This window comes from Allobosea sp. UC22_33 (genome assembly GCF_042700715.1).
Lineage (GTDB): Bacteria > Pseudomonadota > Alphaproteobacteria > Rhizobiales > Beijerinckiaceae > Allobosea.
Genome location: NZ_CP170556.1, coordinates 458,027 through 515,697, shown reverse-complemented (window position 1 = coordinate 515,697; position 57,671 = coordinate 458,027). Strand labels below are relative to the sequence as shown.

51 protein-coding genes and 1 pseudogene (2 of these 52 running past the window's edge) are annotated in these 57,671 nt (G+C 63.4%); 36 read left to right on the top strand and 16 right to left on the bottom strand.

Annotated elements, in window-relative coordinates; all coding sequences use genetic code 11:
- The 4 genes from ACFJGT_RS02385 to ACFJGT_RS02370 form a co-directional block, all read left to right on the top strand.
- Positions 1–20: the 3' portion of a glycosyltransferase family 2 protein gene (locus ACFJGT_RS02385; RefSeq protein WP_377845490.1), read on the top strand. Its footprint begins 496 nt before the window's first position; 20 of the gene's 516 nt are visible here — the last part of the coding sequence; its start codon lies off the left edge, out of view; the stop codon is at positions 18–20.
- 578 nt (positions 21–598) lie between these two features.
- The gene (locus ACFJGT_RS02380; protein WP_377845488.1) at positions 599–796 is read left to right on the top strand and encodes a hypothetical protein; all 198 of its coding nucleotides are present in this window, start codon (positions 599–601) and stop codon (positions 794–796) included.
- Positions 797–1,339: 543 nt separating this feature from the next.
- A complete protein-coding gene (locus tag ACFJGT_RS02375; RefSeq protein ID WP_377845486.1) occupies positions 1,340–1,789 on the top strand; it encodes a hypothetical protein in 450 nt (149 codons plus the stop codon).
- 398 nt (positions 1,790–2,187) lie between these two features.
- Entirely contained in the window at positions 2,188–2,733 is a 546-nt protein-coding gene (locus ACFJGT_RS02370) for an acyltransferase (RefSeq protein WP_377845484.1), read from the top strand.
- A gap of 41 nt (positions 2,734–2,774) precedes the next feature.
- Here the strand turns inward: ACFJGT_RS02370 and ACFJGT_RS02365 are convergent, their stop codons facing one another.
- The 4 genes from ACFJGT_RS02365 to ACFJGT_RS02350 form a co-directional block, all read right to left on the bottom strand.
- Complete coding sequence (locus ACFJGT_RS02365) at positions 2,775–4,325, bottom strand: O-antigen ligase family protein (RefSeq protein WP_377845482.1); 1,551 nt, start codon at positions 4,323–4,325, stop codon at positions 2,775–2,777.
- Positions 4,326–4,402: 77 nt separating this feature from the next.
- Positions 4,403–5,854 carry a GumC family protein gene (locus tag ACFJGT_RS02360; RefSeq protein ID WP_377845480.1) on the bottom strand — a complete coding sequence of 484 codons (1,452 nt, stop codon included), beginning with the start codon at positions 5,852–5,854 and terminating at the stop codon, positions 4,403–4,405.
- A 248-nt stretch (positions 5,855–6,102) separates the two neighbouring features.
- Positions 6,103–7,482 (bottom strand): ATP-binding protein, encoded by a 1,380-nt coding sequence (locus tag ACFJGT_RS02355; RefSeq protein ID WP_377845477.1) that lies wholly within the window; start codon positions 7,480–7,482, stop codon positions 6,103–6,105.
- A 227-nt stretch (positions 7,483–7,709) separates the two neighbouring features.
- On the bottom strand, positions 7,710–9,236 hold the full coding sequence (locus tag ACFJGT_RS02350; RefSeq protein ID WP_377845475.1) for a right-handed parallel beta-helix repeat-containing protein: 1,527 nt from the start codon (positions 9,234–9,236) through the stop codon (positions 7,710–7,712).
- Positions 9,237–9,748: 512 nt separating this feature from the next.
- On the opposite strand from ACFJGT_RS02350, the gene ACFJGT_RS02345 reads away from it, so the two are divergent.
- The 7 genes from ACFJGT_RS02345 (at position 9,749) to ACFJGT_RS02315 (ending at position 15,960) form a co-directional block, all read left to right on the top strand.
- On the top strand, positions 9,749–9,988 hold the full coding sequence (locus ACFJGT_RS02345; protein ID WP_377845473.1) for a hypothetical protein: 240 nt from the start codon (positions 9,749–9,751) through the stop codon (positions 9,986–9,988).
- A gap of 419 nt (positions 9,989–10,407) precedes the next feature.
- The gene (locus ACFJGT_RS02340; protein WP_377845471.1) at positions 10,408–11,481 is read left to right on the top strand and encodes a Coenzyme F420 hydrogenase/dehydrogenase, beta subunit C-terminal domain; all 1,074 of its coding nucleotides are present in this window, start codon (positions 10,408–10,410) and stop codon (positions 11,479–11,481) included.
- Positions 11,482–11,500: 19 nt separating this feature from the next.
- On the top strand, positions 11,501–12,685 hold the full coding sequence (locus ACFJGT_RS02335) for a polysaccharide pyruvyl transferase family protein (protein WP_377845469.1): 1,185 nt from the start codon (positions 11,501–11,503) through the stop codon (positions 12,683–12,685).
- Positions 12,682–13,629 (top strand): NosD domain-containing protein, encoded by a 948-nt coding sequence (locus ACFJGT_RS02330; RefSeq protein ID WP_377845467.1) that lies wholly within the window; start codon positions 12,682–12,684, stop codon positions 13,627–13,629. The genes ACFJGT_RS02335 and ACFJGT_RS02330 overlap by 4 nt, the downstream gene beginning before the upstream one ends.
- 14 nt (positions 13,630–13,643) lie before the next feature.
- Complete coding sequence (locus tag ACFJGT_RS02325) at positions 13,644–14,687, top strand: glycosyltransferase family 2 protein (RefSeq protein WP_377845465.1); 1,044 nt, start codon at positions 13,644–13,646, stop codon at positions 14,685–14,687.
- Positions 14,684–15,355 (top strand): polysaccharide deacetylase family protein, encoded by a 672-nt coding sequence (locus tag ACFJGT_RS02320; protein WP_377845463.1) that lies wholly within the window; start codon positions 14,684–14,686, stop codon positions 15,353–15,355. The genes ACFJGT_RS02325 and ACFJGT_RS02320 overlap by 4 nt, the downstream gene beginning before the upstream one ends.
- Positions 15,356–15,363: 8 nt before the next feature.
- On the top strand, positions 15,364–15,960 hold the full coding sequence (locus ACFJGT_RS02315; RefSeq protein WP_377845461.1) for a class I SAM-dependent methyltransferase: 597 nt from the start codon (positions 15,364–15,366) through the stop codon (positions 15,958–15,960).
- Here the strand turns inward: ACFJGT_RS02315 and ACFJGT_RS02310 are convergent.
- Complete coding sequence (locus tag ACFJGT_RS02310) at positions 15,954–17,069, bottom strand: GNAT family N-acetyltransferase (protein ID WP_377845458.1); 1,116 nt, start codon at positions 17,067–17,069, stop codon at positions 15,954–15,956. The two genes, ACFJGT_RS02315 and ACFJGT_RS02310, sit on opposite strands and share 7 nt — an antisense overlap.
- A 163-nt stretch (positions 17,070–17,232) precedes the next feature.
- Positions 17,233–18,723, bottom strand: coding sequence for an oligosaccharide flippase family protein (locus tag ACFJGT_RS02305; protein WP_377845455.1), 1,491 nt, complete (start codon positions 18,721–18,723; stop codon positions 17,233–17,235).
- Positions 18,724–19,237: 514 nt separating this feature from the next.
- Here ACFJGT_RS02305 and ACFJGT_RS02300 point away from each other — a divergent pair.
- A complete protein-coding gene (locus ACFJGT_RS02300) occupies positions 19,238–19,933 on the top strand; it encodes a CatB-related O-acetyltransferase (protein WP_377845453.1) in 696 nt (231 codons plus the stop codon).
- A 478-nt stretch (positions 19,934–20,411) separates the two neighbouring features.
- On the top strand, positions 20,412–20,627 hold the full coding sequence (locus ACFJGT_RS02295; RefSeq protein ID WP_377845451.1) for a hypothetical protein: 216 nt from the start codon (positions 20,412–20,414) through the stop codon (positions 20,625–20,627).
- A 24-nt stretch (positions 20,628–20,651) separates the two neighbouring features.
- Here the strand turns inward: ACFJGT_RS02295 and ACFJGT_RS02290 are convergent, their stop codons facing one another.
- On the bottom strand, positions 20,652–21,365 hold the full coding sequence (locus tag ACFJGT_RS02290) for a hypothetical protein (protein WP_377845449.1): 714 nt from the start codon (positions 21,363–21,365) through the stop codon (positions 20,652–20,654).
- A 770-nt stretch (positions 21,366–22,135) separates the two neighbouring features.
- Between ACFJGT_RS02290 and ACFJGT_RS02285 the strand changes: the two genes are divergently transcribed.
- The 4 genes from ACFJGT_RS02285 (at position 22,136) to ACFJGT_RS02270 (ending at position 27,453) form a co-directional block, all read left to right on the top strand.
- Positions 22,136–23,317, top strand: a complete 1,182-nt coding sequence (locus ACFJGT_RS02285; RefSeq protein ID WP_377845447.1) for a polysaccharide biosynthesis/export family protein — start codon at positions 22,136–22,138, stop codon at positions 23,315–23,317.
- A gap of 277 nt (positions 23,318–23,594) precedes the next feature.
- Entirely contained in the window at positions 23,595–24,821 is a 1,227-nt protein-coding gene (locus ACFJGT_RS02280; protein ID WP_377845444.1) for a glycosyltransferase family 4 protein, read from the top strand.
- Positions 24,822–25,072: 251 nt separating this feature from the next.
- Positions 25,073–25,336 (top strand): hypothetical protein, encoded by a 264-nt coding sequence (locus ACFJGT_RS02275; RefSeq protein WP_377845442.1) that lies wholly within the window; start codon positions 25,073–25,075, stop codon positions 25,334–25,336.
- Between the two features lie 200 nt (positions 25,337–25,536).
- Entirely contained in the window at positions 25,537–27,453 is a 1,917-nt protein-coding gene (locus tag ACFJGT_RS02270; RefSeq protein ID WP_377845440.1) for a hypothetical protein, read from the top strand.
- A gap of 134 nt (positions 27,454–27,587) precedes the next feature.
- Here the strand turns inward: ACFJGT_RS02270 and ACFJGT_RS02265 are convergent, their stop codons facing one another.
- On the bottom strand, positions 27,588–29,051 hold the full coding sequence (locus ACFJGT_RS02265; RefSeq protein ID WP_377845438.1) for an undecaprenyl-phosphate glucose phosphotransferase: 1,464 nt from the start codon (positions 29,049–29,051) through the stop codon (positions 27,588–27,590).
- A gap of 246 nt (positions 29,052–29,297) precedes the next feature.
- Here ACFJGT_RS02265 and ACFJGT_RS02260 point away from each other — a divergent pair, with 246 nt between their 5' ends.
- A complete protein-coding gene (locus ACFJGT_RS02260) occupies positions 29,298–30,647 on the top strand; it encodes a UDP-glucose dehydrogenase family protein (protein ID WP_377845436.1) in 1,350 nt (449 codons plus the stop codon).
- 116 nt (positions 30,648–30,763) lie between these two features.
- Here ACFJGT_RS02260 and ACFJGT_RS02255 read toward each other — a convergent pair whose 3' ends face one another.
- On the bottom strand, positions 30,764–31,411 hold the full coding sequence (locus ACFJGT_RS02255; protein ID WP_377845434.1) for a thermonuclease family protein: 648 nt from the start codon (positions 31,409–31,411) through the stop codon (positions 30,764–30,766).
- 202 nt (positions 31,412–31,613) lie between these two features.
- Here ACFJGT_RS02255 and ACFJGT_RS02250 point away from each other — a divergent pair, with 202 nt between their 5' ends.
- From ACFJGT_RS02250 to rfbA, 7 genes are all read left to right on the top strand, one after another.
- Positions 31,614–33,032 (top strand): phosphomannomutase, encoded by a 1,419-nt coding sequence (locus ACFJGT_RS02250; RefSeq protein ID WP_377845432.1) that lies wholly within the window; start codon positions 31,614–31,616, stop codon positions 33,030–33,032.
- Between the two features lie 105 nt (positions 33,033–33,137).
- The gene (locus ACFJGT_RS02245) at positions 33,138–34,166 is read left to right on the top strand and encodes an NAD-dependent epimerase (protein WP_377845430.1); all 1,029 of its coding nucleotides are present in this window, start codon (positions 33,138–33,140) and stop codon (positions 34,164–34,166) included.
- 40 nt (positions 34,167–34,206) lie between these two features.
- Positions 34,207–35,415 (top strand): 3-oxoadipyl-CoA thiolase, encoded by a 1,209-nt coding sequence (gene pcaF, locus ACFJGT_RS02240; protein WP_377845428.1) that lies wholly within the window; start codon positions 34,207–34,209, stop codon positions 35,413–35,415.
- Positions 35,416–35,647: 232 nt separating this feature from the next.
- Positions 35,648–36,703: a dTDP-glucose 4,6-dehydratase gene (gene rfbB / locus ACFJGT_RS02235; protein WP_377845426.1), complete on the top strand. Its 1,056-nt coding sequence runs from the start codon at positions 35,648–35,650 to the stop codon at positions 36,701–36,703.
- Between the two features lie 12 nt (positions 36,704–36,715).
- Positions 36,716–37,273 carry a dTDP-4-dehydrorhamnose 3,5-epimerase gene (gene rfbC / locus ACFJGT_RS02230; RefSeq protein ID WP_377845423.1) on the top strand — a complete coding sequence of 186 codons (558 nt, stop codon included), beginning with the start codon at positions 36,716–36,718 and terminating at the stop codon, positions 37,271–37,273.
- Entirely contained in the window at positions 37,273–38,181 is a 909-nt protein-coding gene (gene rfbD, locus ACFJGT_RS02225; protein ID WP_377845421.1) for a dTDP-4-dehydrorhamnose reductase, read from the top strand. The genes rfbC and rfbD overlap by 1 nt, the downstream gene beginning before the upstream one ends.
- Positions 38,178–39,053 carry a glucose-1-phosphate thymidylyltransferase RfbA gene (rfbA, locus tag ACFJGT_RS02220; protein WP_377845419.1) on the top strand — a complete coding sequence of 292 codons (876 nt, stop codon included), beginning with the start codon at positions 38,178–38,180 and terminating at the stop codon, positions 39,051–39,053. The genes rfbD and rfbA overlap by 4 nt, the downstream gene beginning before the upstream one ends.
- Positions 39,054–39,185: 132 nt before the next feature.
- On the opposite strand, the gene ACFJGT_RS02215 is transcribed toward rfbA, so the two are convergent.
- Positions 39,186–40,532, bottom strand: a complete 1,347-nt coding sequence (locus ACFJGT_RS02215) for a UDP-glucose dehydrogenase family protein (protein ID WP_377845417.1) — start codon at positions 40,530–40,532, stop codon at positions 39,186–39,188.
- Positions 40,533–40,874: 342 nt separating this feature from the next.
- Positions 40,875–41,030, bottom strand: a complete 156-nt coding sequence (locus ACFJGT_RS02210) for a hypothetical protein (protein WP_377849083.1) — start codon at positions 41,028–41,030, stop codon at positions 40,875–40,877.
- A gap of 81 nt (positions 41,031–41,111) precedes the next feature.
- On the opposite strand from ACFJGT_RS02210, the pseudogene ACFJGT_RS02205 reads away from it, so the two are divergent.
- Positions 41,112–41,366 (top strand): annotated as a pseudogene (locus ACFJGT_RS02205) (IS3 family transposase); the annotation flags it as partial.
- A gap of 80 nt (positions 41,367–41,446) precedes the next feature.
- Here the strand turns inward: ACFJGT_RS02205 and ACFJGT_RS02200 are convergent.
- Complete coding sequence (locus tag ACFJGT_RS02200; RefSeq protein WP_377845415.1) at positions 41,447–42,346, bottom strand: LysR substrate-binding domain-containing protein; 900 nt, start codon at positions 42,344–42,346, stop codon at positions 41,447–41,449.
- A gap of 86 nt (positions 42,347–42,432) precedes the next feature.
- Here ACFJGT_RS02200 and ACFJGT_RS02195 point away from each other — a divergent pair, with 86 nt between their 5' ends.
- From ACFJGT_RS02195 to ACFJGT_RS02170, 6 genes are read left to right on the top strand one after another with little or no spacing between them, the layout of a single operon-like run.
- Positions 42,433–43,809: a M20/M25/M40 family metallo-hydrolase gene (locus ACFJGT_RS02195; RefSeq protein ID WP_377845413.1), complete on the top strand. Its 1,377-nt coding sequence runs from the start codon at positions 42,433–42,435 to the stop codon at positions 43,807–43,809.
- Between the two features lie 44 nt (positions 43,810–43,853).
- Positions 43,854–45,470, top strand: a complete 1,617-nt coding sequence (locus ACFJGT_RS02190; RefSeq protein ID WP_377845411.1) for an ABC transporter substrate-binding protein — start codon at positions 43,854–43,856, stop codon at positions 45,468–45,470.
- A 26-nt stretch (positions 45,471–45,496) separates the two neighbouring features.
- Complete coding sequence (locus ACFJGT_RS02185; protein WP_377845408.1) at positions 45,497–46,468, top strand: ABC transporter permease; 972 nt, start codon at positions 45,497–45,499, stop codon at positions 46,466–46,468.
- Positions 46,465–47,301, top strand: coding sequence for an ABC transporter permease (locus ACFJGT_RS02180; protein WP_377845406.1), 837 nt, complete (start codon positions 46,465–46,467; stop codon positions 47,299–47,301). Before ACFJGT_RS02185 ends, ACFJGT_RS02180 begins: the two co-directional genes overlap by 4 nt.
- The gene (locus ACFJGT_RS02175) at positions 47,298–48,284 is read left to right on the top strand and encodes an ABC transporter ATP-binding protein (RefSeq protein ID WP_377845404.1); all 987 of its coding nucleotides are present in this window, start codon (positions 47,298–47,300) and stop codon (positions 48,282–48,284) included. Before ACFJGT_RS02180 ends, ACFJGT_RS02175 begins: the two co-directional genes overlap by 4 nt.
- Positions 48,281–49,288 (top strand): ABC transporter ATP-binding protein, encoded by a 1,008-nt coding sequence (locus ACFJGT_RS02170; protein ID WP_377845401.1) that lies wholly within the window; start codon positions 48,281–48,283, stop codon positions 49,286–49,288. Before ACFJGT_RS02175 ends, ACFJGT_RS02170 begins: the two co-directional genes overlap by 4 nt.
- A 121-nt stretch (positions 49,289–49,409) precedes the next feature.
- Here ACFJGT_RS02170 and ACFJGT_RS02165 read toward each other — a convergent pair whose 3' ends face one another.
- On the bottom strand, positions 49,410–50,180 hold the full coding sequence (locus tag ACFJGT_RS02165; RefSeq protein WP_377845399.1) for a GntR family transcriptional regulator: 771 nt from the start codon (positions 50,178–50,180) through the stop codon (positions 49,410–49,412).
- Between the two features lie 73 nt (positions 50,181–50,253).
- Here ACFJGT_RS02165 and ACFJGT_RS02160 point away from each other — a divergent pair, with 73 nt between their 5' ends.
- Genes ACFJGT_RS02160 through ACFJGT_RS02145 form a run of 4 tightly spaced genes read left to right on the top strand, consistent with a single transcriptional unit; the run spans position 50,254 to position 54,835 of the window.
- Entirely contained in the window at positions 50,254–51,708 is a 1,455-nt protein-coding gene (locus ACFJGT_RS02160; protein WP_377845397.1) for an amidohydrolase family protein, read from the top strand.
- Positions 51,709–51,730: 22 nt separating this feature from the next.
- The gene (gene hydA / locus ACFJGT_RS02155; protein WP_377845394.1) at positions 51,731–53,194 is read left to right on the top strand and encodes a dihydropyrimidinase; all 1,464 of its coding nucleotides are present in this window, start codon (positions 51,731–51,733) and stop codon (positions 53,192–53,194) included.
- 18 nt (positions 53,195–53,212) lie between these two features.
- On the top strand, positions 53,213–53,875 hold the full coding sequence (locus tag ACFJGT_RS02150) for an aspartate/glutamate racemase family protein (protein WP_377845392.1): 663 nt from the start codon (positions 53,213–53,215) through the stop codon (positions 53,873–53,875).
- A 30-nt stretch (positions 53,876–53,905) separates the two neighbouring features.
- Positions 53,906–54,835 (top strand): dihydrodipicolinate synthase family protein, encoded by a 930-nt coding sequence (locus ACFJGT_RS02145; protein WP_377845390.1) that lies wholly within the window; start codon positions 53,906–53,908, stop codon positions 54,833–54,835.
- 36 nt (positions 54,836–54,871) lie between these two features.
- On the opposite strand, the gene ACFJGT_RS02140 is transcribed toward ACFJGT_RS02145, so the two are convergent.
- The 3 genes in view from ACFJGT_RS02140 to ACFJGT_RS02130 are tightly spaced (each overlapping or abutting the next) and all read right to left on the bottom strand, a layout consistent with a single transcriptional unit that may run on beyond the window.
- Positions 54,872–56,317 (bottom strand): ABC transporter substrate-binding protein, encoded by a 1,446-nt coding sequence (locus ACFJGT_RS02140; protein ID WP_377845388.1) that lies wholly within the window; start codon positions 56,315–56,317, stop codon positions 54,872–54,874.
- Positions 56,314–57,348 (bottom strand): ABC transporter ATP-binding protein, encoded by a 1,035-nt coding sequence (locus tag ACFJGT_RS02135; RefSeq protein ID WP_377848899.1) that lies wholly within the window; start codon positions 57,346–57,348, stop codon positions 56,314–56,316. The genes ACFJGT_RS02140 and ACFJGT_RS02135 overlap by 4 nt, the downstream gene beginning before the upstream one ends.
- Positions 57,345–57,671, bottom strand: partial view of an ABC transporter ATP-binding protein gene (locus ACFJGT_RS02130; protein ID WP_377845386.1) — the final stretch only. The gene runs 645 nt beyond the window's last position; only the last 327 of its 972 coding nucleotides appear in the window; the start codon falls outside the window, past its right edge — the gene reads right to left on this strand; the stop codon is at positions 57,345–57,347. Before ACFJGT_RS02130 ends, ACFJGT_RS02135 begins: the two co-directional genes overlap by 4 nt.

Genomic DNA, 57,671 nt, shown 5'->3' with positions numbered 1-57,671 from the left:
AGGTGGGGCCGTCCAGGTGAGCGTCTCGGTCACGCTCGCCTCCTATCGCAGAGGACGATATTCGCGCACTGCTCGAAGCATTGGCTCAGCAGCATCGTCCCGATCTGTCCGTGTATGTCTGCGAGACTGGTTGCGAAAGCCTATGATGATCTCCTGCAAGCGCTGAAAGCGGACGGCTATGCCGCCTCGGAAGCCCGCTTGGATCCAGGTAGGCGGGTAAACCGAGCCGCGATGGCCATGTTGCCGAGTGGAGCCGCCGTCAACTTCTGCGAACCGGCCGGCGATCTCGGCTGGTGGGCTGGCATCATGGGTCACCGCTCGCACTGGGTGAGCACGAAATCATAAGCGTCAGTGAAACAGTCCCTGCGCGGGAGAGGTACAGGCTCGCGCCAGCCTCGCCGCCACAGCGGATCGCGTTGCCGGGGCACTCGCTGCGCTCGGACAATAGCGAGGACGACAGTTATGTGCCCCGCATCATCGACGAGAAGCTCTCGGACGTCACGATCGCATCACGCTTCTCATCGTCAGCGAGGCTAAAAGCCTCATATCGGGTCTCGACGTACGGGCCGGCTCACGCATGCATGCGACGACAGCGGCCGTGTCGCCTGCCGTTGGAGTGGTCCCGCTGGTCTATGGTCGCGAATTCAGCGGGTGGTTCACCGCGGTGGGATACCCGCTCGTCAGCGACTGCACGACGCAGGACGAGCGCGAGGTCGTGGCGCTGACGCTTGGCACCGTCGAGCAACGGGCTGCGCTCGCTGCCGCCGCCGCTCAAAGCAGCAATGCGATGGCTTGAGAGAGACTTGGGATTTGTAGCGGCTACCTCACCGCCCGGATGCGCTCCATCGGCCGCCAGAACATTTTGTAACGGCGCGATCGGGAATAAAGCTCAGCCAAGACGCTCAATGGCACACATCGAACTGCGCCCCTGCGTACCGCGCACAGTGCTTGTCGCGGCAGCGTGCTCACATGTAGATCCGAGTCTAAAGCATGAATGCCGCCACCACGCGACGCGCTCAGCATATATATTAACAGTTTTCTCCTGAAGAATTTCCCCACCGTACCGCACAGCGACCAGATTCTCTGCATCAAGACTTGAAAAATCTCGATGCGCGAAAATTCATCAAATTTTAGCGCATCTCTTAAACCATTGAAAATAAACAGTTTTATCAAAAATCCCATCAAGATAACGCCCTAATGATCGCGCTATCCGCCGACGATCGACACACTTGACAACGTTACGTTAGTGTTTGATAAACCTTTCCACCAAGCGGTTGGATTATTGCGGCGGCTTATCCTCGCCTCTCGGGCGACCTCGATTAAGTGGAAGGGTAATAAAATGAACGACGTTATCGGCAACCCGCATACAGACGACAACCTTGTCGGCACGGCTGCCAACGACAAGATGCAGGGCCTGAGCGGCAATGACGTCATTTTCGGCGGCAAGGGCAACGACCTGATCATCGGCGGCGCGGGCTCCGACGTCATGACCGGCGGCCTTGGCGCTGACACGTTCCAATGGAGCGCTGGCCACATCACGAACGGCGCGACCGACTACATCACCGATTTCGACATTCGTCAGAACGACGCGCTGAGCTTCCTCAGCTCCGGCGGCGGCCAGAACGTCGAGATCGTCGGGGGTAACCAAGGGCTACCTCAACGTCACCACTGCGAACGGCGTCGACCTGCAGAACAACGTCGCCACCGGCACGGATATCACCTTCACGATCAAGAACTCCGTGACGGGCGCCACCCAGGAAATCGTTCTGCTCGATGCTTGGTCCGGTAGCCTGAGCGCCAAGTGGGATGCTTACCTGGCTACGCTGGGCACCCACTTCTGAGCCTTAGCCGGATCACATTTGATAGCCGCGACGCGAAAGCGTCGCGGTTTTTCTATTCCGCCATGCAGAGCTCGACGCATTTCACTCGCGAAGCTGAGCCGCATTTAACGCCGAGAGCAAGCAATAATAGCTGCGCCGGCCGCGCGGATCATACATCCCCGCGAAAGCTGCTTTCGGCAAGAATTTAAAAACACCTTTGGGATAATATTTCGCGCCCTCCGGCCATCATGTCCGGAACCAATTCAGGCTAGGAAGAACTCGGCTTCCTTGGGGATGGCATGCACCTTATATCTGCGGCTGTAAGACCAAGGTCCCGCACTCCGAAGAATGGCGGCAAACGAGAACAATGACTCAAGCCGCCCCTCCCCCCTTTCGCAGCCGTGCCCGGCTGCCAAAACCAAAGCGCGCCCTGATGAAGGTGGCACTCGGGCTGCGCAACAAGCTCCTAGAGATGCGATTGTGGTGGCTGCGTCGCTATCTCGGAATGGACCTTCACCCAGGCTGTCGTATATCGCTCAAAGCCAATCTCGACTGGACCAATCCGAGTGGCGTCCATGTTGATGACGGCACCTATATCGCATTCGAAGCGGTGATCCTGACGCATGACATGTCACGCGTTCTGACGACGGACACCTATATTGGCAAGAACTGCTTCATCGGCGCCCACTCCATCATCATGCCCGGAGTGCGCGTCGGTGACCATTGCATCGTCGCGACTGGCGCCGTAGTGGTCCAAGATGTGCCACCCAATTCTATTGTCGGTGGCAATCCAGCAAAGATCCTTCGGTCCGACATCAAGACCGGTCGCTGGGGCATATTGCAAGAGCACTTTGAAGCCGGTTATGCCGAGGGCGCAGTTCTCCGCGAAAGAAACGGCATCAAAACTGGCTGAGCACGCGCCCCTCGAAGAGTTTGCGGCAGCGGCTACTTTGGCTATTGGCGGCGTGTGAGATAGGCGCGCGGCGCGCCCGCCCCGACCATGGCAACCGGAACCCGCAAGGGCCGCTTGCGAAGTATGGGCGCATTCGCGGTCGCGGCGACGCTTGCCGCGGCTGAGGGCTGGATTCCAGTCCGGATGACAAGCCCCAATGCCATCGTCGCGAAGGCCAGCATCTGCGTGTCGATCTGCGAAAGAACGAGCTTGGTTGTTACGAAAGCGGCGAGGGAAAGCGCGACAGCACCGCCGATGTAATTTGGCCTTTCGTCGTCGCGCAGGCTTGTGCGAATGCCGGCTATGATCGTCCAGGCAATCATCCCGAGAAATCCGGCGGTTCCTACGAGCCCGACTTCGAGCAGCAAATTCAGTGCGTAGCTGTCGATCGTCAGGACGCCGGCCAAATTTTGAAACCCGAGCGTCTCGGCACCGATGCCGACGCCGTGCCCAAAAAGCGGTCTCTCTGCAATTCGCGGGATCGCCCGCGCGAGCTGCTCAAGTCGCCCGTCGGTACTCGCCTGGTGCTGGCCGCTGCCAATCGTCATCGATTGCAAACGCGGGCTCGCGACATAGGCCGCCGCGAAGGCCGCCAAGGCAAAGGGGAGCATCAGCATGAGGAACGGCCCCAGCATGCTGCGCTTGTTCGCCTTCCTCACACGCATCACATGAACGATCAGAAACAGCAGCAGAACGACGATCGTTCCAACGGTGCCGAGACGCGAACCCGATAAGAACTGGGCAGGCAAAATCGCGATGGCCGTAGCCAAGGCTGCAAAGCGAACGAAACGCGAGCGCGCGCCAATAAACGCGAAAATCGCGAAAGGAAGCATCATCACTAGGAATTCCGCGTAGACAAGGCTGACCGAGAAAGAGCCTTGAACGCGGTATCCATCCACCCGGAATTGCCCTTGAATGATGCGCTGCAAGACTTCCGAGTCGGCGCCGAAACCGGGAGGAAGGAAATCCAGCCAGAGCAAACGCTCAAACCTGGCCTCGACAAACCCCATCCCGCACTGGATCGCAGCGAACACGACAAAGAGCCCCGCGACGAGCCGCAACCGCTGCTCGGTTGTGATCAGGGAAATCGTCGCGAGGAACGGAAACGTCCAGGTGAACTGGAACAAAAGGAACTTGGTCAGTGACTGGGAAAGCAGGCGAGAGGTTGGCAAACTCAAAACCTGCGCCGCGATGAAAATCCCGAAAAACACGAAAAACATCCGGTTCTCACGGAGGTGGCGACGAAGCGTGCTCTCGATCTCCGAAGATTGACGATAGGCGTACAGCCAAACGAAAAACAACATCGCAAGGGCGATACGAACCGGGCTCAACCACGGCAAACCGCTAATTCTCAAAGAGATATAATGCGGATAAAGAGAGTACAGCGATAAAAACGTAAGATACAGGCCCCAACAAACACGGTCGTCGAACGCCTTCTTCCTCGGCATCGAGAAAATCCCGACGACGATGATAACGCCCAAAACCAGAAAATAGACCTCCAGCCCGCCTTCAAGAGCAGCCGGCAGGAATAAGCCAACAAAGGCGCCGAACAATACAACCGCCAATGCCCACCGGGCATCGGCGTTGACCGATAATCTGGATCTGTCTGTCTCGTGAGGGCTCGCTAGGCTCACCTCACCGCCTCGATCGCCGGATCGAGCATCTTGGGCGCCTCGTCACGCAAGCGCCCGGCCAGCCGATCGAAACTCGGTGGCAGCTTGGCCATAGCCTTCGACAGCTTTTGCCCCTTGATATCGCCCAGTAGCGGAGCGTTGAAGTACGCGGTCAGATCATCCGAACAACGTACGCGCCGATCAAACATCTCCCGAAGGAAGGCAAGCGCCAACCCAAAGGCCAGCCCAAGCGCAGCGGCGAGTGCCATGACCAGCGGGATACGCGGCCAGCTCGGGCTGGACGGTATAGCCGCCTGAGACAGGATGCTCGTGTTGCCTTGAGATGCCGCACTCTCGACGATCGAACGCTCGCGACGCTGCACGAGAAGATCGATCTGCGACCTCAGGCTTTCGATCTCGCGGTCCAGAGCGACGGCTTCGGCGCGGCTTTTGACCTGGTCGTGCCGCTGTGTCTCGTCGCGGCTCATCTGGGTCCCTGTCTCCTCAACGCGCCGCTCGGCTGCCGCCAGTTCGCGCTCCTTGTCGGCGATCAAATCCGCACGCAACCGAACCGAGGCAGCCTCGACCTGAACCTTCGACTGCTGCAGGTTTGTTCTGAGGAACTGAATTCTCCGATGGCTCTCGCCAAGCAACGGCAACTCGCGTTTCAGCGCAAGTTCGGTGTCGGTCACCTGCTTGCGCAGGGCCAGCAGCTCGGGATTCTCCGCTGCAGGGCCCTGCCCGTTACGCGCCATTTCGAGCGCTGCCTTTGCTTGGAGCACCGCATTGCGCGCGTTTGCCATCTGAGTTGCCATCGACGACAACGGATCCTGCGCGCCCGTCGCCTCGACGTCCCCCCGACGGATCGCTTGGAGCCTGAGCTCTGAGCGCTTCGTCTCGACCTCAAGGAAGCGAACGCGCAGCAACGCCAGCCTCTCATCGTACCATTTGGAGAGCTCCTGAGCCGACCCTACGCGAAGTTCGACGTCCTTGCGCAGGAAAGCACCCGCAAAGGCATTGGCCATTTTCGCGGCAAGCTCCCGGTCATCGCTGCGATAGCTGATAGAAATAACATCGCTGGCAGCCTGACGCATGACCTCCAAACCACGCATCAGGACGCTGGCGACCCAATCGTCAATCTGCTCGCCCTCCTGAGCTCTCGCCGCGAACGCGGCTTTCCAGGCCGGATCGGCGGCCAGCTTCTCACGTTCGACGACGAGCAACGCCGTACCGCGGCTGCGAATAGCCTCAACCTGCGTGCTGATGTAATTTCTGACGACAGCGCCGGGGACCTGTGCGTTCGTCGCTCCGTTCGCGTCCGCCAAGTTGACGTAAAGCTGGGCCGTCGCGGTGTATTGCGGCTTTATCAAACGCGTCGCCACAAAGGCAGAAAGGACCGAGGCTGCGAAAACACACCAGATGATCCAGTGCCGGCTCGACAATATTTTCCAAAGCTGGTGCAGATTCATGTGTAATCTCGCCCGCCCGTGACCTTGTTTTCACGTTTTCAGTAGCAGCCAAAGTGGCATTATCGTCCAACGCAGCTATTCCCGCACGTTATCGAGGAAGCTCTAAGGCGATGTCCGCTTTGCTATTCTGATAAGGTTTTTCTCGTTGCGTTGCAACAGCCGCCCCATGAAAAACGAGGGATGCTTAACCTTGCGGCGCCCTATTTTACGCCGCCCCTTCACACCCTCGCCGAAATGGCCGCACTTTCTCAAACATGCAATGCTTGGAGGTTGGTCTGCGCCCGCGGAAGGCGGTCCAGCGCCCGGCCGCAGAGAATCGAGATGCAGAGTTCAGCTCGGGGATCAACAAACTGGCATAGCGGCACCGGGCCCGGCGTGACGGTCAGCAGGCCGAACTCCGGCGACGCAAGAAGATCGATCGCCTGCTCAACCTTCTGAACGAAGTCGGCGCTTGCCGGCACCTTGGTCAAAACCTCGCAGACATCGTTGATCGTGAATCGATCCGAGGAGTCACGCCTGCATTTGAGCATCGCAACGAAGAGAGATGCATTCGCCCCTGATGCGCTGATGAAGCGCCCCGCCTGACCAAAACCCGCCGAATCCAGATAGCCAAGCAACTCCTCGGTGCCGGACCTGAAGTCCTCGATCTCGACGAAGGCGGAGCCCCGCAAAAGCGACATCTTTGCAGCTTTGAGTCCGACCAGACGCGCGATATAAGGCCGCCCATACGAGATGCTGACGATAGCGTCCGTCACATCCGGGCGCATCTCGACATCAGCATGCCTGGAAGCCAATACAAGGGTGTCGCGAATCTGCTGGTCAGACATGCTCGTCAGGCGCACGACGTAAAGCACGCGCGCGATCGACGAATGCTCCCCCACCAGATTATCGACAACATCGCCAACGCCGACGATGACGATCTGAACCGGGATCGCGCGATCCGACAACACCTTCATGATCTCGGTGAGATCGCGTGTCAGGGTTGGGTTCTCATTGCGGTCGAACTCGTCGATCACGATCAGGAGCCGCGTGCTCCTGATGCGTGCCAGCACGTCCGCGAGAATTTGCGGCGTCATCTCGCCTTGCGGTGCGAGCGCTTCGAAACTGAGGTTGGGGTCGACAGCCTCATTGCGTGGGTCGAATTGCTGATCGTAGCGGATCGGCAACTCGGACAGCGCGGACCGGAAGATCGAATCGATCGTGCTTTCGCGCGTGCAAGACACGTAGGAGCAATGATAGCCGACGCGGCGCGCCACCGAAGACATCGCCAGAGCCAGCGAGGTCTTTCCGGTGCCCCGACCACCGAACAGAACCAGATGGTTGCGATGCTCCTCGATCGCCGTAATCACCTGCGTCAGGGTGCTCGCGCGTCCTGCGAACTGCGCGATGCTCTGCGTCGGCTGGCTCGGTGCGAAGGATTTGATCGCGCGCAGCAGCCTCTCGCTCCCGACGTCTCCGAGCATGCTGTCGGAGGCCAGGAAGCGAAAAGCCATTTCTTCATCGGCATCAGCCGGAGGCCGGCCGCGGCCGCGCGACTGCGTGGGATCCTGACGCTGCCCTCTTCCTGCGGATGCAAACCCCGACCGGCGGCCGGACAGACTTGCAATCACATTCTTGACGAAAGACATTTCCTACCTACCGGGGCTACTCGTCGATTCCAGAACCAAGGCGGTAGCCGAGGTTCTTGATGCGTTTATCACAGTGTCAGCAAAATCGCACATCGCCGACGACCTGCCGTTAAGATAGTCTCCAGCAAAAAACGGGCCGCCCAATACCGATCACCGAATTTTATTGAAGAATAGCTCGGCAGGCCGCTTTCGTCGAAAGTTCAACGCAGCCCCAAGCTTACGCGGCATCAGATGATTGAGCCGCCGGCATTCGCGTAATGGGTATACATGTTTGAGAGCTGGATATCGACAACGCCGTCATCGCTATCGTGAATCGAAAGCGTGATGAGATCAGTCTTACCCTTGCGCGAGATTGTCACCGAGTCGAGCTTGGACAGCTCAACGAGGTCCGCAACCGAGTCGATCACAATGCTGGAAGTCTTGCCGTTTACAACAAGGTCAACACCGGCAGCTTTTCCGAAGACTTTGGCACCGAATCCATTCAGCTCGATCACATCACCTTCCGCGAAGGACAGGTCCATGATGCGATCATTCTCGTAGACTTTGTGGCCCGGCGCCGAAAATACAAACCGGTCGGCGCCTGCACCACCCGTCAGAACGTCATTGCCCGGGCCGCCGATCAGGATGTCGTCGCCGCGTCCGCCCGCAATCGTATCGTTACCGGCGCCGCCGATCAGGATGTCGTCCCTGTTCGTACCGCTCAGCTTGTCATCGCCATCGCTGCCCCTGATGATCGGCGCATCATGCCGCAGGTCAATGATTTCCTGCGCCGTCAAAGACTTGGCACCGTCGACGGTCTTCACGATGGTCGCGTTCCCCGCGTCGATCTGGCCGGCATTGCCCTTCAGCGTGAAGGCGTTCGCCGTGTTATTCGAGACCACGACATCATGTGAGTCGGTGATGGCGATGTTCAACTTGTAGTCGGAACCGTTGACCGCCAGAGCTGTATTGTTGACGACTTTCACGCCAATCCCCTGCTCGACCAGAATGCCGCGCGGCGCTCCCGACTGGATCAGGTTATCCTCGATCACGACATTCCGATACGGTACGCTGTCGTCGTTATCCATAAAAATGCCCTGGACCGAGAGACCGGTCTTGGCCTGGATCATGACGTTATCGTGAATGTGAATATTCTCCGAAACAGTCGTCGTGCCGCGGGTCCAGAACTGGATGAAATCGGCATGATCGCCGGCGATCGGATAGAAATTTCGGAGGTCGTTACCGGCGATCTCGACATTCTTGGCGCCGGCGAAGTTAAAGCCTTCGCTGCGCAGATCATGGAGAGTGTTGTCGGTAATCGAGATATCCGTCGACTCGCTGAAGATGGCCCCGCGCATCAGTCCAGAGAAATCATTGTCGTGGACGACAACATTGGCCGACCGATCAATCAGCAAGCCGCGCTGCAGCATGTCCATGCCGGCCGGGCCGCCCGCGAACGTGTTGTTCGTCAGGATAACATCTTCGCAACCGCGCAAGGTCAAGCCATTCGCAAACTTGACGTCGTCCTTCGGTGTGAAGGTTACGCCCGTGATGCTCACGCCATTTGCATTCGAGATCGACAGAGCCGTAAAGACGGGCGGCTTTGACGGGTCGGCCGCAACGAGATGAACGCCGAGTGGACTCTCCTTGGCATTGAATGTAACGTCGCCGTAATTGCCCTGCTTGAGAACAATGATCGTGTCCGCAGTACGCTCCTTCAAGGCAGCAGACAACTCAGCTTGATTGGAAACAGAAACAACGTGATTGGCAGGCATCGATAGCTCCCTGAGCGTTGCATCAATAGAGCGGGGGAACTCATCGTCACGCCCCATCACCCCCCAGACAATGACATCAAGATTCTAAAATTAGCTGCTGGACAAAATTTATATTTGAATTGAAACGTTGATTTTGACCTAACCCTCTATTCAGCATAGTCGCCGGGCCATGGAGCTTTTTCGTACACACCCCGGATGCACCCGACTATTTGGCCGCTCCAAGACCATGACGCCGGCCGTTCGGCCCGAAAGGCAGTGAAATCAGCGTCATGCTTCAGTTTGACGGATGGTAATGGAATAACATTCCTAGCTACGATCCCTTGCTCCAACCACTTGACAAAAAGTGTCCGTGTTTCGGCCACGCGCGCCCGTCCGCAAGAGTCAACGCAACGGAACCGCGACATGATCTCGGCCCTGAAAGCCAATACGAAACCATGACTCCCGACTTACTGCCGCATACTTTGGGAGATGGTGTTCGCCTCGCTGATCGCCGACCGCGACAAAAGGACCTGATGCTCGCCAGCCCCTTCGTGCGCGCCCACCAGCATGCGGCGACTGGAAAAGGGGCAGGCAAGGATCAGGCGTTGAGGCGCTCCCGATCTTCTGGAAGAACAGAAAGCCGACGCGGCACTCGCCGGCAAATTTATGTTGGCAATTACTTACGCGATCGGTTCGCCGTGATGAAAGCGCAGATGGTGATCCCTTCGGAGCGCAACCGCAAGATCATCATCCCTCACCACATCGATACTTAAAGCGCCGCAACCGTATCGAGCGATACCTCAATCGCCTCAAGAATTTCCCCGCTTAGCCACGCGCTACGACCGCCGAAAAATCCACTTCACTGGCTTCCGACACGTCGCTGTCACCCTGATCCGGCAATGCTGAATGTCGATCCGACCTAGATCCAGGTATATGAATAAACGTGGGCCACATCGGCAAAACTCGATCAACTGACGTTACATTCGCGCTAGCCCTTCATAAAGGCAGCAGCTATGATTTCTAAAATTAGAGTGGAATCGTGCGTTTGAAAAAAATTTCTCCAACTGTATCGCGGGTTCTTGCCGGACAGTTGTGCACGGGCTGTGGGTTGTGCGCTGGAATGTCTAGCGGCGCCCTAGTAATGAAATCGGTGGCGCCGGGTTATAGTCGCCCTGCCGCTACCGGAGCTACAATGCCGCCTCTGGCCGAGCAGGCGATAGCCGCAGCATGCCCGGGAGCGGTCGTCGCAGCATGGCAAGCTGCAGACAAACGCCACGTGTCGTGGGGGCCTTGGCTTAGGATCCTCACGGGCCATGCCACCGACGCGGAGGTGCGGTACCGTGCCTCATCAGGAGGCGCGCTTTCCGCCCTGCTGATCCACGCTTTGGAAACCGGATACGTCGACCGTGTTCTGCATGTCGAGGCTGATCCGGCGCAGCCGACACGCAACCGGATGCGCTGGTCGCACAACCGCGAGGAGGTGCTTGAGGGCGCGGGCTCGCGCTATACCGCCTCGTCGCCGCTGTCCTTCATTGATGCGGCGCTGAACGAGCCGCTGCGCTTTGCGTTTGTCGGCAAGCCTTGCGACGTCTCGGCCCTGCGACAACTTGCCAAGGTTGATCCACGTGTCGCCGAACGCGTTCCGCTGATGCTTTCGTTCTTCTGCGCCGGCCTGCCAAGCCACGATGGCGCCGAACGCATACTGGCGGAGATGGGCATCAATCTCGCCAACGTGCGCCATTTCCGCTACCGCGGGAATGGCTGGCCCGGACTGACTCGTGCCGAGACCCATAACGGCCGGGTGGCAGAAATGCGCTACGAAGATAGTTGGGGCAAACAGCTTTCCAAAGAAGTGCAGTTCCGCTGCAAGATATGCCCCGATGCCGTGGGTGGCGTTGCCGACGTCTCGTGCGCGGATGCCTGGTATGGTGGCGAGAGCGGCTACCCGCAGTTCGAGGAGCAGGACGGTCGTAGCCTCATCATGTCGCGTACGACCGCGGGAGACGCGCTGCTGCGGTCGGCCGAAGCCGCCGGGGCCGTCGTGGCCGAACCGTTGCCCGTCGGCGAGATCGACTTGATGCAGCCGGGCCAGGCGCGTCGAAAGCGGCTTGTCGCAGCGCGGCTGGCGGGTTGTGCAGCGACTTTTCAGCCGCGGCCGCGCATGAGCGGCTTGGACGTCGGGCAAGCGGCACGTGCCGCTGGATTCAGCGAGACGGCGAAAAACTGGCTCGGCACCGTGCGCCGCATCGTCCAGAACCGCCGCTAGAACGAGACGAGCATCTCTGATGAGCGACCGCGCTATCTCCATTGGCTTGCTTTGGCACGCACTCGACTCCGGCAACCACGGTGTAAATGCGCTGACGGTGAGCAATCGCGCGATTGCCGCAGCCGCGGCTCGCAACGCGGGCTTGGAACCGCGCTTCACAATCTTGGCGCCAGGCGCCGGCACCGCGCGCGAGACGACCGCGGACGGAGACGTGGTGATCCGCATCAACCGGCGCACGCTCATTACTTCGCGCGAGTATTGGGCGGAAATGGCGCAATTGGACTGTGTTCTAGACATCTCCGCCGGCGATAGCTTTACCGACATCTACGGCGGAAAGCGTTTTTTCTGGATGTGGCTCACCAAGCAAGCAGCGCTCATGCGAGGCGTTCCACTGGTGCTGAGTCCTCAGACGATCGGCCCCTTCACCCGCCAGCCCTATAAGACGCTAGCCGGCAGGATTATATCAGGCGCGACGCTCACGGTAGCACGCGACCCGTTGTCATACGAGGTGGCAGGGGCATTGGCTCCTGGTGCGAAGCGGCTGCTATCCGCCGATGTGGCATTCTGCTTGCCGTTCGAGAGAAGGCTCCCAGCAAAAGACGGACGTACGCACGTCGGCATCAACGTATCCGGCCTGCTGTGGGCGCAGAGCGGTAAGGCCGGCAACCGTTACGGCCTCAGCTATGATTACGCGGCGATGACGATCACCTTGCTCGACGCGCTAACGGCGCGCAAGGACCTGGTACTTCACTTGCTAACCCATGTCGTCGACCACACACGTCCGGCCGACAATGACGCGACGATCGTCGACGAATTGGCCGCTCGCTACCCTGATGCGATCAGGGTACCGGATTTTGCCGGGCCGTCGGAGGCAAAGTCCTACATCTCCGGCCTTGACCTGTTGGTCGCCGCCCGCATGCATGCCTGCATCGGTGCCTTCTCCGCCGGCATACCGGTCGTGCCGGTGGCCTATAGCCGCAAGTTTGCAGGGCTCTTCAACGAGCTGCTAGGTTACTATCACACGCTCAACCAGACCGGTCATGACGCGGACGGTGCGGCACGCTACATACTGGATCGTGTGGATCGGCGCGAAGAGTTGGCAACGGGAGTGTCAGCAGGCAATGCGCGCGTCTCGTCGATGCTCGACGCCTATAGCGAGGCTCTAAGCGCGCTGTTTACGCGGGTGAGAGGGGAGCAAGGATGAACTGGCGGACGGTGAGCCTCCCAGCGCTTTTGATGGTCGGGATGGCGAGTTTCAGCGCGCTGGGGCAGCCTGCAGAGCGGTTGGCGACCCCGGCCACGTTATCAAGCATGCTCAAGGCGGCCAGTGGTGGGGAGACTATCGTTCTGGCGCCCGGCGACTATGGCGCGATGCAATTTCCACAAAAGGCCTACTCGCCAGCTATCCGCATTCAAGCTCAACAGGCAAACTTCACCGGCCTGATACTCGCAAGCTTGTCGGGCGTGACTATCGATGGCGGGACGATAGTGGGGCCTGGCGGACGCAGCTACGGCGTGTCCATCCGAGAAGCGCGCAATATCCGTATCGCAAACATGACTATCAGCGGCGCGCACCGCGGGATTGTCGTGAACCAGGGCGAGGATGTCGCATTGGTCGGGAATCGGCTCACCGAACTCATCTCCGACGGCATCAATGTAGCCTATTCGCGGCGGGTCAGGATCGAGCGCAATAGTTGTCGCGACTTTCGTCCGACGCCTGCGGTCTACGATGCTGCAGGCAATCGGCTGAAGGACGGCGACCACGCCGATTGTATCCAGGCCTGGTCGCGTCCGGCCTTCCCGCCGACAAGCGACCTTACCATCATCGACAATGAGGCCGACGGACTTATGCAGGGCATCTTCCTCGGCAACCATGTTCGCGACGGGATCGATGACGGCGGCTTTGATCGAGTTGTGATCCGCGGCAACCGAGTCCGCGTAGGCGTGCCCAACGGCATCACGGTCAGCGGACTGCGGCAGGGCGAGGTGATCGACAACGTCGTCGACACGACCCCAGGCGCAACTCTGCCCAAACCACCGCATCGCCCCGTCAGAGCCAAATTAATGGTGCTGGGTACGGATGTCGTGCAGTGCGGCAATCGCGTGGTGGATATGCCCAACTTGCCGGGCCAGACCCCATGCCAATGAGCGCGGCCCCAAGGATGGGTGTCGTCATCGTCGCTTTTCAGTCAGCGGCGATCATCGACGAATGCCTTGAGAGCTTGTTTGCCGCGCGGGGTGCAGATTTGCGCGTTGTGGTGGTTGACAACGCATCAGCCGACGCCACGTGCGATGTGATAGCTGATTGGGCTAGCGGGCGCGTGCCGTACCGCCGCCGCGCCGATAGTCCTCTTTCTCCCGCACAGGTCGTCGTCAAGCCGATCAACTGGATCGATGCGTCCACCGACGCAGCACCAGCTATGCCCTGTCATCTGACGCTACTCAGGTCACCGTTCAATGGCGGCTATGCTCATGGCGTAAACGCCGGCCTACGACTGCTGCTCGCCGATCCGCTTATCGAGTATATTTGGGTCTTGAATCCCGACTGCGTCGTGTCACCGGAGACGCCCGCAGCGATCATGGATGCGACGACAGGTGAGCGGTTCTCTCTCCTCGGCGGGCGAACATTGTTCTACGAACGGCCGGACGAAATTCAGACTGATGGCGGGCGCGTCTCGCGCCGCACCGGAACGTGCAAGTCAGTCAACGCCGGACAGTCATCGGCAACCACTTTAATGCCCTGTGCGACGACATTGGATTACATAACCGGCGCCAGCCTCGTGGCAACCCGCAAGTTCGTCGAGGCAGCGGGGCCAATGGAGGAAGATTATTTCCTTTATTACGAAGAGGTGGATTGGGCTTTCCGGCGCGGCACGCTGCCGTTGCGTGTATCGGCTGACATGATCGTGTATCATCGCGGAGGCACGACAATCGGGACGGGTGACACCACCCGCCGGCCAAGTGCATTCGCGAATTACTTCAACTTTCGGAACCGCCTCCGTTTCGTACGTCGCTTTTTACCCGGCAGTCTGCTGGCCGCAATTGGCTATGGCCTTGCGAAAGGCGCGCAGTTGCTTTGCAAGGGTGCCGTTGGCGAGGCGGAAGCCGTGATCGCCGGTACTCTAGCTTTGCCTCCGCCAGCTCGCGTCAGCGAGCGCATTTCCGATGCGACCGCTCGAGCTTACGCATTCGGAGATAGAGGTTGAACCAATTCATCCTCAATTTCCACGGCATCGGTCTGCCGCACGCAGGCGTCGACGCAGCAGAGCGGCCCTACTGGATAAGCGAAGACTTTTTTGCGTCCATCATCGATGCCGTTCTCGCCCGCGGAGATGCCGACCGCATATTTTGGACATTCGACGATGGCAACCGATCGGACTTGACAATAGGCGCCCGCCTCCTTGCCAAACACGGGCTGACGGGCAGGTTCTTCTTGCTTACGGGGCGATTTAACGATCCGCGCTATCTCTCGCCGGAAGACGCGATGACGTTGACTGGCATGGGCATGATGCTCGGTCTGCACGGCCGCGACCACATCGACTGGAGGAAGGCGCCACCTGAGCAGCTTTACGCCGAGACCGTGGTTGCGCGAGAAGCGCTAGCGATCGCGACAGGAAAGGCGATCAGCGATGTGGCGATCCCTTTTGGGGCCTACAACCGTCGGGTGATCTCCCATCTCAAGCGATCAGGTTTTGCTCACATCTATACCAGCGACGGCGGCCCTTCGCGGTCCAATCAGCGCGTGAAGAGTCGCACCTCGGTGCGAAGCGATATGACCATGGAGCGGTTGATGTGCTTAATCGATGATCGCCTGCCGCTGTCGAAGAGGCTGCGGCGCTCTGCGTCCACCACGGTTCGCCGCCACTTGCTCTAGGAACGGCAATGATCGCACAGTTGAGGTCGCAATGGGCGCGCTTCTGGCTGCGCCGATCAAAGTTCAGCGGTAGCTACCATGACCTTCAGCGTCTTTACGCGATCAAGGATCCATGGAATTTGGGCAGCGCCAAGGAGCAGCATCGTTTTGCAGCGAGCAACGCGATAATTCGCCGAATTGTTGGTGACTGCGATAGCTTATTGGAGTTGGGCTGCGGAGAAGGCTTTCAAACCGTATGGCTGGCGCAGTTAAGTCATACCGTCGCGGGCATTGATGTGAGTGAGAAGGCGGTGGAACGTGCCCGTCTGGTGTGTCCACAGGCCGAATTGAAGGTGGGAACGGCGGAAGGCGTCAGGGCGTTATTTCCGCAGCGCCGCTTCGATCTGGTGACTGCGTTCGAAGTGCTATACTATTCGAATGATATTGGTCGCGTTCTCGACGAGATGCAGCAGATCAGTGACTGCCTGCTCGTCACTAACTATGCCGAGCGGGCACGGCAGATGCGTACCTATTTCGTCGGTCCGGGCTGGAGCCGGCTTGAAGACATCGTCGCCGAGGGTACCGTCTGGGAGGCCTACACTTGGAAGCGACCGCAGAGTCAATGAGTGGCGGGGTGGATTTGGTCCCAGTCGTGGTCGGCTTTGGTGAAGTGCCAGCGATCTTCGGCAGCAATGCGGGTTAGCAAGGCTCGATCGGTACTCACCGCAGTAGGATGATGGGTCTTTACGGTGACGAAGCCGCGCGATCGCAGCGCGTTGACGAAGCGCAAATCCGACGCGCCAGCGATAATGGCTTCGCAATTGGTCATCTCCGTGATCGCGTGGTCGATACCTGCGAGCAGCGCGGTCCGGTCGGTTGGGTCGGCCAGCAGGTCGACGAGAGTTCCAATTGGCAATTCTACCGGTCGTGGCAGGCGCCAAGTGACGAGCGCTCGAGCGGGCGCGTCAACTTCGGCGAAGCGGTAAGCGAGATCGGGGGCGCCGTTGAAACGCCACGTATGAAAGGATGCGCTCCGGTCGAAGCTGGCACCAACCTTGGTGGTGAGCAACCCTGCCAGCCGATCGATCGTCGCGGCATCGAGAGCGACAATCTCGCGCATCGGCAAGGAGCTACTCAGCGCCGCGCCGCGCTGAAACCGGGCGACAAGCGATAGGCCGCGGGCGAGCAGCGCCGGTCCCATCAGCGACCGATTGAATAGTGAAATAGGATGTCGCCATCGCGCCCGATTGTCGGCGATACGTTCCAACAGCAACGCCACGGTGGTGCCAGACAGCTGATTCAGGCGAACCATTTGCTGTACTGGCGGCAAGGTTACGCAGTCGGCCGCCTCCATGATACTGCGCGTGGCCGGTGCCATGGTTAAGGTGATGAGCAAGCGTCCGGAAGCGACGATCGCATCGTTTATTCTGCGACCAAGACCTCGGCCACGATGCGCCTGGTCGACCATCACATCAACAATCCAGCTTGCCGGAATTGCCTCCATGCCTAACCGTAGCAGACTGGGCTGAAGTGCAATCTGACCAACCACTCTGTCGCCTTGAAGCGCTATCCAGACCGGCATGTAGTCGTCCGGCTCCCGCTGGTACGGAGTGTCACGGAACTGCCAATGCCACCGTGGATAATCTTTATAATGAGCGCTGCTGCCATAGGTTCGGTTGATAAAATCCCGAATGGAGGGCCAATCCTGAATGGTCGCCTGTCGAACGTGATACATGATTTGACCTGTCTATCCAGGAGCGCCTTATCATCAAACCGCCCCGGATGAATAGCAGGTCTAAGTACCTGCACGCATGGAGATTTGATCCGAGACGCAGAAAACTCTAACCCAAGGCGATTCAGTTTTAAGGGCTCAGATCAGTCCACAGCGAGATCTTCGTTCATTCTTTACTGCCTTTACTGCGCACAAGCCGCCAGACACCCGGCAGAGACAGGCCGCACCGCTTGAGCATGTAAAGAATACCCGGCAAACACGTTACCATTGCGCCGGCACCGATCAGGCTGCGCCAGGGCCAGCCAAGCCCGGGAAGCTCCGCTACCAGCCCAAGGCCTATCAGGATCACAATTGGAGCGACCAGGCTGACGCGAGCGACCGTTGGATCGAACAGCAGCCTCTCGCCCCCTATCTGGACGGAGATGAGCAAGGCGGCAAACTCGAAGAAACTCATCGTCAGCAGGAAAACCGAAAGGTCATGGGTATAGATCAGGGCCAGCGCAGCAGCAGCCATGCCGAGCAGGCTGCCGGCCGATGCGATCAATACGAGCCGCGTCTCGCCGAACGCGAGAACCGGAACGGACACGATCCCGAACAGGATCTTCGTCACCATCATGATCGCGACCGCGCTGATCAACGCCTGCGGTGCAAGATAGGCCACGCCAAAGACCATGGCGATCACCGGCTGGCCGACGGCCCAGAGCCCGATGCCGAGCACCGTGGCGACAGTCGCCGAAACGATGGCGAAGGCGCTGACGATCGGAACGGTCTGAGGACCGTGACCTGAATTGACCATCCGCGGCATGAAGACTGCCACCAGATAGCGCAGCACGATGCCCCGCGGCATCAATCCAACCATGACCGCGACACTGTAGACAGCCAGCGCGCTCGCGCCCGCAACCAATCCAACGATGATACGATCACCGACATTCTTCAGGGCAAGGGAGATACCGTTCGGGACGAGCGGAAGGCCGTACGCAACGGCCTTGCGCGCCGCGGCGGTGTTCCAGCGCGGCCGCCACGGCTGCGGCGCCAATCCATGTGATACGAGCGACTGAATGACCTGCCCCGCAACGATCCCGTACACCATGGCGGTGTATGAGCGGGTGATCCATGCGACCGCGATGGTGATCACGGTGGTCGACACATAGAGCGCAAGGTTTGTCAGCCCCTCGGGACCAAATTTGTAGTCGCGGGTCATCTCCTTGACGCCAAAGTGCAGGAATCCACGAGCCAGCGCAGCGACCGCCAGCAGGGCAAACGACCCCGTGGCGCCCGGCGCCTTGAACAACGTCGCCAGGAAAGGCGCGGCCGCCAGCAGCAAGACTGCCAACACAGCGCCCCTCAGCACCGACAACAGATGCAGAGTATCGCGTTCGACGGCCGCATCCATGTCCTGGCCCAGCCGGATGATCGACTTGTCCAACCCGATATCCGAGCCGATGTCGACGAGCGTGATCACCAGCATCAGGGAGATGGCGATGCCGAACTGATCCGGCGGCAGGATGCGCGCGAGCGCGACGGCTCTCAGCAGCGAGCCCACCAGCTCGGCGATGATGCCCATTTCGAAGAGGAACGGCAGCCCTGACGCCGCGCGCAGCCATCGCACCATCGTTCCGGTCGCTCCATATCCGCCGCGATGCCCCATGCGGGCCATTTGCGACATCTCGTTGTCAGTCAGCCGGTCTTTCCTCCGACAGACTTGGTAGACCGTCGATGATCCTGGCCGCTCGCTTTTGTTCCGCAGCGGCAACTCTGGCAAGCACTGTCACGTCAGCTTCGATTTGAACAGCCGCCTCATCCATCGCACAAAGCCCGCAATCGCTACCATCTTGCGCGGGCAGAGGATCGCCCCTGTCGGCTCCATCGCACGAACCCATGGCTGCGATCACAGGCGAGGCTGCTCGAATTCTGCCGAGAGCTTGGAAAAACAACGGAATCGAAACGCATATCGTCATACTTGCAGCGTTGAACGCAGCTAAGCCGCTGCCTGACGCTGCGGAGCGGCAGGTTTCCGCCAGTGACGACGGACCGGAGGGCCGGGCCGATGCGTTGGCCGGCGACGCCAGGGGAGGCAGAGATCTCGTGATCGGTTATCGCATCGACCGGCAACGACCGGCACGGGATCGCCAAGTGCCATGCAATGCAGGCGCGTCGTCCGGACCTCGCGCATGACCGTTCGAGACGACGAGCTGAGGACCAGTGCGATCTCCCCTCTGCTGCTACGGCTTTATCGCATGAAGCGCCTGCGCCGGCGCGTGCTGGCGCTGGCCAGCCGCCTGGAAGGCGGACAGTTCCGCAGCGCCACGCTGCGGCTGATCCTCGCACGCTTCCATGACACGGAGATCGGCGTGCATAGCTATGGCTCCTGCTTCGAGCCTGGCCAGTTTCCGGGCGGAGCCCGGATCGGGCGCTATGTCTCCATGGCGAGCGGCGTCATGCGGCGGCTCAACCATCCGCTCGATCACCTGATCATGCACCCCTATTTCTACAACGAGAGTCTCGGCCATGTCGGGCAGCGCACGATCAAGCACGAACCGATCGTGATCGGCGCGGATGCCTGGATCGGCCAATCGGTCATCTTCACCCAATCCTGTACTCGGGTCGGCATCGGCGCGGTGATCGGCGCGGGCACGATCGTGACGCGCAATGTCGATGATTTCGAGATCGTGGCAGGAAACCCGGGCCGGGTCCTGCGGAAACGGTTCGACTCCGAGATCCGGGCACGGATCTTGGCCAGCCGCTGGTGGGAACGGCCGGTGGAAGAGCTCGCGAGCTTCGTCGCCGATCTCAATCTTCCTGTCGCCGGCTGGCGCGAAGGACATCCGCTCTTGGCCGCATCGAATAACAGACGGGAGCCTGTGTGAGGTTTGTTTCAAACGTTTCATTGGCGTACAGAGATACTGCGGCGTCATGCGGACCATGGCCGCTACGCCCTGGGCCGGCAGCGGCCCGCATCGCGTCGCGATGCAGAAGCGCGACTTCTGTGTCACCGGACGCTTTGACGGGATATGCAGGGAAAATCATTCCATATTGCTAGCGATCGTTCACAGGGCCAACCTCTGCTCGGGCTGCGGCCTGTGCGCCGCGGTGCTGGGTCCCTCGCAGGCAACCATGACTATGACCGAACCTGGCTTCCTGCGTCCGGTGCTAACTAACGGGGGCGCCGACGCCATCTGAAGACGCGGCGATTGCGGACATCTGCTCCGGAGTCCGGTCCATCTCCCCGACGGGCAAATCGATCGCGACTTTCCGGAATGGGGGTCCGTTTGAATGGGTTGCAACATGCCATGCGGCTGACGCCGGCCTGCGCCAGGCGGTTTCCTCAGACGCGCCCTGCCGGCCATGCCGGAACATCTGCTGCTTTCCGGCCAAGCCAGCTACATCCTGCATATCGCGGCGAGCGAAGACGTCCTCCGGCTCAATCGCGTGACGCGAAGCACGGGCGAGGGAGAGATCCGCCATGCCAGCGGCTCTCGCTATGCGCCCTCCGTTCCGCTAAAGGCAATCGTCGTCTGCCTTGAAGAAAGCCGGCCCTTCGTCGCAGACCGCCTCGCCTGACAGGCTCAGAGGGGAACGCGATCGTCAGAAATCGAGCAGTACGCTGCCGCCGATGACGCCGCCGCAGTTCTTGACTACATCCTGAAAGCCAATCAGCGCTTTCAGACGCGTCTTGTTCGCGCGAGCGACGATGACCGTGCGTTCGACCGCAGTCACGACCGCCAAGGTGCCCGAAACATCGGACATCGGAGCGCAGTCGCAAATCACCACGTCGAACATACGGGACATCTCAAGGATAAGGCCACGAAGCTCGGTCGCGAGGAAGGCCTCTCCTTCCTTGAGGGCATTGCCCGCGGTCATCACCATCAGGTTGGGGTAGGCCGGCTGCATGTAACCCGCCCAAGACTGCACATCCCCTAGCCCAGCCATCCATTCCGACAAGCCCGGCTTGGCCTTGTCGATGGCGAACATCGACCCGATACGTGGCGACCTCAAATTGGCTTCAACCAGGATCGTTCTCTGTCCGCTCATCGCGAATGCCGCAGCTACATTGGCAGCGACCACGGTCGTACCGACCTTCTTGTCGTCCCCGATAAAGCAGAAGGACCTCGTGCCGAGGTCCACATGCATATGCTGCAACTGCGATGTGACCGAGATCAGGCGCTCGGCCATTCTGGAGGCCGGTGACACTATCACCGCGAGCTCACCGGTCACATGCGTCGGATAGCTCCAGGCCGTCCGCTTGGCCGCTGTCGGCGACAACGCTCCGGTCGCGCGATTTTTTACGAGTTCCTGCACCAAACTCTCCGACCGGGCCACCTTGCACGAACTCCGCCTAACCTACATTGCATTGCGTAAAGAAACCATCGCATCGCAGCAACACATGATAGCATTTCCCGTCGGCTGGACCTCGCTTTTCTCGATTTGTGTTTAAAGATGCGCCGGAAGCCGGCCAACCACCGCTCGGGCGAGCATCATGCCGAGATCCGCCTTTGGCGGCAGAGCGGCACTCGCCGCCTCGCCGTCGGACACAATTTCTAACGAGAGGTGGATTTCAGCCTCGCCCGGTTCAAGACGCGACAACCCGAAAGCCCGCTCGAGGCAGCGCGGGGATGAGCCTGAACCAGCGAACGTCTTGCACAGGAGAAGTTCCCGGCGCTTGCGCTCGAAATGCGACGCAAGCTGCCATCGTTGCTATTTTGCGACAGATCCTAAAAATATGCCACTCCACACACCCGTGCCCGTGGAATTCGAGACAGAGCGGCGGCGCAAAACTGCTTCATTCAAATCAAATTTGACTTTGAATTCTCGAAAAATGGACAATTCTATAGATAACACGAACCCCACATGGCATTAATACATCGAGAAAACTATATCTCACCGACGCTGCCGTTGATGCGAAATGCCAAACTTCCTAAGTGGGCAATTAAACCTCGTTGACTTATGCTTTCCCGCGTTCGGAGCTGGCTCCGCGCGATTCTCCGTGTTGTTAGGCATCTTAACGGCAGGGGCTTTGCGTATGGCGGAATTGTGGCTAGAGGATACGTCGTTGGGCGGCGAGGTGAAGAATGAGTTTCCGTAAATTGATGACGGCTGCGGCTCTCCTGGGCTTGCCGCTCAGTGGGTGCACGAGCGGCTTCATCCCCGAAGGCGGCCCCTCGCAGATCGCCGCAAGCCAGACGGCTGCCGTACAGATCGGCTCCACGCAGGAGCAGATGAATCTTCCTTTCGTGCTCGTCGCGCCGTCGCTTGAACTCGCTCGTTCCCTTTCCGGTGAACCCGACCGCTTCGGGTCCCTGCCCCGCCGCGCGCAGGCCCAGGTCTCGGCGAAGATCGGCGACGTCGTCCTCGTCACGATATTCGAAGCCGGCAGCGGCGGTCTGTTCACCTCGCCCCAGGCGGCGGGCAATTCCGGTGGCGGCGGCAACTACATCAACCTGCCGGCCCAGCAGATCGACCGGAACGGCAATATCTCGGTGCCGTATGCCGGCCAGATCAGCGTCGTCGGGCGTAGCCTTCCGGCCGTGCAGACGGAGATCGAGGAGAAGCTGAAGCAGCGCGCGATCGAGCCGCAGGTCGTCGTGACCATGCAGGAAGACCGCGCCTCGCTCGTCAGCGTCATCGGCTCGGTCAAAACCGGCGGACAGTTCCCCGTTCGGAACACGCAGATGCGCATCCTCGACGCGGTCGCCAAGGCCGGCGGTCCCGACGGCACGTCGCGCAGCCTGGAAGTCGTCCTGCAGCGCGGCTCGCATACGTCACGTGTCTCGATGCGGCGGCTGATGCTCGATCCGGCAGCGAACGCGGCGGTCCTGCCCGGCGATACGATCTACGTGCAGCCGGTCTCGCGCAGCCTCAACGTGTTCGGCGCCAGCGGCGAAAACCTGCGCGTCGATATCGATGTCGACAACATGTCCCTGACGGACGCACTTGGGCGGGCCAAGGGCTTCAACGACACGCGGGCCGATATCAGCTCGATCTTCGTGCTCCGCATGGAAGATCGCCGGGCGCTTCCGGCCGACACCGAAAACCTCGCCCAGTTCCCTGGCGCGCGGGTCCCGACCGTCTATCAGATCCGCTACGACACGCCCGGCGGCATCTTCGTCGGCAACCAGTTCAAGGTTCGCCATGGCGACGTCGTCTACATCTCGAATGCGGCCGGCACGCAGTTGCGCAAGCTTCTGGAACTGGTCGGTCTCGTGACGCGGCCGGCACGCGAAATCCAGGGCGGGTTTATCCCGAACTACTGAGGCTTACGCGACGCGATCCTCCCGCACCGCCACCGCTTGACGGCGGCGGTGCTGCTGGAGGCCAAGAGCGAAGCGAAACGGCCGGGGGGATAAGCGAGCCTTGCCGGCGCAAGCCGGTAAGCATGTCGACCGAACGAAGCAGACTGCGTCGTTACTTTGCGGTAGCTACTCTGCGGTAGTTACTCTACGAAAGCCCGAGCTTTCCGGGACGACGCTCCTACCTGCAATCGTATCGCGACGCCTCTACATTGGGAATGACATGGCCCCTCATGTTCTGATGATCGTCGAGAACCTGCCCGTGCCGTTCGACAGGCGGATGTGGCAGGAGGCGACGACGCTTCTGGAGGCAGGCTACAAAGTCACGGTGATCTGCCCCGTCGGCAAGGGCTATACTTCGCTCGACGAAACCATCGATGGCGTGCGCATCCTGCGGCATTGGCTGCCCGAGGAAGGGCGCGGCGCTCTCGGGTTCATCCTGGAATATGCGACGGCCTTGTTCCATGAGTTCCGGTTGGCCCTGAAGGTCTGGCGCAGCGACCGCTTCGACGTCGTGCATGTAGCCAATCCCCCGGACGTGCTGTTTCTGGTCGCGCTGCCCTTCAAGCTCGCCAAGGTCCGGCTGGTGTTCGATCATCACGACCTGACGCCCGAGCTCTACAAGGAGAAATTCGGCAAGACCGGTTTCGGCCATTTACTGATGCGCGTCACGGAATGGCTGACGTTCAAGGCCGCCGATGTGGTGATCTCGACCAACCAGTCGTACCGGCAGATCGCGTTCGACCGCGGAGGCAAGGCGCCTGCGGATGTCTTCGTGGTGCGCAGCTCGCCGAAAGCCGACCAGATGCGCACGGGTGTCGTCGATCCCGCGATCCGGGCCCGCGCCAGCGTCATCCTCGGCTATGTCGGGATCATGGGCTCGCAGGACGGCATCGACGTGCTGCTCGACATCCTGGCACGACTGATTTCCGTCCACGGGGTGACGGATTTCCATGCCGTCCTGATCGGCGACGGGCCGGAACTCGAGGCATCGAAGCAACGCGCGGTTGAACTCGGACTTTCCGGGCACGTGACATTCACCGGATACCTGTCCGGCAAGGACCTGCATAATGCTCTGTGCTCGATCGATATCGGCCTCTGCCCCGATCCCTATAACGACTACACCCGGCGCTGCACCATGAACAAGATCATGGAATACATGGCGTTCTCCAAGCCGCTGGTGCAGTTCGACCTCGACGAGGGCCGCGAAAGCGCGAAGGATGCCTCGCTCTATGCCAGGATCCACGATCCCGATGATTTCGCGCGCCAGATCACGGTGCTGATCAACGATCCGGCAATGCGCGAGAACATGGGCAAGATCGGCCGCGAGCGCGTCGAGAAATATCTGAACTGGTCCGTGGAAGTTCCCCATCTGCTGGCCGCCTATGAACGCGCCCTGTCAGATCGCGAGGTCGGCTTGCCGGTGCCGGCCCCTCGGAACGCCGCAGTGGACCCAAGCCGGCGATAGCCGCGAGCCCCGGCATCGATATCGCTGGCACGGCGACGCAATGCTCCCGACAGGACCATCGCGTATCCTGCCGGGCACCTGATCGCGACCCGGCTCATCATATCCGAGTCGGCTTCCTCCCATCATACGCCGACTACCGCCGCCCCTCGCAACGGCGCGGCCGGATGAATCTCGCAGTCATGTTCCTATTTTGTTCTTGACATGAGCGCCCTTTCGATATAGGAATTAGCTCCTAATTCAGGAGATATGCCATGCCAGATATCTTTTCGAGCCAGAGCCCGGGCTTGTCGTCTCCACTGATCGGCGGATTTGCGATCACTCCCAATGACGGCACCGACCTGCCTTTCGCAACGCGCCAGATCCGCATCACCGGGGCCGCCGGAGCGCTCGCCGTGACCTGGCTCGGCGGGCTTGAAACCATCGAGCCCGTTCTGGCCGGTGAAACGCTGGACTGGCGCATCGTCCGGATCAAGGCGACGGGCACCACCGCGACCGGCCTGCGGGGATATTACTGATGCCAACGGTCGGAACAGGTATCGGCCGCCGCCACCGCCTTGGTACCCCCGCCCCTGCCGGACCAGTCTCCGATTCAGCGATCACCAGCGCCCGGGCCGACAGCTGGTCAGTCGCCTACACCACCCCTCCGACGATGGACCCGGTCAGTGCGCCGCGATATCTGGCGCTGTCTCGTGCCGGCTACAGCTCGACAGGGGCCGTGACGAATCATGTCGAGGCTCTGGTCCTGACGAAACGCGTGCGCCAGCCTTATCCGGCACAGGCCAGTCTCGATGCCAGCCGCGTGGCGCTCTCGGACTATATCTATGCGACCGATACGATCCTCGGCGGGGCAGCCAACAATGCGAGCGAAGTCTCGCCCAAGCCAATCGCCAACTGGGCGCTGCCCGATCGGCGCGTGATCGGCAACAGCTTGCGGCTGGAACTGGTCGCCGCCCATCGCAATGCACGGTCCGGCAAGCAGGTCGCCTGCATCGAGTTCCGCGCAACGGACGGCGTGACAACGATCACGCAGATCGTGACGGCGCCGTCGATTCTCGGCCATCCCGGCGATCTCAACGCGGTCGTCGGCTATGCCTGCAATCTAGACATCACCTCCCTGTCTGCGGGACCGATCACCGCCAATGCCCGCGTGTTCCCGTGGATCGGTGGCGCGGCATCGATCCTGAGCTCCACCGACCAGTCCGCCGTTCGCGAGTTCCGCCCGCAAGTCTTTCTCAAGAACCTCACGCTCGCCGCGAGCCCGGTCTTTGTCTATGTCAACGCGACGATCGGTAATGACACGAGCGGCGCAGTCTCGGCAGCAGCGGCAGCGGCGGAAGCTGCGCCCTGCGCCACGGCAGCCGGCGCGGTCAACCGGGCCGTCGCCGTCAATGGCTCCCTCGACGGTGTCGAAATCCGCTTCATGGCTGGAACGCATGTTCTGACTACCTCAGCCATCATCGCGACGCGGCCTCAGACGACGGGCGAGTGCATCTTCACGCGCGATCCCAACGCCACGAAAGCGGGAGTTATCCTCCAGTTCGGCACGGCCTCGGCGCGCCTGCGCCTCGGCGCGGCTGGCGGCTGGCTGCGGATCAAGGGCGTCACATTGGACCGGACCGGCGCTCTGGGCTTTACCGGCGAGGCCTCATCCCGCCTGCGGGTGATCGTCGAGGACTTCGTCTTCGCCAATAACTCCCAGAACGCCTCGATCTTCTCGAATAGCGACGGCGGCTGGGTCGGCGGCTCTTTCACGGGGCTGACAGGCAACAGTATCCTTGGCCCGGTGGCGGCAGGCGACCACATTCTCATGCGCGGCGTGTCCGGCGACCTGAATGGCGCGGCCTTGCAGCTCTGGAACATCCTGGGCAGCAACCTCGACCGACCCGTTACGATCACCTCAGGCACGAAATCGGCTTCCGGAGCTATCCTTGCCTTCAACAAGATCAGGTCGCCGACCAGTACGGGCTGCATCGGTTTCGCCCTGACGTCAGACGTGGCCGGCTGCGCGATCCTGCAGAACGTCCTTGAATGGACCTCGACGCAGACGGGCCATTTCCTCGGCATCTCGAACGACAGCCAGGCCGGCAATAGCTCGCATGTCGTGATGCACCACAACACCATCGCCGGCTTCCATAATTCCGGCCGCTGCAACCTGTTCTATGACGAAGGCCTGACGGCGCGCACGAACAGGCTCCACTCTTTCGTCGGGAACATCCATACCGCGATCAATACGAAGGGTGACGTCTTCCGAGGCGCGAATGAAGCCGGCGCGGATGCCTCCTCGCGCACGGGAAACTGGGCCTATCTCTACGGCGTCGGGTGCCGGGGTGAGTTCTCACAGTTCATCGACGCGAACAGCGGCGGCCTGGGAACGTATTTCGCGCAGGACTATCCCGGCCTTGACGGCAGCATCGGGACGAGCGCGACCGCTCGAAACGACCCACTCTTCACCGACTACAAGGGCACGATCTCCGCGTCGCTCGCCGGTGCCGGCGGCGGTGACTACACCTTGCAGGCGGGATCACCGGCGATAGGCCGGGTCAAGGCGCCCGTGTTGGCCTTCGATCTCGCGGGCAATGCCCGCAGCGCCACAGCTTCGGCGGCGGGGGCTTATGAGAGACTGGCGCCCTGACCCGAAATAACCGGCTTCCAAACGGCGCCAGGCCCGGACTGCCTGCTTGAATACGAGCACTGCCCCGAACGGAGCATCACGGCAGCAAGCCGTCCGGTTGGGTCGAGCCTCACCGCGCTGGGCTTTGCTGCAGGTCAGTAGGCGGTTCGCTGTCCCAGAACGACCAAGCCGGTCCGGAGAATGATCATGATATCCAGCCAGATCGACCAGTTGTCGATGTACCAGATATCCTTCTCGATGCGAGCCTTCATGTTCTCGACATGCGGCGTCTCGCCTCGCAATCCCTTGACCTGCGCCCAGCCGGTGATGCCCGGCTTCGCGTGGTGACGGAAAGCGTAGTCTTCAATCAACTGCGAATAGTAATCATCATGGGCGACCGCATGGGGACGCGGCCCCACAATCGACATGTGGCCCGCAAACACATTCCAGAGCTGCGGCAACTCATCGATGCTCGTGCGGCGCAGCAACCGGCCGACGCGCGTGACGCGCGCGTCATCCCGCTTGGCCTGAACGACAGCCGCCCCATCCTCCTGGACCGCCATCGAGCGCAGCTTCAGGATCAGGAAGGGCTTGCCGCCAAAACCGCGCCGCGCCTGCTTGAAGAAGACCGGGCCCGGGCTGTCGAGCTTCACGGCCAGAGCCGCGATCAGAAGAAGGGGGCTGAGCAGCATCATCCCGGTCAGGGAGACGGCGATATCGAGGCTGCGCTTGAAAAACCGCTCGGTGATCGACAACGGGGCGCGCTGATACTCGGCCAGGATCAGGGAGCCGACCTTCTTCAGCGGGCGCGTCAGAACCTTGTGCGTCACCGGATCAAGGACGAACCGAACCGGCACGGGCACGACCCGCAACCGCTCGACCACCTCATCGAGATGCGACAGGGCGTCATGGCCGGCCAGGAGAATGACCTCGTTGAGCTGGCCGAGCCTGAAACGTTCATCGACGAAGGCGATGAGCTGCTCCATCCGGCCGTCCGACAGCCCGAGCGACATCACCTGCGATCCGACCGGTCGCAAGCCGCTGTTGCGGAGCTCGCGCATGCGCACGAGATCAGCTGCCTTGCTGGCATCGGGATCGTCCCCGATCCGCACGACCAGCACAGTCGTCGTGAAGACGAGATTGTTCTCCATCGCCTGTCGGACGAGGTGAGGCCAGAGCATGCGGATGAACGTGATCGCAACCGCCCCTCCGGCGGCATGAAGAATCATGGTCGCACGCGAGTACTGGGCACTGACCTTGGACAGGAACGCGCACAGGACCATGAATGCCAAGGTCAACGCCCAGATCTTTAGCGCGGAAATGATGCTGGCACGGCGATCCGCACGCGTCTTCGGCTCGTAGCCGCCGGTCAAATAGGACAGCGTGATGAACAGCACCGCCGTCATCAATGCCACGCTGAGGAAATTGACGTCGAGGAGCTTTTTCCCTGACCCAGCGAGACGATGGTAAATCAAGGTGGCGCAGCCGCCGACCATCATGATTGCCAGCGCGTCGGCGATTGCGGCAACGGGCTGCAGGGCGCCATACCCTAACGAGAATCTGGATACATCCCGCCTGGCGCCTTCTGTCGAATGCTCACCGACACCAACAGGTAGCATTCCAACAGCCCTCGTATACCACACACCAATATGGTTATCAGTATATTAACTATCAACACAAGCAAAGCAAGCATTTTGCCGATCGAAGCTGAAATTCGCGGGAAAGCAGAACAGCGGCCATGATAAAAACGCGGCGGAGAGGCATATCGGCATCAACGGGATGACGATGCGTTCGTTCAAAAATAATATCGCCGCATGAGCTCAACCTTACGTAGCGATGTCGCGCAGCGGAATCGGGGGCAGCACATGAAGATCGTTATGGTTGGGTCTGGCTATGTCGGGCTTGTGTCTGGCGCATGCCTTGCGGATTTCGGGCATGAGGTTGTGTGCGTCGACAAAGTCGAGGAGAAGGTCGCGGCGCTGAAGCGGGGCGAGATCCCGATCTTCGAGCCCGGCCTGTCGGAGCTGGTGCGGACGAATGCGGCGGCGGGGCGCTTGTCCTTTACCACCGATCTCGCCGGCCCGGTCGCCGAGGCCGATGCGGTGTTCATCGCTGTCGGCACGCCCTCGCGCCGCGGCGACGGCTTCGCCGATCTTTCTTATGTCTATGCGGCGACGCGCGAGATCGCCGGGGCGATCAGCGGCCACACGGTGATCGTGACCAAGTCGACGGTCCCGGTCGGCACCGGCGACGAGGTCGAGCGCATCATCCGGGAGCTCCGGCCCGATGCCGATTTCGCAGTGGTCTCCAATCCCGAGTTTCTGCGCGAGGGCGCGGCCATCGAGGATTTCAAGCGGCCGGACCGCATCGTCGTCGGCACCGAGGACGAGCGCGCGCGCACCGTCATGGCCGATATCTACCGGCCCCTCTATCTCAACAACGCGCCGATCCTGAACACCGGCCGGCGCACGGCGGAGCTGACCAAATACGCCGCCAACGCCTTCCTGGCGACCAAGATCACCTTCATCAACGAGATCGCCGATCTCTGCGAGCAGGTCGGCGCCAATGTCCAGGACGTCGCCCGCGGCATGGGCCTCGACAACCGCATCGGCTCGAAGTTCCTGCATGCCGGGCCGGGCTATGGCGGCTCCTGCTTCCCGAAGGATACGCTGGCGCTGATCAAGACGGCGCAGGATTACGGCACGCCGGCGCGCATCGTCGAGACGGTGGCGGCGGTGAACGACCAGCGCAAGCGGGCGATGGGGCGCAAGGTGATAGCGGCCTGCGGCGGCTCGGTCAGGGGCAAGACGATCGCGGTGCTGGGCCTGACCTTCAAGCCGAACACCGACGACATGCGGGACGCGCCCTCGATCGCGGTGGTCACGGCGCTGATCGATGGCGGCGCCAAGATCCGGGCCTATGATCCGGAGGGCATGGAACAGGCCAAGGCGGTACTGCCGGCCGGCGTGACCTATTGCAAGGATGCCTATGAATGCGTGGCGGGCGCGGATGCGGCCGTGATCGTGACCGAATGGAACATCTTCCGGGCACTCGACCTCGACCGCGTCAAGGCCGCCATGGCCGCCCCCGTCCTCGTCGACCTGCGGAACGTCTATCGCGCCGAACAGGTCAGAGCCAAGGGCTTCACATATGCCGATGTCGGGAGGGGCGACATGGCGGCCGAGGAACAGGCCGGCATCGACGCGGCCGCCTGAGCCGGGAAGCCTGCTAGATCATCGCGCGTCCGATCGGAGGCGGTACGATGATCTCTCACATTGTTATCGCATCGGAAAAAGTGGTTTCCACTTTTCGGTCCGATGCTTCAGCCGGCTCACGGACCGGCGCTGGCAGTACCGCTCCCGGTCGGGATTGGCGCTCCCTCGCCGCGCGGCCAGGCCCCCCGCCACAGGCCGGCCTTCGTCGCCATGGCGGCATCGAGCTCGGCGGCATAGGTCGCGGCGTGCAATCGCAGGGGGCGCGCCCAGCCGCCGCGGATCAGCAACCGCGAGAGATCCTGCCCGCCGACCCAGCACTGGAAACTGTCCTTCTCGCCCGGCGCGTCGAGGGCAGGCTGGCAGCGGACGCGATCCGAGCGCAAGGCCGTGATCAGCGCGGATCTGGCCTGCAGGCCGCAATTCCAGGGCAAGCCATCCTGACCATGGCAGACCGCGTCGCGCGCCAGCCCGGCGAGATGGCGCAGGCGGATCACGGCCTGCGCGTTGCGAAACACCGTCGCCTCCAGCGGATCGATCTGTCCTTCGATCACCAGCGCCATCCCCAGGCGCGCGGCGCGGCGGGAGGGCGTCAGCACCGAGTCGGGTTCTTTCGGCGGCGGCTTGGGCGGCTCAACCTTGACCGGCGTCACGGGCGCATAGTTTACAGCGGCGACCTCGACCTGGCCGTCATCAGGCGCAAACTGCGTGACGACGGCGGCAGCGGCAACCGCGGCAACGAGCACCAGAGCCAAACGTGTCGCCAAGCTGCGATCTGTCATACGGTCCGACCGTGCGCTGAATCATTCATGACCGATTGCGGCGACAATCTAAGGCAATCGCCTCCCGAGACAATGGAGACGGGCCGGATCGCGTGACCTGCGGTTGTTTTGACGTGGAAGGCGTGACTTGCGCGGCTTCGCCGGGCTAGGTATGCGCCCCAGCGACGTGTCGAGGGACATTCGAGGCATGACCAGCCTGAAATTCGGAACCTCCGGCCTGCGCGGGCTCGTGACGGAGCTGGTCGGCCTGCCGACCTATGGCCATGTCCGTGCTTTCTGCGCCGTGCTGCAGGAGGACGGGGCCGCCGGACCGCGCGGCGAGGTGCTGATCGGGCGCGACCTGCGTTCCTCCAGCCCGCTCATCGCGATGCAATGCGCGCAAGCGATCGCCGATGCCGGGCTCGCGCCCGTCGATTGCGGGGCCGTGCCGACACCTGCGCTGGCGCTGGCCGCCATGACCGCCGGCAGCCCGGCCGTGATGGTGACGGGCAGCCACATCCCCGATGATCGGAACGGCCTGAAATTCTACCGTGCCGGTGGCGAGATCGACAAAGCCGACGAAGCGCGCATCCTTGCGGCGTATGGCGCGCTCGCACTGACCACCGTCCCGGCCATCTCGGTCGCGCCTGCGCCGCGCGACGTGCTCTCCCGTTACAGCGCCCGCTATGCCGACTTCTTCGGGCGTGCGCTGGAAGGGCTCGTCGTCGGCGTTTACCAGCATTCCTCCGTCGGCCGCGACGTCATCTGCGACGTGCTGGCCAGGCTCGGTGCGACGCCGGTCGCGCTGGGCCGCAGCGAGACCTTCATCCCGGTCGATACCGAAGCGCTCCGTCCCGAGGACGAGGAGCTGGCGCGGCTCTGGGCCGGCGAGCGCAGGCTCGATGCGATCGTCTCGACCGACGGGGATGCGGATCGTCCGCTGGTCGCCGATGAAAACGGCCGCTTCCTGCGCGGCGACCTCGTCGGCGCCCTCACCGCACGCTTCCTCGGGGCGGATGCGATCGTGACGCCGGTGACCTCGAATTCGGCACTCGACCGTCCGGGAGCCTTCGCGAAAGTCCTGCGCACGCGCGTCGGCTCGCCCTATGTCATCGCCGCCATGGAGCAAGCGCGAACCGAAGGCGCCGGGATCATCGTCGGGTTCGAGGCCAATGGCGGGGTCCTGCTGGGTTCGGACGTCGCTTCGGATGGCCGCCGCCTCGCCGCGCTGCCGACCCGCGACGCCCTGCTGCCGATCGTGGCGACGCTGGCGCTGGCCCGCGCGGCGCAGCAGCCGTTGAGCGCCATCGCGGCGCAGGCCCGCTTCGCCATCGCCCTGTCGAACCGGCTGCAGGAGGTGCCACAGGACCGGACGGCGGCCCTGATCGCCCGGCTGGACACGGAAGATGCCGGCTTTCGGGATGCGGCTTTCGCCAGCCATGGCGCGGTCGCGGCGCGTGACCGCCGGGACGGCCTGCGATTAACGCTGGGCAACGGCGCGACGGTGCATTTCCGGGCCTCCGGCAACGCTCCGGAGTTGCGCGTCTATGTCGAGGCGCCGACACCGGAAGCGGCCGAAGCGCTGCTCGCCGAAAACCTCGCCTTCGCTGCGGCACAGACACGCTAGGCTGCGCTGGACGACAGGATCGCCATGCCGGCCAGAACAGCCGGCAAAGTAACATCGCACGGGATGCGGCGCGACAGGCCCGCAACCGCTCTACGGGAAGACCAATTGGACCAGGCCCCTTCGTTCGAACGCGTGTTGCTGACCGGTGCGGCCGGCTTTGTCGGCTTCCATGTCGCCGAGGCCCTGCTCGACAGGGGTGTCGAGGTCCTCGGCATCGACAACCTCACGCCCTATTACGATCCCGCTCTCAAGCAGGCCCGGCTAGACAGGCTCCTCGCCCGCAACGGCTTCTCCTTCGAGCGGATCGACATCGCCGATTACGACGCCGTGCTCGCCGCCTTCGCCGCCTTCCGCCCGCAGGTCGTGATCCATCTCGCCGCGCAAGCCGGCGTGCGCTACTCGCTGGAGAACCCGCGCGCCTATGCCTCTTCGAATCTGGACGGCTTCCTGTCGATCCTCGAAGCCTGCCGGCACAATCCGGTCGACCATCTCGTCTACGCCTCGTCGAGCTCGGTCTACGGTGCCAATGCCAAGGTGCCGTTCAGCGAGCATGACGGTGCCGACCATCCCGTCTCGCTCTATGCCGCGACCAAGCGCGCCAACGAGCTGATGGCGCATTCCTATGCCCATCTCTACGGCATCCCGACGACGGGCCTGCGCTTCTTCACGGTCTACGGCCCCTGGGGCAGGCCGGACATGGCCTATTTCAAGTTCACCAAGGCGATCCTCGAAGGCCGGCCCATCGACGTCTATGACGAGGCCGCGATGAGCCGCGACTTCACTTATGTCGACGATATCCGCGAAGCGATCGTGCGGCTGGCGGGCCTGCCGCCGCAAGCGAATCCCGATGCCGCCAGGGCAGAGGCGGATCCGGCCACGGCCGCCGCGCCCTGGCGCCTCTACAGTATCGGCAACCACACGCCGGTGCGCCTCGACCATTTCATCGCGACGATCGAGGCCGCCTGCGGCCGCAAGGCGATCAAACGGCACCTGCCTGCCCAGCCCGGCGACGTCCCTGCGACCTATGCCGATGTGGCGGACCTGACTGCGCGCGTCGATTTCCGCCCGGACACGCCGATCGAGACAGGAATCGCTCGCTTCGTCGCGTGGTATCGGGAATTCTACCGTATCTGAAATGATCCCTACCGCCTTCCAGACCGCAGGAACTCGTGACATGACCGAAGCCTTCATCTGCGCCTATGTCCGCACGCCGATCGGGCGCTTCGGCGGCTCGCTGTCCTCCGTCCGCGCGGATGATCTCGGCGCCGTGCCACTGAAGGCTCTGGTGGAGCGCAATCCGGGAGTCGATTTCGGCGCCGTGGACGACGTGATCTTCGGCTGCGCCAATCAGGCGGGCGAGGACAACCGCAACGTCGCGCGCATGTCGCTGCTGCTCGCCGGCCTGCCCAAGGAGGTGCCGGGCACGACAATCAACCGGCTTTGCGGCTCCGGCATGGATGCCGTCATCGCCGCGGCGCGCGCGATCAAGGCGGGCGAGGCCGAATTGATGATCGCCGGCGGCGTCGAGAGCATGTCGCGCGCGCCCTTCGTCATGCCCAAGGCCGACAGCGCCTTCTCGCGCCATGCCGAGATTCACGACACCACGATCGGCTGGCGCTTCGTCAATCCGCTGATGAAGGCGCAGTACGGCGTCGATTCCATGCCCGAGACCGGCGAGAACGTCGCCGCCGACTGCAAGATCAGCCGCGCCGACCAGGACGCCTTCGCGCTGCGCTCGCAATTGAAGGCCGTCGCCGCACAGCAGAATGGCCGGCTCGGCAAGGAAATCGTTCCCGTCCTGATCCCACAGCGCAAGGGCGACCCGATCCGCGTCGAGATCGACGAGCATCCGCGCGGCGACACCACGCTGGAGAAGCTCGCCAAGCTCGGCACGCCCTTCCGCAAGGAAGGCGGCACGGTCACCGCCGGCAATGCCTCGGGCGTCAATGACGGCGCGGCGGCGCTGATCATCGCTTCCGAGAAGGCGGCTGCGAAATACGGACTGACGCCGATCGCGCGTGTGCTCGGCGGCGCGACCGGCGGCATCGCCCCGCGCGTCATGGGTCTCGGACCGATCCCGGCGACGCGCAAGCTCTGCGAGCGGCTGGGTCTGAAGCCCACCGATTTCGACATCGTCGAGCTGAACGAGGCCTTCGCCTCGCAGGGCATCGCCGTGTTGCGCGAGCTCGGCATCGCCGAGGACGGCGCGCATGTGAACCCGAATGGCGGTGCGATCGCGCTCGGCCATCCGCTCGGCATGTCCGGCGCCCGCATCACCGGCACGGCGGCGCTCGAACTCTCGCTCACCGGCAAGCGCCGCGCGCTCGCAACGATGTGCATCGGCGTCGGCCAAGGCATCGCGGTTGCGCTCGAACGCGCCTGAGCGCCATCATGGCTCGCAGAACGATCGGCCTTTGTCCGGTCCCGGTTCGGTCGTTCTGCTGTCATGCGGCAATGCTCGGTAGCGGGCGTCGTAAGGTAAACGCGGGAAACAAGTTGACGCCGATAGTGATGTTGAGCGATCCGAGCCTTCGCGCTGCCGTTCGTGGAGGGTTGCTCGCCTTGCTCGCTTCCTATCCCGGTCTCCACTCTGCCTCGCTTCAGGATTGCTTCGGATGTCCCTGAGATTTCTTGTGACCGGCGGCGCCGGCTTCATCGGCTCGGCGGTCGTACGCAAGCTGATCGGCGAGACGGAGCATGAGGTCTGCGTCGTCGACAAGCTGACCTATGCCGGCAATCTCGCCTCGCTGGTGCCGGTCTCGCGCAGCAACCGCTACCGCTTCGAGCAGGCCGATATCGGCGATGCCTCGCGGATGAAGGCGATCTTCGCCGATTTCCAGCCCGATATCGTGATGCATCTCGCCGCGGAGAGCCATGTCGACCGCTCGATCGACGGACCGGCCGCCTTCATCGAGACCAATGTCGTCGGCTCGTTCACGCTGCTGCAGGAGGCGCTGCGCCATTTCCGGGCCCTGCCGGAGGATCGCAAGGCGCGCTTCCGCTTCCACCACATCTCCACCGACGAGGTCTTCGGCTCGCTGGGCAGCGACGGCTTCTTCCGCGAGGATACGGCCTATCAGCCGAACTCGCCCTACTCCGCTTCCAAGGCGGCATCCGATCATCTCGTGCGGGCCTGGCACCACACCTATGGCCTGCCGGTGGTGATGACCAATTGCTCGAACAATTACGGGCCCTATCACTTCCCCGAGAAGCTGATCCCGCTGATGATCATCAATGCGCTCGAGGGCAAACCGCTGCCGGTCTATGGCAACGGGCTCAATGTGCGCGACTGGCTCTATGTCGACGATCATGCCGATGCGCTGCTGACCGTCGCGACCACCGGCAAGCTGGGCGAGAGCTACAATATCGGCGGCCATAACGAGAAGACCAATATCGAGGTCGTGAAGGCCATCTGCGCCCTGCTCGACGAGCTCCGGCCCGACCCAAAAGGCTCCCGCGAACGCCTGATCAGCTATGTCACCGACCGGCCGGGCCATGACGCGCGCTACGCGATCGATGCCGGCAAGATCGGCCGCGAGCTCGGCTGGGTGCCGAAGGAGACCTTCGAGACGGGCCTGCGCCGCACCGTCGAATGGTATCTCGCCAATCCCGGCTGGTGGGGCGACATCCGGTCCGGCGTCTATCGCGGCGAACGCCTCGGCGCGGCCTGAGCGGGGGAAGACATGCTGAGCGTCGAAGACACGGCGATCCCCGCCGTCAAGATCGTCACGCCGAAGAAGTTCGGCGACCATCGCGGCTTCTTCTCGGAAACCTGGAGCCGCAAGGCCTTTACTGACGCCGGGCTCGATCTCGATTTCGTCCAGGACAACCAGTCGCTGTCGGCGCCCGTCGGCACGCTGCGCGGCCTGCATTTCCAGTCGCCGCCTTTCGCGCAGGACAAGCTGGTGCGAGTGACGCGCGGGCGCATCCTCGATGTCGCCGTCGACATCCGCAGCTCCTCGCCGACCTTCGGCAAGCATGTCGCGGTCGAGCTTTCCGCCGAGAACTGGAAGCAGCTCTTGGTACCCGTCGGCTTCGCCCATGGCTTCGTCACGCTGGAGCCGGATACCGAAGTCATCTACAAGGTCACCGCTCCCTACGCGCCCCAGAACGACCACGGGCTCGCCTTCGATGATCCGGCGCTCGGCATAGACTGGCGCCTGCCGCTCTCCGGACTCACCCTCTCCGACAAGGACCGCAAGCATCCGCGCCTCGCCGAGATGCTGCGTTGTTTCGACTGATGACCCTTCGCATCGCCGTCACCGGCTGGACCGGCCAAGTCGTCTGCGCCATGCTGGAGCGCGTGCCCGTCGGCGTCGAGGTCATCGCGCTGCGCCGCCCGGACCTCGACCTTGCCATTCCGAAGACGGTGGCGCCGGCCCTGCGCTCGGCGAGGCCGGACGTAATCGTCAACACCGCCGCCTATACGGCCGTGGACCAGGCCGAAAGCGAGCCCGAGCTTGCCATGCGCGTCAATGGCGAGGCTGCCGGCGAAGCGGCACGCGCCGCGGCGGCGCTGGGCATTCCCATGATCCAGCTTTCGACCGACTATGTCTTCGACGGCGCGCTCGACCGGCCCTATCGCGAGGACGACCCGACCGGCCCGATCTCGGCCTATGGCGCGAGCAAGCTCGCCGGCGAGCGGGCGGTCGCGGCGGCCACCGAGAACCATGCCATCCTGCGCACGGCCTGGATCTACAGTCCCTTCGGCAAGAACTTCGTCAAGACGATGCTGCGCCTCGCCGAGACGCGCGACGAGATCGGCGTCGTCGCCGACCAGGCGGGATGCCCGACCAGCGCACTCGACATCGCGGATGCGATCTTCGCCGTCGCGCGCAACCTGACCAGCCGGAAGGACGAAGCCTCGCTACGCGGACTCTTCCACATGAGCGCGGCGGGCGAGGCCGTCTGGGCCGACGTCGCGGAAGCGATCTTCGCCGAGTGCGAGCGGCAGGGCAGCCATCCGGTGCGGGTCAAGCGCATCGCAACGGCCGACTACCCGACGCCGGCACGCCGGCCTGCCAATTCCCGACTCGATTGCGGCAAGCTCGCGCTTGCCCATGACGTGCGGCTGCCCGAATGGCAAAGCTCGCTTCGGCCTTGTGTCGCGCGGCTTCTCAAGGATCAAGGCAAGGACCAGCAACGATGAAGGGCATCATCCTGGCCGGCGGTTCCGGCACGCGACTGCACCCGATGACGCTGGCGATGTCGAAGCAGCTCCTGCCTGTCTACGACAAGCCGATGATCTATTACCCACTCTCGACACTGATGCTCGCCGGCATCCGCGACATCCTGATCATCTCGACGCCCCACGACCTGCCGCATTTCAAGCGCCTGCTCGGCGACGGATCCGACTGGGGCATGAGCCTGACGTATGCCGAGCAGCCCCATCCCGGCGGACTGGCGCAGGCTTACCAGATCGGCGCCGGGTTCGTTGCCGGCGAACCGTCCGCCCTGATCCTCGGCGACAATCTCTATTACGGCCACAGCCTGCCGGAGATGATGGCGCGGGCGACGGCCCGCAGCAGCGGCGCGACCGTCTTCGCCTATCATGTCCGCGACCCCGAACGTTACGGCGTGGTCGCGTTCGACAAGGCCGGCAAGGCGATCTCGATCGAGGAGAAGCCGAAGGCCCCGAAATCGAACTGGGCCGTCACGGGCTTGTATTTCTACGATGCCGAGGTGGTGGAGATTGCCCGCAGCCTCAAGCCCTCGCCGCGCGGCGAGCTCGAGATCACCGACGTCAATCGCATCTATCTCGAACGCGGCGCGCTCTCGGTTGAATCGATGGGGCGCGGTTTCGCCTGGCTGGATACCGGCACGCCCGACAGCCTGCTGGAGGCCGGCGAGTTCGTCCGCACGCTGGAAAGCCGCCAGGGTCTGCGCATCGCCTGCCCGGAGGAGATCGCCGCGCGGCAGGATTGGATTTCGGCGGCGCAGTTGGCCTTGCTGGGCGAGAGGCTCGCCAAGAGCGACTACGGCCGCTACCTGCTGCGCATCGCCAACGATCTCGGCGGATAACCTGGCCCGGCGCCTCGTCCCGCGCCCCTGAGGTCCAGCTCGAGCCGGGCCTTCTCGGGATCGGTAGGCAAGAAGAGACAGGTGCCCGGCCGAGCCATCTTGCCGATTGCGGCGGATGAGCCGGACGTCAGCTCAGGCCGCGGTCTCGGCGTGCCTGCCTTCCGGCGCGTCGATACCCCTCCCGACATCGGCATATGTGAATCCCTTGGCTCTGACCTGTTCGGCGCGATAGACGTTGCGCAGGTCGACGAGGACGGGGGCGGCCATGGCGGCCTTGACGCGGTCGAGGTCGAGTGCCCGGAAGATGTTCCATTCGGTCACGATCACGGCCGCATCCGCGCCCGCCACGCATTCATAGGCATCCTTGCAATAGGTCACGCCGGCCGGCAGTACCGCCTTGGCCTGTTCCATGCCCTCCGGATCATAGGCCCGGATCTTGGCGCCGCCATCGATCAGCGCCGTGACCACCGCGATCGAGGGCGCGTCCCGCATGTCGTCGGTGTTCGGCTTGAAGGTCAGGCCCAGCACCGCGATCGTCTTGCCCCTGACCGAGCCGCCGCAGGCCGCGATCACCTTGCGCCCCATCGCCCGTTTGCGCTGCTCGTTGACCGCCGCCACCGTCTCGACGATGCGCGAAGGCGTGCCGTAATCCTGCGCCGTCTTGATCAGCGCCAGCGTGTCCTTCGGGAAGCACGAGCCGCCATAGCCCGGCCCGGCATGCAGGAACTTCGAGCCGATGCGGTTGTCGAGGCCCATGCCGCGGGCGACGTCCTGGACATTGGCGCCGACCTGCTCGCAGAGATCGGCGATCTCGTTGATGAAGGTGATCTTGGTCGCCAGGAAGGCGTTGGCGGCGTATTTGGTTAGCTCCGCCGTGCGCCGGCCGGTGTTCAGGATCGGCGCGTTGTTGAGATAGAGCGGCCGGTAGATATCGGCCATGACGGTGCGTGCGCGCTCGTCCTCGGTGCCGACGACGATGCGGTCCGGCCGCTTGAAATCCTCGATGGCCGCGCCCTCGCGCAGGAACTCGGGATTGGAGACCACCGCGAAATCGGCATCGGGCCGGAGCTCCCGGATGATGCGCTCGACCTCGTCCCCGGTGCCGACCGGAACCGTCGACTTCGTCACGATCACCGTGTGGCCGCTAAGGGCCCCGGCGATCTCCCGCGTCGCCGCATAGACATAGGACAGGTCGGCGAAGCCGTCGCCGCGGCGCGAGGGCGTGCCCACCGCGATGAACACCGCATCGGCCTCGGCGACCGGGCCGGCGAGATCAGTCGTGAAGGACAGCCGCCCCGCCGCCGCATTCGTCCGCACCAGCTCCGACAGGCCGGGCTCGAAGATCGGGATCTCGCCCCGCTTCAGCGCCGCGACCTTCTCCTCGACCTTGTCGACGCACACCACCTCATGCCCGAAATCCGCAAGGCACGCGCCAGACACAAGCCCGACATAGCCAGACCCAACCATCACGATCTTCATCGGTTGTTCCCTTGGTGCCGTCGCTTCGTGGCAATCCAAAAATTGTCTTCGCAACTGCGGCATAGCGCAATCAATGAAGAAGTGGAATTGCCTTATTCCCAACAAGCTTACCTTGGGGGCCAGCTCGCCTGAGGCCGCGCACTATCCTCGAGTGTTTCCGGTGATTATTGCATCGATTGTGATCCGAGACCATTTGCTAGAGCGCCGGAAGGTAGAGTTTCCAGCCTTCGATCACGGCGGCGGGCTGGGTGCTCCGCCGGGATTTTGCAGCAGAATCGGAAGTTTATCGCCGATGGCCCCGTGCGGCCGATCCTCGTTGTCGTATCTGAGCCAAGCCTCCCGTCATACTTCTTCTTCCAGTTGAGCCGAAGGTCCGCGAAGCGAATTAGGTCGCCTGGCTGACCCGGCCCGCCGGCAGATCTCCGCCACCGGAATCCCGTCCGCGCCCTGCTTCTGGATGAACGCCTTCTGCGCGTCCGAGGCCTTCGAATCCTTCATCGTCTCCCGCTCCTCCCAGCCCATGGGAAACGACGCGGAAAACTCTAACCCAAAGCGATCCAGTTCTAAGGGCTCAGATCACACCATTCGGACCAGGGCAGCCAGTATGCCAGCGAGCCGTTCCAGAAGCTCATGGCCGACAATGGCGTCACCTACTCGATCAGCCGCTCCGGCAATGTCTGGGACAATGCCGCGATGGAGAGCCTGTTCTCCTCGCTCAAAACCGAGCGGATCAGAGGCAGGGTTTACCGGACACGCGACGGTGCTCGTGCCGACGTGTTCGATTACATCGAGCGCTTCTACAATGCCGTTCGCAGGCACTCGACCATCGGCTAAATCAGCCCGGTCGAGTTCGAAAAGAAGGGGGACCAGCCTAACCCACTGTCCTCAGAACCGGGCAGCAGGCCACACGTGCATCAGCTTCTTCCCAATGCGGCGATATCGTGCCTGTCGCCCGGCATGCGTGCAGCCTCGGCAAAGATGGCTTTGACGATCGCACGCTCGCGTTCGCTCTTCAGGCAGGCGATGTAGTCGGTGGTCGTGAGCTCGTCGTTCTCGATCGGGATGGCGCGGACGCGGCTGGAGGCCAGAGCCTCCAGTTCCCAGACGATCCCACAGCCGAGCCCGACCGCGACAGCCTCGACGAGCGCCTCACGGCTGCCCAGCTCCAGCACCTTGCGCGCCTTGACGCCATACCGGGCGAGAGCGGCATCGACGAGCGGCTGCGTGGTGGAGCCGTCCTCACGGCCGATCATCGCCTCGCCCTCCAGCTCCGTGAGGGAGACGACCTTCCGGCCGGCCAGCCTGTGATCATGCGACGTGATCAGCAGGCCACGATGGATCCAGAGCGGCACCGCATGCACGCGTGGATGGTCGGCGATCAGCGGCAGGATGCCGACATCAACATGGCGATCGAGCAGACGCTGCCGCACGACCTGCGTGTTGCCCATCGAGACGGAGAGCCGCACCTGGGGGTGCCGCGCCAGGAACTGGGCAAAGAGGCCCATCACGATATGGGGGCCGTCGACAGCCAGCCGGAGCTCGCCGCGCTGGACGTCGCTCGATGTCGCAAGCGTGTCATCGATCATCTCTTCGAGACTGGCGAGCTGCCGGGACAAGGTGAACAGCCTTTCGCCCGCCTCCGTCAGCTTCACGCCGCGCCCGTCACGATGCAGCAGCTTCAGGCCGTGGCGCGCTTCGAGCGACTTCACCTGCAGCGTCAGGGCGGGCTGCGTCAGGCTCAGGACATCCGCAGCCCGCGAGAAACTGCCTTCGCGTGCCACCGCGTCGAATGCCCGAATCTGCGTATAGATCATATGTCCGTCCCGGATATTAGATTTTCTTGATAGCCTCTCATCATTTCTAATTTGGCTTATAGCGGTAATGTCAACATCATTCCGACATGCTTGCTTCAGACCTCGCCCAGCTTCACTCCCAGCTCGACAAAGCGCTTGCCGCAGCGCGGGCGCAACACAACCGCAGCGTCCGGTACCTGGCGGATTTCGTCTCGACCCCGTCGCTGACGGGGGAGGAAGGTCCGGGCCAAAACCACATGCGCGCATTGTTGCGGAAGGCGGGAGCCGACATCCACGACGCGGAGCCCGACGTGGAGGCCATGTTCGCCGCGCATCCGGACGTCGCGCAGTACCCAACCCATTGGCAGCACGACCTCATCCTGCCCTATGCCGAGTTGCCGACCTTCGCGGCGCTTCAGGCCAGCGGCCTCGAAACGGTGCTGAACTATGATGGCCGCCCGAATCTGGTCGGCACCTGGCGCGGCGAAGGCGGCGGTCGCTCGCTGATCCTGAACGGGCATGTCGACACGGTCACGATCGAGCCGCGCGCCGGCTGGACCCGCGATCCCTTCGGCGCCGAGATCGCGGATGGCCTGATGTATGGCCGCGGCACCTCGGACATGAAGGGCGGCGTGATGGCGGCGCTGATGGCCATCACCTATCTGCGCGAGGCCGGCATCCGCCTGCGCGGCGATGTCAGCCTGCAATGCGTCGTCAACGAGGAGCATGCCGGCAACGGCACGCTCGACCTTGTCCGGCGCGGCTTCCGGGCCGATGCGGCCGTGGTCCTGGAGCCGACCAGCAACACGATCGCGATCTCGCATCCCGGCGGGCTCTATTGGCAGGTCTCACTGATCGGCGTGCCGCGCTCTCCCGGCGCGCGCTGGAACGGCACCGAACTCGAAGGTCTTGGCGCCATTGACGCGCTCCCTCCCGTCATCGACGCGCTGCTCGCATTGGAGGCACGCTATAATGCCGGCACACCCCAGGGCCAGAAAATGCCTTTCGCCCTGACGATCGGGCGGGTCTCGGGCGGGCACTACGAGACCGCCACCGCGGCGGAGGCTCAGCTCAAGGGCGGCGCCTATTTCGCCCCCTCGCTCGGCAACGTGACGGAGGTGATGGCCGCGTTCCGCGAGGCGATCGCGCAAGCCAATTGCAGTGACCCGCGTCTCCTGCGCCATCCCGCCAAGCTCGAATTCCTGCATCATGACGATGCGACCGCTCAGTCGAGCGATCTCGAGGTCGCGCGGGTGATGGGCGCGGTGCTGGCCGGTCGTGGCGGCGATGGCACTCCCTATCAGGGGCATTTCTGCTGCGACATGCGCCATCTGGTGAACCAAGGCGGCATTCCCAGCATCGTCTTCGGTCCGGGCAGCATCGCCCAGGCGCACAAGCCCGACGAATACATTCCGATTGCGGACTACGAAGCCGCCATCGAGCATCTCATTGTTTTCATTGCAGAATGGTGTGGCATCGCCTGAGATCCTGCGACCCGGCCAGCACCGCCAGACGAGAGGCTCCGAGCATGAACTCCAAGACCCTCAAGACCCTCACGGCCATGCTTCTGGCGGCTCCGGCGATGGCCCTGTACGCGGGCGCAGCCCAGGCACAGGCTTGCCCCAAGACCGGAGGCACGCTGACCTACGCCTACAGCCTGGAGCCGAGCGCGCTGTCCACGATCGCGACCTCCGCCGTTCCCGTTGCGCTGGTGGCGACGAAGATTTTCGAGGGCCTACTCAACTATGACGGGCCATCGCTTGAACCCAAGCCCGGCCTCGCGGAGTCCTGGACGGTCTCCGAGGACAGGAAGACCTACACCTTCAAGCTCCGCCCCAACGTGAAATGGCATGACGGCAAGCCCTTCACCGCCGAGGACGTGAAGTTCTCGGTCGAGAAGATCGTCAAGCCCTATCATTCGCGCGGCCACGTCTATTTCGGCGATCTGGAGGGCGTCGCCACACCGGACCCGCTCACCGTCGTCTTCACGCTGAAGCGTCCGGTCCCCTTCTTCATGAACGTGTTCCAGGCCGGCGAAACCCCGATCCTGCCGGCTCATGCCTTCGCCGGCATCGACATGGGCACGGCCGCGGCCGTCCGCGGCGCGGAGGTGATGCAGAAGCCGATCGGCACGGGCCCGTTCCGCTTCAAGGAGTGGCAGAAGGGCAGCCATATCGCGCTCGAACGGAACAAGGACTATTGGCGCACCGGCTTCCCCTGCCTCGACGGCGTTATCGTGCGCATGATCCCGGACGGCGCCGCTCGCGCTATCGCTGTCGAGACCGGCGAGGTCGATCTCGCCCCGATGAGCGGGCTGCCCGAAGCGGAGGTGCAGCGCCTCTCCGCATCGCCGAAGCTCGAAGCCTCGCAGGCGGGCAGCGAGGCGCTCGGCCCCAATCTCTGGCTTGAGCTGAACCTGCGCGAGAAGCCGCTGCAGGACCTCAAGGTCCGCCAGGCGATCAGCATGGGGCTCAATCGCGAGCGCATCGCCGAGGTGATCTGGTACGGCCAGGGCAAGCCGGCCCGAGGCCCCATCGTCAGCGCCAGCGCCTTCTTCAACACATCGCTGCCGCAATACGAGTACAGCCCCGCCAAGGCCGTCAAATTGCTGGATGAGGCGGGCTACCCGAAGGGCGCCGGCAATGTCCGCTTCAAGCTCAGCCAGAACTTCCTGCCCTATGGCGAGAACTATGTCCGCCTCGCCGAATATATCCGTCAGGAGCTCGGCAAGATCGGCATCCAGGTCGAGACGCGCAGCGCCGATCTCGGCGGCTGGCTGAAGACGATCTACACCGACTGGAACTTCAACCTCACCAGCACCTTCTCGCACAACTACTCGGACCCCTCGATCGGCGTCGAGCGCACCTTCGGGACGGGCTTCATCAAGAAGGGGGCGACCTTCACCAACTCGATGGGCTACAGCAACCCGAAGGTCGACGCGCTTTTCGCCAAGTCCGCGCACGAGACGGACCCGGCCGCCCGGCGCAAGCAGTTCGACGAGCTCCAGAAGATCCTGCACGACGAGCTGCCGGTCATCTTCCTGATGGAACCCGCCTACACGCATGTCTGGAACAAGAAGGTCCACGGCCTGATCACCAACGGCATTTCGATGTACTCGCCCTGGGACGCGGTCTGGAAAGACTGACGCTGGATTGGGGACGGGAGGGCGCGATGAAATCCTTGTTGTTCATTGGCAAGCGCGCCGCCATCGTCATTCCGAGCGTGCTGGGCATCGCCGTTCTCAACTTCGCCCTGCTGCACATGGCGCCTGGCGACGCGGCGGACATCATCGCCGCGCAATCGGGTGGGGCGACGACGGAATTCGTCGCGGAACTGCGCCGCTCCTTCGGGCTCGACCGCCCGCTCTGGCAGCAGTTCTTCATCTATCTCGGCAAGCTCCTGACATTCGACCTCGGCGTGTCGCATGTGCAGCAGCGGCCGGTCCTGTCCCTGATCGCGGAACTCGCCCCGGCAACCGTGCTGCTGATGATGACCGCCATCCTCGTCGCGACTTTGCTCGGCATGCTGTTCGGGACGATCGCCGCGATGCGGCACCGAAAATGGCTGGACAGCATCATCTCGGTGCTGGCGCTGCTGGCCTATGCCACGCCGCAATTCTGGCTCGGCCTCATGCTGATCGTGTTCTTCTCGGTAACGCTGGGCATCCTTCCCTCGGGCGGCATGATGACGATCGGGCAGGATATCTCCTGGCCGCTGCGCGTGTTCGACGTCGCCCGTCACCTCGTCCTGCCCGCGGTGACGCTCGGGCTCTTCTACGTTGCGCTCTACACCCGCCTGATGCGAGCCTCGATGCTGGAGGTCTACACCTACGACTTCGTCACCACGGCCCGCGCCAAGGGCGTGTCGGAAACGCGGGTCGGCTTCGTCCACGCGGCCGCCAACGCGCTTCTCCCCGTCGTGACCATGGCGGGCGTGCAGATCGGACACATGCTCGGCGGCTCTATCCTGGTCGAGACGGTGTTCGGCTGGCCGGGCCTCGGGCGCCTACTCTTCGATGCGCTCCAGCAGCGCGACCTGAACCTGCTGCTCGGCATCCTGTTCATCTCGTCGATCCTGGTCGTTGCCGCGAACCTCGTCGTCGACCTTCTCTATGGCGTGCTCGATCCGAGGATGGCGAAATGAGCGCTCTCGCGGAATTCTGGCGGCGCTTCAGCCTCAACGTGGCCGCCGTGGTCGGCCTCGTCTTCCTCCTGCTGATCGTGGCCGCGGCGATCTTCGGCCCGGCGCTCTACCCGGTCGACCCCTATGACATGATCGGCCGGCCCGCGCAGCCGCCCTCGGCCCGCTTCCCGCTCGGCACCGACGTCTCGGGCCGGGACATCCTGGCCGGGCTGATCGGCGGAGCCCGCGTCTCGCTGCTGATCGGCCTCGTCGCCAGCCTGGGAGCGACGGTGCTCGGCGTCGCCGTCGGCGCGCTTGCCGGCTATCGCGGCGGCTGGATCGATGCCGTGCTGATGCGATTGACCGATTTCTTCCTGACCATCCCCTCGTTCGTGCTCGCAGTCGTGATCATCGCCATCTTCGGCCCGTCGATCGTCACCGTCACGGCCGCAATCGCCGTCGTCTCATGGCCGCCGGTCGCCCGCCTTGCGCGCGCCGAGTTCATGTCCCAGCGCGACCGCGAATATGTCCAGGCCTGCCGGGCGCTGGGCATGTCGGGCCTCGAAATCGCGACGCGCCAGATCATGCCGAACGCGCTTCCGCCCGTCATCGTCGTCTCCAGCCTCCTCGTCGCGACGGCGATCCTGACGGAATCGGGGCTTTCCTTCCTCGGCTTGGCCGACCCCGATCTGATCTCCTGGGGCTACATGATCGGCGTCGGCCGCACCGTCCTGCGCACGGCCTGGTGGATGCCGGCGATTCCCGGCCTCGCGATCCTGATCACCGTGCTGTGCATCAACCTCGTCGGGGAAGGCCTCAACGACGCCCTCAATCCGAGGCTCCGGCAACGATGACGCATCCCGCCGCCCGCCCTGTCCTCGCCGTCGAGGATCTCAGCGTCACGTTCCCGACGAGCCACGGCGCCGTGAAGGCCGTCTCCGGCCTGTCCTTCACGCTGTCGGCCGGCGAGACCCTGGCGATCGTCGGGGAATCGGGCTGCGGCAAGAGCACGGCCGCGATGTCGATCCTCGGCCTCCTCGCCATGCGCAGCCGCTGCCATGTGAGCGGCCGCGTCCTGCTCGAAGGGAGGGACCTCATGTCCCTGTCGCAGCAGGCGATGCGGGGGGTGCGCGGCGGCGGCATCGGCATGATCTTCCAGGACCCGATGATGGCGCTCAACCCGGTCTTCACGATCGGCTGGCAGATCGCCGAGTCGCTGCGGCTGCATCGCGGCCTCCCTGCCGGTGCCGCGCGCCGGCGGGCGATCGAATTGCTGGATCTCGTCGGCATACCATCTCCGGCCGAGCGCTATGACCAGTATCCGCACAACCTCTCCGGCGGCATGCGGCAGCGCGTCATGATTGCCATAGCCCTGGCCTGCGAGCCGAAAGTGCTGATCGCGGACGAGCCGACGACCGCGCTCGACGTCACTATCCAGGCGCAGGTCCTGAAGCTGATCGAACGGCTCAAGACCGAACTCGGCATGGCCGTGCTGCTGATCACCCACGATCTCGGCGTGGTCTGGGAGGTCGCGGATCGCGTCGCCGTCATGTATGCCGGCCGCAAGGTCGAGGAAGCGCCCGTCACCGATCTGTTCCGGGCGCCGGCACATCCCTATTCGCAAGGCCTTCTCAGGGCGGCCCACTGGCAGGACGATGCCTCCGGGCGGCTGCCGGAGATCGGCGGCACCGTCCCCTCGCCTGTGAAGATGCCGAAAGGGTGCAGCTTCGCGCCGCGCTGCCATCGCGCCATGGCCGATTGCACTCTGGCGCCTCCCGGCCTGGTCGGCGGCGGGCGTCAGGTCGCCTGCCATCATCCGGAGCCCGCAGTCGCATGAACGAGCCGGATAACAGCGGTGGCGCGATCCTCGAAGCGCGCAATCTCGTCAAGGAATACCGGGTCGGATCGGCCTTAGGCGGCGGACGGACGGTCTTCGCGCTGAGCGGCGTCGATCTCGCGGTCAAGCCGGGCGAGACGCTGGCCGTGGTCGGCGAATCCGGCTGCGGCAAGTCGACCCTCGCCCGCTGCCTGACAGGCCTGCACGAGCCGACCTCAGGGCGTGTCCTGCTGGACGGGGCGGACGCCCAGGCCTTGTTGAGCAACGATCCCGGGCGGCTCCGGCGCGCGGTGCAGATCGTCTTCCAGGACCCTTATGCCAGCCTCAACCCGCGCCGCACGATCGGCCAGTCGATCGGCGACGGCCTGCGGCTGCACAAGCTCTGCGCACGCAGCGAGCGTCGTGCCCGTGTCAGCGAACTCCTCAGCCGCGTCGGATTGTCGGATGATTATATCGACCGCTACCCGCACGAGTTATCGGGCGGCCAGCGCCAGCGTGTCGCCATTGCCCGCGCGCTCGCGGTCTCGCCGCGACTCATCGTCTGCGACGAGCCCGTTTCCGCCCTCGACGTCTCGGTCCAGGCCCAGATCATCAACCTGCTGAACGACCTTCAGGAGCAATCCGGGGTCGCCTATATCTTCATCTCGCACAACCTCGCGCTGGTGCGGCATATCTCCGACCGGATCGCGGTGATGTATCTCGGCCAGGTCGTCGAGATCGGCGACGCGGCCGCCCTCGGGCAGACCCTTGTCCACCCGTATAGCCGCGCCCTGTTCGGCGCCTCTCCCGAAATCGGCCGCGACCGCAACGCCGCGCGTGCCAAGCCGCTCGAAGGCGACGTGCCGAGCCCGCTCGATCCGCCCACCGGGTGCCGCTTCCACACACGCTGCCCCTTTTCGCAAGAGCGCTGCACGAAGGAAGTGCCGCTTCTGCGCGACGCCGCCGGCCGCGAAGTGCGTTGCCATCGCGCCGAGGAGATGACAGGGGTGCAGTTCGCAGCCTGACTGGGAAACTCGCGCCGTAATTGTTGCTAGGGATCGAAACGCGCGCGAAATCGGGCATTCCCCGAGCAGATTGTCAAAGTCCGCTTCCCGGACAAGCTCCAATGTCTGCTCGTGGCGCGCCTCAGAACAACCGCCGCAAGTGATTCATGACGCTAGATCGAACATTGTCGATGTGAGCTCGCATCGCATCCTGCGCACGCGTCACGTCCCGCGCAAAAATAGCATCGATGATCTCCAGATGCTCGTGCACCCCCGGCTCAAAACGCTCGGGCAGCCGCCCCATGTCGAAGATTTTGGTCTTCTTGCGGAGATCGTCGATCATCTCTGCCAGCAGGCGGGATCCCGCAAGACCTGCAATGATTTGGTGAAGTCGATCATCGACGGCCACATGCTCTTCGGGCGTAGGCTCGTAGCCATCGCGAAATTCGGCGATGCGAGCGGCGATCGCACGGAGTTCCGCAGAGCCGCCCGTTTCGGCGGCTCGTCCGGCCGCCTCGACTTCGAGTAGTCGCCTGACATGCAGGATTTCGATGAAGTCGTCGGTAGAGAGACGGCGCACGACCGGAGTTAGCCCGGCGGTACGCAAGACCAGCCCTTCCATCATCAGGCGCATCGTAGCTTCCCGCACTGGCGTGCGCGAAACCCCAAGACGCTCGGCGAGCTTCTTTTCCTGCAGCGAGGCGCCCGCCGGCAATTCACCATTGAGGATCATGTCGCGCAGCCGCTCATAGGTCGAGTGGCCGAGTGTCGAGATCGAAGCTTGGTCGGCGGTCAATGCGGGGATCCCTTCATTCCTGGATTTGAGCTGCCGCATTTCCTCGCCGGACGCAACGGGTGCCCGCCCAACGGTCACGGGCAATCTTGCACCGGAAGCCGCATTGAAAGGGTTCACGTCACGCCATCCCATGTGTATACCATCGGTATGTTGAAGTCACGTAGGGCGTCGCTGCTGCAGGTCGAGGGAGATGGGCTTGGCTGATCTGATTGTAACGGGCGGCGTGGTCATCAGCATGGATGGTTCAAGACGCATCATCGATGACGGAGCCGTCGCGATCGTCGAGGACCGCATCGTCGATGTCGGCCCGAGCGAAGAGATCGGCAATCGGCATAGCGCTCGACGCGTGATCGATGCCCGGCGGAAGGCGATCATGCCCGGCTTGATCGACGGTCACGCCCATGCCGGCCACGGGTTGATCAAAACGATGGGCGGCGGCCGCAGCGACCTCTGGTACGACGCTTGCGAGCAGGCTTACACGGTGGGCTCGTCCGAAGCGTTTTGGCATGCCGAGGCCCAGCTTGCGGCCGTAGAGCGGCTTCGCTTCGGCGTGACGACCGGTGTATCCCTGCTCGGCGGCGGCGATAGCATCATGCGCACGGACGATCCCGCCTATGCGGCGGCTCATTGCGAGGGAGTCGGCGAGGTCGGGACGCGCTCCATCGTCGCGATCGGCCCGACGCGGCCGCCGCACCCGCGAACCTATGCACGCTGGGACGGTGACCGGCGCAGCGACACCAAGGTCGATTTCGATCGCCAGATGCGGACCTGCCGGGATGTCATCGCGCGCTGGCACGGGGCGCTCGGCAACCGCATCCGCATCGCCATGCTGACGCCGACATTGCGCGACGAGCATATCGATGGCCTCGATCCCGTCATGCTTGAAGAAGCGAGGCGGCAGACGCTTGCCGCCCGCGCCCTGTCCCGTGAGACAGGGACGCTCTTCACGCAGGATGGTCACACGCGAAACAGCGTCGCCTATGCCCATGCGATGGGACTGCTTGGGCCCGATGCGCTGCTCTCGCATGCGACGAACCTGACGGAGCGCGAGATCGCTATTTGCGCCGAAACGGACACCCGGATCGCGCATAATCCGAGCGCAGTGGCCTCTATCCTTGGCCGCTGCCCGGCGACGGAGCTGCTCGACGCAGGCGTCACGGTCTGCCTCGGCTCGGATGCAACGGCGCCCGACCGCTCGGCCGACATGTTCCGCCACATCCAGCAATGCATGCACTATCACCGCACGCATTTCCGCGACCCTGCCGTCCTCCCGCCTGGGCGCGTGCTCGAAATGACGACGATCGACGGGGCCCGCGCGCTCGGGCTGGAGGCCGAGATCGGATCGCTGGAGCCCGGCAAGAAGGCCGATATCATCTTGGTCGACCTGGCACGGCCGCACATGGCGCCGATGAATATGCCCGCCTTCCGCGTCACCTGCTTCGCCAACGGCAACGACGTCGACACGGTGATCGTCGACGGCCGCGTCCTTATGGAGGACCGCCGCGTGCTGAGCGTCGCGGAGGATGCCGTGATCGCGGCGGCACAGCGCGAATGCGAGCGGATGCTGGAGCGCACCGGGCTGAGCCACCTGCTCGCGATGCCGGAAGACTTCTTCGGCCATACCCGCGCGAGCGGCGTCCACTGACCGCCCGGTACCGGAGACAGCGATGACAGACATCCAATACGACACCGTCATTCGCAACGGCACGATCGCCACCGCGACCGACGTCTTCAAGGCCGATCTGGCGATATCCGGCGAGAAGATCGCGGCCATCGGCTCCAACCTGCCTGCCGGGCGGCGCGAGATCGATGCCGCGGGCCTGCTCGTGCTGCCCGGGGGTGTCGACGCCCACTGCCATATCGAGCAGTTGTCGGGCGGCGGCCTGATGAACGCCGACACTTTCGAGACTGCGACGCGCTCAGCCGCCTTCGGCGGTACGACCACGGTCGTCTCATTCGCGGCGCAACACCGCGGTGCCAACCTCGTGACGGTCGTCGAGGATTATGCGGCGCTGGCGCGAAGAGGGGCGATCATCGACTACGCCTTCCACCTGATGGTCGCCAACCCGGACGAGCAGACCATCGCGCTCGATCTGCCCGCCCTGATCAGGGCCGGCCATCGCTCGGTCAAGGTCTTCATGACCTACGACGCGGTGCAGGTGAACGACCAGCAACTGCTCGACGTGATGGCGGCCGCGCGAGCCGAGGGCGCCCTGATCTGCGTCCACGCGGAGAATCACGGCCTGCTGAAATGGATGGGCGACAGGCTCGTCGCCCGAGGCTACGTCGCGCCGAAATTCCACGCGGTAAGCCATCCGCGCGCGGCGGAGGTCGAGGCCTTCCACCGCCTGATCGCCTTTTCCGAACTGCTCGACCAGCCGATCGTGATCTTCCACGTCTCGACGGCGGAGGGCGCGGCTGTGATCCGCGAGGCGCGCGGTCGCGGCGTCAAGATCTTCGCCGAGACCTGCCCCCACTACCTGCTGATGACGGCTCAAGACCTCGATCGCCCCGGACTCGAGGGCGCGAAATGGATTTGCTCGCCGCCGCAGCGCACGCAAGCGGATCAGGAAGCGCTCTGGCGGGCGCTGGCACTCGGCGATCTGCAGATCCTGTCCTCCGATCATGCACCCTACCGCTTCGACGCCAGCGGCAAGCTCAGCGCCGGCGACAATCCCAGCTTCAAGCAGATCGCCAACGGCATGCCGGGCCTTGAGATGCGCCTGCCCTTGCTGTTCGACGCGATGGTCTCGCAAGGCCGGATGGGGTTGTCGAAATTCGTCGAACTCACCGCGACTGCTCCCGCCCGCATCTACGACCTGCCCGGCAAGGGCTCGCTGGCGATCGGGGCGGATGCCGACATCGCCATCTGGGACCCCGAGCGCCGCGTCGAGCTCGCCGACGAGCTGCACGACAACGCCGGCTACAACCCGTTCGCCGGCCGCACCGTCACCGGCTGGCCCGGCACCGTCCTCAGGCGCGGCGAAATCATCGTTGCCGAAGGCGCTCTCAACGCCCGGCCGGGCTCCGGCCGGCTCCTCCTGCGCCAGGCTGGCGAAGCGACCAAGCCGACCAGCCGGCTCTCTCCCGAATTCGATCCCGCGCGCAATTTCGGCGCCGATCTCTACTGAGGCTGAGGAAAGCTCCGCATGAGCCGCACGATCTTCGTCATCAATCCGAACTCCTCGGAGTCGGTGACCGATGCCATCAATAGGGCTGTGGCGCCGCTACGCACTCCAGAGGGTCCGCAGATCGCCTGCCTGACATTGCCGGAGGGCCCCGCCGGCATCCAGAGCCAGCGTGATGTGGATGGGGTCATCAGCCCCCTCCTGAAGCGAGCGAGAGACCTCGAAGATGAGGCTGCGGCGTTCGTCATCGCCTGCTTCAGTGATCCAGGCTTGCACGCGCTGCGCGAGCAGAGCCGGCACCCGGTCTTCGGCATCGCGGAAGCTGGCGTCCTGACCGCGCTCACTCTCGGCCAGCGCTTCGGCGTCATTGCGATCCTGCCGACCTCCATTCCCCGCCACCTGCGCTATTTCGGCGCGATGGGCGTGATGGCGCGCTTCGCGGGCGACCTGTCGATCGGCCTGGGCGTGACCGAGCTCGCCGACGAGGCGCGCACCTATGAGCGCATGGCGGCGACCGGCCGGTCCCTGCGGGACAGCCATGGCGCGGACGTCATCGTCATGGGCTGCGCGGGCATGGCGCGCTATCGCGCCCGCCTCCAGGCCGAACTCGGCATCCCGGTCGTCGAGCCGACGCAGGCCGCGACAGCGATGGCGCTCGGCCGCGTGCTCCTCGCCGATCTCTGATTTTACTCTCTGCTCGAAAGAACACGGCCCATGCCACACATCAGCGAAACTGCGTCCGGCGTGTATGTCATCGCAGTCACCCCGTTCACCGACCAGGGCGCAATTGATTCCGCCAGCCTGGATTCGATGGTCGATTTCTATCTGGACAAGGGCGCGACGGGTTTGACGCTGCTCGGTATGATGGGCGAGGCACCCAAGCTCACCGCGGCCGAATCTCTGGCCATCGTGAAGCAGGTGCTGGGTCGGGTCTCGGGCCGGGTCCCTGTCGTGGTCGGCGTTTCCGCTCCGGGCTTCGCGCCTTTGAAGGAATTGAGCGACCAGGTCATGGATGCTGGCGCTTCGGGCGTCATGATCGCTCCTCCCTCCTCACTGAGAACGGACGACCAGATCTACGCCTATTTCGAGACGGCCGCCGCGATGCTCGGCGATATCCCGTTCGTCCTGCAGGACTACCCGCTGGCGACGGGCGTGCAGATCTCGGCCTCGGTGATCCTGCGCGTCGTTCGCAATCTCCCAAGCTGCGTCATGCTCAAGCACGAAGACTGGCCGGGCCTCAACAAGATCGGCGCGCTGCGCGCGGCGAGCGATCGCGGCGAGACCCGCCGCATTTCCATTCTGTGCGGCAATGGCGGCGTGTTCCTGCCCGAGGAGCTGAGCCGCGGCGCCGATGGCGCGATGACCGGCTTCGCCTATCCCGAGATGATGGTCGATGTCTGCAAGGCCCATGCGGCGGGCGATGTCGAGCGGGCACACGATCTGTTCGATGCCTATCTGCCGCTGGCCCGCTACGAACTCCAGCCTGGGCTCGGCCTGCAGATCAGGAAGCACATCCTGGCAAAGCGCGGGGTCATCGCCTCGGCGGCGCTGCGCGCGCCGGCCGGCCGGCTCTCGACGAGCGATATCGGCGACATCGAGCGCTTGATCGAGCGTCAGGAGCGCCGCCTGGCGGCTCTGGCGTAGCACGAAGAGCGTCAACGAGCCGCTCTGGGGCAAGGCTCAGAGCGGCGGTAGCCCGCGGACGTCGAGGACGCCGTCGCTGCGCATCCGCCAGCCGGGATGGGCGCCGCGCAGGCCGATCACCCGACGATGGTTATAGAGATAGAGCCAAGGCGGGTCCTGCTGCAGCAGGCGGTAGCACTGGCGATAAACCGCTTCGCGCGCCTCAGGTGAGACCGTCGCGCGCGCCTCGTCGATCAGCCGCTCGACAGCGGGGTTGGCGTAGCCTTCCCACCACGCGCCGCGGACGCGCGAATCGATCTTCTCGTGCAGAACGCGGAAGACGCTCATCGGGCTCGAATCGAAGACGCAGAGGTCGTGGATCGCCTTGAGCCGGACCTGATTGGCGTAATGCACCCGGTCGGGTTCGACATGGCGTTCGAAGCGCACGTTCAGCTCCATCAACTGCGCCTCCACCGCATCGGCTAGCACCTGCGCCTCGTCCGGCAAACGTGTCGGGCAATAGAGCTGAAGCGTGAGGCCGTCGCCATGGCCAGCCTCGGTAAGGAGCCTTCGCGCCTTGGCGATATCCCGCCGAAAAGCGAGCGCATCAGTATCGGCGCCGTAATGCACGGGGCTGACGAAGCCGTGCAGGGGCTGGCCCGCGCCGCCGAGCACCTCGCGGACCAGCGCCTCCCGGTCGATAGCGAGGTTGAGCGCAAGCCGGACGCGAGGGTCGCGCGCGGGTCCTTCGGCGGCGTTGAACATCATGATCAGCGCCGTCGGCGACAGAAAGTCATGCGTGGTGAAGCCGGGCGCGGCGAGCTCCGACAGTGCCGAGCGCGGCAGGCCGTTGGCGACATCGGCGGAGCCTGTCCGCAGCGCCTCGGCGCGCGCCGGCGCCGTCTCGCCCTTGATCCACGCGATCCGCTCGAAGCGGGGGGCTCCGTCGAAATGGTTCGGGTTGGCAACGGCTTCGATCCGCTCGCCAGGGACATAGCGCTCAAGCCTGTAGGGACCGGTTCCGACCGCCCGCTTCGCGAGGTCGTCTCCAGCCGCCTCGACGGCGGCCGGCGAGACGATGTGTCCGTAGGACAGGATGTCGAAGAGGTCCGCGAGCGGCTGAGCCAGCGTCAGCGTGATCTCGTGGCTGGCGATGACCTCGACCATCATCCCCGCAAGATACTGCGCGTAGACGCCCGGCGCGCCGAGCGTCGCGCCCATGTCCGGGCGCGCCATCCTCAGCAACGCGTAACGCACCGCGTTCGCGTCGCAAGGCTCGCCATCATGGAAGACGACGCCCTCGCGCAGGCGGAAGGTGAACTGCCGCGCATCCTCCGACACCGACCACTGCGTCGCGAGCGAGGGACCGTAACCACCGCCTGGCACGCGCCGTACCAGCGTGTCGAACAACGCGCCGAAAACGGTGAGGACGTCATTGGAGTCCGTGCAGGCATGGGGATCGTCAAGGGTGATCCGGGGCTGGCTGATCGTAACCGTTGTCATGGATGGGTATCCGTCGAGGTGGCGAGCGCCGTAGCGTCATGGAGATGGCAGGCGACGGACTGCCCGCCTGGTTGCGACCGCAGGACAGGGCGCTCGCGCGTGCAGCGGTCGAAGGCCAGCGGGCAGCGGGTGCGAAAGCAGCAGCCCGAGGGCAGGTCGAGCGCGCTCGGCACCTCACCCTTGATCTCATCGGCGGCGGCTGCGAGCGGCTCTCCGAGTACGGGGGCGGCTGCGAGCAACGCGCGCGTATAGGGGTGTTTCGGGCTCTCGAAGATCGCCTCGGTCGGACCGGTCTCCACCATGAAGCCGAGATACATCACCCCGATCCGGTCGCTGATGTGACGGACCACTGAAAGATCGTGCGTGATAAAGAGATAGGAGAAGCCGAACTCGTCCTTGAGATCCATCATGAGATTGAGGATCTGAGCCTGGATAGAAACATCGAGCGCCGAGACCGGCTCATCCGCGATGATGAGCTTGGGTTCAACCGACAGCGCACGCGCGATCCCTATGCGTTGGCGCTGACCACCGGAGAACTGGTGCGGATAGCGATCGGCATGTTCGGGGCCGAGGCCCACCTTGGCCAGCAGCGCGAGCGCTTTCTCTTGCACATCGTGCACCTTGCCCGGCGCGTTCTCGAGATAGGGCTCCATCACGATGTCGCGGACGCGCTGGCGGGGGTTCAGCGAAGCGTAGGGGTCCTGGAAGATCATCTGCATCTTGCTGCGGATTGGCTGCATGAGAGCAAACCCGTGGCGGGTGATGTCTTCGCCGTCGAGCAGGATGGAGCCGGCCGTCGGCTCGTGCAGCTTGATAACGGTCTTGGCGAGCGTCGACTTCCCGCAGCCGCTCTCGCCGACGATGCCGAGCACCTCACCGCGCTCGATCGACAGGCTCACCCCGTTGACGGCGTGTACAATGCGCCGAGGCGCCGTGATACGGCCGTTGCGCAGGCGCAGGCGTTCGAAGAAGCCGCCGCTCGCGTCGAAGCGCTGTTCGAGATTACTGACCTGCAGCAGCGGCGCCATCAGAGTTTCGCTTCCAGCGGGAAATGACAGGCGGTGGCTTGGCCCGGCGCGAACTCGGTCAGCACCGGCTCGACCTCGCGGCATAGAGGTTGAGCCGCCGGGCAGCGCGGGGCAAAGGCGCAGCCGGGCGGCAGCTTTCGGATGTTCGGCACCGAGCCGGGAATCTGGTGTAAACGGCGCCGCGAGCGGTCGTCATGCGGGATCGAGTCAAGCAGTCCGCGCGTGTAATGATGGGCAGGGCTGCGGATCAACCGCGCTGTCGAGCCCCGTTCGACGATGCGTCCGCAATAAAGGACAACCATTTTATCGGCCATCTGCGAAACGGC

Bases quoted from the DNA above. Each gene is read 5' to 3' on its own strand.
- ACFJGT_RS02375 (WP_377845486.1), top strand. From the start codon at position 1,340: ATGAACGACGTTATCGGCAACCCGCATACAGACGACAACCTTGTCGGC.
- ACFJGT_RS02370 (WP_377845484.1), top strand. From the start codon at position 2,188: ATGACTCAAGCCGCCCCTCCCCCCTTTCGCAGCCGTGCCCGGCTGCCA.
- ACFJGT_RS02360 (WP_377845480.1), bottom strand. From the start codon at position 5,854: ATGAATCTGCACCAGCTTTGGAAAATATTGTCGAGCCGGCACTGGATC.
- ACFJGT_RS02355 (WP_377845477.1), bottom strand. From the start codon at position 7,482: ATGTCTTTCGTCAAGAATGTGATTGCAAGTCTGTCCGGCCGCCGGTCG.
- ACFJGT_RS02350 (WP_377845475.1), bottom strand. From the start codon at position 9,236: ATGCCTGCCAATCACGTTGTTTCTGTTTCCAATCAAGCTGAGTTGTCT.
- ACFJGT_RS02345 (WP_377845473.1), top strand. From the start codon at position 9,749: ATGCTCGCCAGCCCCTTCGTGCGCGCCCACCAGCATGCGGCGACTGGA.
- ACFJGT_RS02340 (WP_377845471.1), top strand. From the start codon at position 10,408: ATGCCGCCTCTGGCCGAGCAGGCGATAGCCGCAGCATGCCCGGGAGCG.
- ACFJGT_RS02335 (WP_377845469.1), top strand. From the start codon at position 11,501: ATGAGCGACCGCGCTATCTCCATTGGCTTGCTTTGGCACGCACTCGAC.
- ACFJGT_RS02330 (WP_377845467.1), top strand. From the start codon at position 12,682: ATGAACTGGCGGACGGTGAGCCTCCCAGCGCTTTTGATGGTCGGGATG.
- ACFJGT_RS02325 (WP_377845465.1), top strand. From the start codon at position 13,644: ATGGGTGTCGTCATCGTCGCTTTTCAGTCAGCGGCGATCATCGACGAA.
- ACFJGT_RS02315 (WP_377845461.1), top strand. From the start codon at position 15,364: ATGATCGCACAGTTGAGGTCGCAATGGGCGCGCTTCTGGCTGCGCCGA.
- ACFJGT_RS02310 (WP_377845458.1), bottom strand. From the start codon at position 17,069: ATGTATCACGTTCGACAGGCGACCATTCAGGATTGGCCCTCCATTCGG.
- ACFJGT_RS02305 (WP_377845455.1), bottom strand. From the start codon at position 18,723: ATGGCCCGCATGGGGCATCGCGGCGGATATGGAGCGACCGGAACGATG.
- ACFJGT_RS02300 (WP_377845453.1), top strand. From the start codon at position 19,238: ATGACCGTTCGAGACGACGAGCTGAGGACCAGTGCGATCTCCCCTCTG.
- ACFJGT_RS02295 (WP_377845451.1), top strand. From the start codon at position 20,412: ATGCCGGAACATCTGCTGCTTTCCGGCCAAGCCAGCTACATCCTGCAT.
- ACFJGT_RS02285 (WP_377845447.1), top strand. From the start codon at position 22,136: ATGAGTTTCCGTAAATTGATGACGGCTGCGGCTCTCCTGGGCTTGCCG.
- ACFJGT_RS02280 (WP_377845444.1), top strand. From the start codon at position 23,595: ATGATCGTCGAGAACCTGCCCGTGCCGTTCGACAGGCGGATGTGGCAG.
- ACFJGT_RS02275 (WP_377845442.1), top strand. From the start codon at position 25,073: ATGCCAGATATCTTTTCGAGCCAGAGCCCGGGCTTGTCGTCTCCACTG.
- ACFJGT_RS02265 (WP_377845438.1), bottom strand. From the start codon at position 29,051: ATGCTACCTGTTGGTGTCGGTGAGCATTCGACAGAAGGCGCCAGGCGG.
- ACFJGT_RS02260 (WP_377845436.1), top strand. From the start codon at position 29,298: ATGAAGATCGTTATGGTTGGGTCTGGCTATGTCGGGCTTGTGTCTGGC.
- ACFJGT_RS02250 (WP_377845432.1), top strand. From the start codon at position 31,614: ATGACCAGCCTGAAATTCGGAACCTCCGGCCTGCGCGGGCTCGTGACG.
- pcaF (WP_377845428.1), top strand. From the start codon at position 34,207: ATGACCGAAGCCTTCATCTGCGCCTATGTCCGCACGCCGATCGGGCGC.
- rfbB (WP_377845426.1), top strand. From the start codon at position 35,648: ATGTCCCTGAGATTTCTTGTGACCGGCGGCGCCGGCTTCATCGGCTCG.
- rfbC (WP_377845423.1), top strand. From the start codon at position 36,716: ATGCTGAGCGTCGAAGACACGGCGATCCCCGCCGTCAAGATCGTCACG.
- rfbD (WP_377845421.1), top strand. From the start codon at position 37,273: ATGACCCTTCGCATCGCCGTCACCGGCTGGACCGGCCAAGTCGTCTGC.
- rfbA (WP_377845419.1), top strand. From the start codon at position 38,178: ATGAAGGGCATCATCCTGGCCGGCGGTTCCGGCACGCGACTGCACCCG.
- ACFJGT_RS02215 (WP_377845417.1), bottom strand. From the start codon at position 40,532: ATGAAGATCGTGATGGTTGGGTCTGGCTATGTCGGGCTTGTGTCTGGC.
- ACFJGT_RS02210 (WP_377849083.1), bottom strand. From the start codon at position 41,030: ATGAAGGATTCGAAGGCCTCGGACGCGCAGAAGGCGTTCATCCAGAAG.
- ACFJGT_RS02200 (WP_377845415.1), bottom strand. From the start codon at position 42,346: ATGATCTATACGCAGATTCGGGCATTCGACGCGGTGGCACGCGAAGGC.
- ACFJGT_RS02195 (WP_377845413.1), top strand. From the start codon at position 42,433: ATGCTTGCTTCAGACCTCGCCCAGCTTCACTCCCAGCTCGACAAAGCG.
- ACFJGT_RS02190 (WP_377845411.1), top strand. From the start codon at position 43,854: ATGAACTCCAAGACCCTCAAGACCCTCACGGCCATGCTTCTGGCGGCT.
- ACFJGT_RS02185 (WP_377845408.1), top strand. From the start codon at position 45,497: ATGAAATCCTTGTTGTTCATTGGCAAGCGCGCCGCCATCGTCATTCCG.
- ACFJGT_RS02180 (WP_377845406.1), top strand. From the start codon at position 46,465: ATGAGCGCTCTCGCGGAATTCTGGCGGCGCTTCAGCCTCAACGTGGCC.
- ACFJGT_RS02175 (WP_377845404.1), top strand. From the start codon at position 47,298: ATGACGCATCCCGCCGCCCGCCCTGTCCTCGCCGTCGAGGATCTCAGC.
- ACFJGT_RS02170 (WP_377845401.1), top strand. From the start codon at position 48,281: ATGAACGAGCCGGATAACAGCGGTGGCGCGATCCTCGAAGCGCGCAAT.
- ACFJGT_RS02160 (WP_377845397.1), top strand. From the start codon at position 50,254: ATGGGCTTGGCTGATCTGATTGTAACGGGCGGCGTGGTCATCAGCATG.
- hydA (WP_377845394.1), top strand. From the start codon at position 51,731: ATGACAGACATCCAATACGACACCGTCATTCGCAACGGCACGATCGCC.
- ACFJGT_RS02150 (WP_377845392.1), top strand. From the start codon at position 53,213: ATGAGCCGCACGATCTTCGTCATCAATCCGAACTCCTCGGAGTCGGTG.
- ACFJGT_RS02145 (WP_377845390.1), top strand. From the start codon at position 53,906: ATGCCACACATCAGCGAAACTGCGTCCGGCGTGTATGTCATCGCAGTC.
- ACFJGT_RS02140 (WP_377845388.1), bottom strand. From the start codon at position 56,317: ATGACAACGGTTACGATCAGCCAGCCCCGGATCACCCTTGACGATCCC.